Source organism: Tepidisphaeraceae bacterium (assembly GCA_035998445.1).
In the GTDB taxonomy this organism is placed as follows: domain Bacteria; phylum Planctomycetota; class Phycisphaerae; order Tepidisphaerales; family Tepidisphaeraceae; genus DASYHQ01.
In genome coordinates, this window is sequence record DASYHQ010000033.1 from 1 (window position 1) to 57,671 (window position 57,671).

The following is a 57,671-nucleotide window of genomic DNA, read 5'->3' on the forward strand; positions in this document are numbered from 1 at the left end:
CCGCATGCAGGGCGTGGGCAGCACGACGGCGCCGCGCCTGCAGGGGATCGAGAAGGACGGCCGCGTCGCCGTCATCGTCAGCCGCGACGACATCAGCACCGGCCTGCTGGGCCCGGAGATGGACGGCATCATCGGCTACGAGCCCAGCTCGGCCGTCAACGTCCTCTGGGCGACGATGCTGGCCAGCACAGCGAAGTAGAGGTGGAGTCCCTCTCTCTCTCCATATAGCCACGGGTTTGCCCGTGGTTTTCGCGTCGGTCAGAAGAAGACCACGGGCAAGCCCGTGGTAATATGAAATGGCCCCCAACTCCGTCACCTCACGCGCGTCGCGCCAGTCGCGTGCCTGCGACTGCGTCGAACAAGGTCTGCCCGATGCGCATGAACAGGATGTAGCACCCCGAGACGTAACAGCAGGCGATCACGAACGACAGGAACAAAATCGTCACGTTCAACGGCGACTGCCGGATGAATAGGCTGCCCACGAAGATCGCCAGCGGCGCCTGCCGGACCAACCCCCGTACCAGTAGCGCCGGCCGTCTGGCGGGCATGCCACCGGGATTGCGCAGCGTCAGTCCGTAGAGCCACTTCCCTGGCGTAATTCCGGTCAGCAATTCGAGGAGGCTAAGCGCCCCCAGCACCGCCGCGGCCGGCTTCCACGCCCAGTGGGGCGTCTCCGTCAGCGGGCCCGCTGTCGCCAACAGCCCTAGGCAGAGCAGCCCGGTGACGAGCACGTCGACCTCCGCAGCGTGCAGCCGCGGCCCGAGGAGCGCGCCCGTGTCGATCGCAAGATCACCGAACTCGGTCACGTCAGGCTCAGGGGTTGCCATGGTGCATCGATTGTAGTCGATGCACCGAGACTCCATGCGTCAGATGGGTTGAAAAGCACAACGAGGTCCGCGGCTAGTTTGAGGGGTAACCCGGCGCGGCCGCGCGTCCGGACGGTCGCGCCTATCGCAGATCATCCAAACGCGAACGGGCGGCCGCCGGCGCGGCACCGGCATTGAAGGATCGGATGGGCTGCAGGGTGTCTTGCTGTTGCCGCGCGGTCGTGTCGTCGTAAACCATGTACTTGGCGTACAGCACGAAGCCACCGAGGATGATTCCCACCGCAGCGGTTAGCTTAAACGCGTCGCCCAGGAACTGCCGCATCGCGCGAATGGCCGATCTCATGTAACCCTCATGGTCACAAAACATCTTTGGGGGAAAACCCTCAGTCGACTCGAATTATGACATGGCTCTGCGGCGATGCAAGCGAAAGTTTTGGAGATGGCCACCAGCTTTCGCAAGCGCCGGTTGGGAGGACGAATGGGCGGTAAGGGACTCGAACCCGTAACCCCCTGCGTGTAAAGCAGGTGCTCTAGCCGATTGAGCTAACCGCCCGGCACGCTCCATGATCGTCTCGCGCCGGCCGCAAATCAACTGCCGTTGTCCTTCGGATCGCGCCGAATAAAATGGCGCGCATGCTGCGATGGATGGGTCTCGTCATTCTGAGCGTTACCGTGATCGCGTCGGCCCAGCCGACGATGACCTTGGAGGACGATCCGACGGCCCGGTATTCGTCGCGCGTGATGCCGAACCTCACCGCCGACGAGAAGGTCGTCTGGATCGACGGCGCGTCGCCCGACGACGCGACCGCGCTCTTTCCCGATGATCGCGTCGTCACCGTGCAACAGCCGATCACCGGCATCGGCTGGGAATCGCCGGATGCCGTCATCTTTGGCCCTGCGCGTGCGACCGATGCGGGTGGCTTGATCGGCCCGCTGCTCGCCAATGGCACGCGCGTCGTGCTGCAAGCAGATGCCAAACCGACCGGGCCGTGGGCGTGGGAACGATCACCGATGGGTTGGACCACGCAGTACACCGTCGCCGGACCGTCGCGGTTCTTGTCACCAACGGCGTACGACGCGATCGAGGTGCGCCCGACCGGGCGACCCGTTGAACTTCGCCGCAGGCTTGTGCTGCTGGTGGGGCTGTTTGCGCTGGCGGCGCTCGCCGCAAGCCTGCTGCGCCGCTGGGCGATGTGGGGCGTCATTGGCGCCAGCGCACTGGCGACGGTTGGCCTGGTCCTCTGGGGCAATGCCAACGCCACGGTTGTACGGCAGAGGGTGACGGTCGTGGTGACGACAGGCGACGTGCAGCAGGTCGACCGCTGGACGGTCGACCGCGCGCCGGCCGACATGCGGCTTACCAGCGACCCCGACACCGTCGGTTGGCCGGTCCTGCGATCGGTCGAACACGAACGGGCGGCCGAACTTGGCCTTGGCAGGGCGTCGCTGGCGTACTACGTCGGCCCTGAGATCCCGATGCTGCTCCTGTACCGTGACGTGCAGGCCGCCACCGGTGTGCCAGCGGCGCTGCAGGCGGTCTCACCCCGGTGGCGGCGACTGGCTTGGCTCTACGTCGGCCCGGGAACGAGCATCGTCGGCATGGAAACGGGCAACGAGACGTCGAAATCACCGACGATCTGGCTGCGACGGGATGAAGGCGCTTCAAAGTGAGCGTCATGCCCTCGGCGACGCACGTCGCACGATCAGGGCAACCGCGAGATGAACGGCCGAGAAGTTCCCGTGCGCTTCATGACCCCAGTTCGCTCGCCAACTGCTCGGCAGCTTGTCCACTCGGGGAGTCGGGATACTTCTTGGCGACCGCGCGGTAACCGGCGGCCATCTCGCTGGCCGCGGGGGGATTGGGCTTGTTCGACTGGGCCGCCAGCGCCGCCATCATCTTGCGGGCGGCGAGCTCGGCCGTCATGGCCTTGTCGGTCTTCAGTTTGGCCAAATTCGCGTCAACACCGGCCAACAGCTCGGTATCACCCTCGAAGATCGCCTTCAACTTCGTGTAACCGTCAAACGCCACCGCGGGGCTGGCCTCCATCGCGGCGTCGGCGTCGGCCTTCCAGACCTGGCCTTCGGCTTTGATCGTGTCGTACAGCTTCTGGGCCGACTCGGCGACGTCGGCCTTCTTGCTCTTGCGGTGTGGCTTCAGCGCCTTCATGCCGAGGTCGTACCGATTCCACTCGAAGTGCTCGACCGCCTGCGCTAACGCGGGGTGATATCCCTTGTCCTTGAACCGCCATGATGCCTTGGCGATGGCTTTTTCCATCCAGTCGTCGTTCGGGCGGTAGCCGGCGATCTTGCCCTCGGGGTCGATCACGCGCCACTGATGAATGTTGTTCAGCGAGATCGTCTGTCCGTAACGCTTTTCCATGATCGAGAAGGCGTCGACGTAGACGGGCATCTTGATCTGGGTCTGGCCCATGAACTGGCGCACTTCGGCCGCGTTGTCGCCGGCGCCGATCGCGATGAACTTCACGGGCTTGTCGCGGTACTGATCGACGATCGGATTGAACTCGCGCGTGGTCCTGGCCCGGCAAGTGGGGCAGTCCTTCTCGTACATGAAGAGCACCACCACCTTGCCGCGCAAGTCGGCCAAGCGGTACTGCTGACCATCACTGAACACGCCAGGCGGGAAGTCGGGCGCCTCCTCGCCGGCCTTGCCAGCCGAGAACGCGGCGGTGGTGGTGGCGCAGAGAATCAGGAGGCCAAATGACACGTGACGGAACAAACGCATTTCAATTCCCCTTCAATGTGGTGCGGGGGAGATGGTACACGTTCTCGTGCGATAATCGAAGCGACGCGGGTGCCGGCTCACCGAAGGTGGGCCCGCCGTCGGATAGGCATGTTCTGATCGTCTGTAGAACTACGCGGCTTCCAGGAGGGGCGTGGGCATGCGCGGCGCGGGGGGCGTCAGCGGACGCTGGCGACCGGCGGCGACTGGTGGCTCGGCCGGCAGTGGGGCGGGCATCTGGATGATGGGGTTGCGATAGCTGTTGACGGCGACGTCGCGTTGCGCCAGGGCGAGATCGGCGGTAAGGCGCAGCGTTAAGCCGCGCCGACGGAAGTTGCCGCACATCACCCAGGCCAGCAGGAACAGGCCGAACCCGACCGCGGTAATCGCGACGACCGCGACGGGGGAGACGTCCGCCGCCCAGCCGTTGCGCCACCCGACGACCGCCCACGCCGCCCATCCCCACGTCGCCACCGCCACGAGGGCGCCGGCCGTCAGCAGGATGCCAGCGAGACGCTCGCACGACACGGCCTCCTGCCGGGCCGCCACGGCACCCTTCATAATGCCGGCGTAACTGGGGGCGACCACTGGGGACGATGGTTCGATAGTGTCTGGCATATCACCACTGGCATCGGCCGCTTTCGCAGTGGCGTGAAGGGCGGGTGACGGCGGAGTGACGTAAATGCAGCCGGGCACTGGTGGGGAATTGATACCGCTGGCAGATGCGGTACAGGTTGCCAGGATCCTGCCGTTGATGAAGACGAACCGCGGAGACTCAGAGGACGCGGAGACAGAGGGAGAAGAGGGTGGTTCAGATCCGCCCGGAGCATGGGCGTCTCGCCCATGGCCCGTCAGCAGGACGAGAACGAGAATCAAGATTGAGTTGCAACCGGCCTAATCGTTGTGACCACCACCACAGCGTCTTCCGCTGCGGCCAAAATCATGGACAAGACGCCCATGCTCCGGGCGGAGGGGATCAGGCCATGCACCTATCGGTCCGGTCTTTCCTCTCCCTCTATCTCCGCGTCCTCAGCGCCTCCGCGGTTCATCTGCTCTTCACGCGGACGAACTCACCCCGGCCATTCACCCGTAAAAACTTCCGTCGCGGGTCCGGTCATGTAGACGTGCTTGTCGCTCTCGCGCCATTCCAGTTGCAGATCACCGCCCGGCAAATGGGCCAGCAGGGTGCGGTCGGTATTGCCGGTCAGCACACCGGCGACGCAGACGGCGCAGGCGCCGGTGCCGCAGGCGAGGGTGACGCCGCTGCCGCGTTCCCAGGTGCGCATGATGACCTCGCTGCGCGACACGACCTGCACCCAGTGGACGTTCATGCGCCGCGGGAAGGCGACGTCGTGCTCGATCCACGGACCGAAGCGTTCGACGTCGATGCCCTTCACGTCGTCGGTGTAGATGACCGCGTGTGGGTTGCCCATCGAGACGAACGTCATATCCATCAACCACGGCCGCTGGGCGCGCCCGCGACCACGGTGCATCGCAGGGTCGCCGGCGTTGTTTTGCGAGACACCGACTTGGTGCGTGTTGGGGCCGCGCTGCTTGCCGACGCGGTCGACCAGAACGGGGATCTGGGCCAGATCCAAAATCGGCTCGCCCATATTCACGGTCGCTGCGGTCGCCTTCCCGTTGGCGGTTTGTAGGGTGATCGGCAGCACGCCGCGACCGGTTTCGACGGTCAGCGGGTTGTTCTTCGTTAAACCGTGGTCGTACGCGTACTTGGCGACACAGCGGACGCCGTTGCCGCACATCTCGCTTTCGCTACCGTCGGCGTTGAACATGCGCATGCGCACGTCGGCCTTGTCGCTGGGCAGGACCATGATTAGCCCGTCGGCGCCGATGCCGAAGTGCCGGTCGGCGACCTTCGCCGCCACAGACGCGGGGTCGGGGACTTGCTGGTCGAAACCGTTGACGTAGACGTAGTCGTTGCCGATGCCGTGCATCTTCGTGAATCGCATAAGGCCCGATCATAGCCAATGTTCATGGGCGGCCCAAGGTTGGCCCGATAATCAGGTTATGACGCTGCTGGAACTGCCCCCGATCACCGACGCCGTGCGCCCGGTCTCGTCACCCACCGCGGCCGACGCGCAGGCGGCCGCGAACATGCGGGCGAACCGCGCGGCGATGGCGGCGACTCGGCCAGACCTTCTGAATCATCTGATCGCACCGCCCGCCGACGCGCGATGGACTTTCGGCCGCGACGGCGCACTTACTGCGATGCTCGATAGCCACTGGTGGGGCGGCAACTCGCTGCCGGCACGGTCGGCGGCGATGATGCTGAAGGACGTCGACCGTAGCGCCGCGGTCAGCTGCGCCGTCGCGCCGACCCACGCGGTCCAAATACGCGAACTGCTCGGCCGCATCGATCCACAGCAAGCGGTGATCGTGGTTCAGCCTGATCTGGCCGCTGCGTGTATCGCGCTGCATTGCGAGGATTTTTCCGACGCGATGACCACCAAGCGGCTTTGGTGGGCGATTGGGCCAAACTGGGCCGATCAACTGCAACGGCTGCTGAGCGATCATCCGGGCCTGCCCATCCCCAGCCGGTACATCCGCACGCCCGACGTGGAAGAAGGCGCCGCGGGCGCCGTCATCACTACCGCGGGTCAGATCTTCAACGATGCCATAGCCGCCCGGGCCATTCAGATCACCGCGATGCGGAATGCCGGTGTCCGCCAGCGGCACTGCGTGCTGCAGATCGCGGTTGCGGCGCCGTCGCGGTTCCGCTTGTGGGGTAATGCGGGCAGCGTGCTGGCGGGCGCGCTGTTGAAGACGACGCCGCAGCACGTGGGCGTGGATTGGATGGTTATCGACACGGACATCCCAACCACCGCCAGCCCCTTGGCGATCGCGTCGGCAGCGGCCGCGTGCGATGCGATCGTGATGGCCGACGTGGCGCGGGCGGACCACCCCAACCTGCTGGCGACCGAGTTGCCGTGGATCACGTGGATGACCACACCGCGCGTGCCAAGTTTCACCGCTGTCGGGCCGCACGATCGCCTGCTGGTGACGGAACCTGCTTGGGAGCGGCTCGCGACGAACGCCGGCTGGCCCACCGATCGCGTCGCGGTAGCCGGCTGGCCGACAGTGGAACGGAACTCGCGTCCTGCGCCCGAGCCGCGCATCGCGCTGCTGGCCGACGTCAGCGATCTGGCCGTCCCCGCGTTCACCGAGGAATTTTCCAGCCATCGCCTGCTTTGGGAGATGATTCGAAACGAACTGACGCGCAGCCCGTTCCGTCTGGGCACCGACGTCAACGGCTACCTGGACCGCCAATTGCGCCAGGCCACGATTGACCCCGCGACGATCGACCGGGCCGCCTTCGTCGAGAAACTGATTTTGCCCGCCTACGCGATCGGCGTCGCGGGGGCGCTATCTACGGCCAACTTGCCCGTTTCCCTGCATGGCAAAGGCTGGGAGACGACCGCTTACCGTGACCAGGCGGTTGGCGAGGTACGGTCGCAGGCGGCGTTCGATCAGGCGGTGGACGGGGCCGTGCTCGTGCGACCTTGGCCGATGGATTTCGTGCATGAGATTGACGCCCAGAACCGCCCGGTGATCACCGCTGCCAGCACATTGCCACGATTCCTGATCGACGCCCGCAGCGCGATGCAGGGGACCGCCAGCGCTCGCGATGACGGGCCAATTCTGTCCGCTGACGTGGTGCTGTCAGCGATTGCGCGCGGCTAGGCGAACCGCCCGGCAGCGCCATTCGGCCGGCGGGTGCCCGACCAATAATCTCCTCCCCAGACCGGCAAGAATTGACACCCTACCCCCGCGCAGCTAGATTTTTCCCCCACAAACGGTCTTTTGGAGGCACCTATGCAGGAATACGAATCGTTGAAGCGGCTGGTCATGGAAGCGGAAGAAGACGTCAACAAGGGCGCCGGTGGCAACAAGGCCGCTGGCACGCGCGTCCGCAAGAAGATGCAGGAGATCAAGGCCGCTGCTCAGGAGGTTCGCAAGAAGATCCTCGAAGGCCGCGAAGCTGAGCCCGACGTCGCCTAAGTCGCGACCGGTCGTAACAGGCTCAACCGTTCAACCCAATCGAAAGGTAAAAGGGAAACCCCCTTTTACCTTTCTTTCTTCTGATCAGGCGCACATGCCCCCTCAATATCTGTACGACATCAGTGGGATGGACCTCGACAAGGTCCTGTACGGCAAGGACGTGATCCGCGAGGTGATCCCGCACCGCGGTGAGATCGAGCAGCTCGACGCCATCGTCTACGCGGCCGGCGAGCTGGGGCGCATCATCGGGTACAAGGACGTGCGCCACGACGAGTTCTGGGTCGATGGTCACATCCCCGGCCGCCCGCTCTACCCCGGCGTGCTGATGATCGAAGCCGCCGCCCAGCTCGCTTCGTTCTACATGAAGTACATCGAGAAGGCCCCCGGCTTCATCGGCTTCGGCGCCGTCGACAAGGTGCGCTTCCGCCAAGCCGTCACGCCCGGCCAGCGATTGCACATCGTGCTGCAGAAAAACTGGATCCGGCATGGCCGGTTCCACAGCACCGTGCAGGGCCTGGTGAACGGCACCCTTGTGTTCGAAGGGGACATCATCGGCGTTGCGATGGGGTGATCTCGCGTTGCCTATCGGGCCATGCGAGCCCTAGATCGCGGTGATCGTTCGACCCATCGACAGAGAGAAATCGCGCCAAGGACGCCAAGGCGCCAAGCACGCCAAAAGAAGTAATCCGGCCCGATGGCCCCGGGGACGCCCCGCGCGCACCTACCGGCTTGGCTCTTCATCCTTGGCCTCCTTGGACCCTTGGCGTCCTTGGCGCGACATTCCTGCCCCACAACGCCTACAATGCCCTAACACCTGCGCCAGCTGTTGTGGCGCGGTGCACGGGACGTCGCGAGCGTTGTTAGCCTCATGCCCATCTCCCTGATCCAACCCCTTCACCAGACCCCGGTCGCGTTCGTCGATGTGGAGACCACCGGCGCCAGCGCCGAACTCGGCGACCGCGTGATCGAGATCGGCATCGTCCGCATGGAGGCCGGCCAGACCGTGGCCGAGATGCAGGAGCTGATCGACCCCCAGCGGCGCATTGGCGCGGGCGTGGTCGCGCTGACGGGCATCTCGCAGGACATGGTCACCGGCCGCCCGACCTTCACCGACTTCGCCGACCGCATCGCGACCCTGATGGACGGCGCCGCGATCGTGGGCCACAACGTGCGGTTCGATCTCTCGTTCCTGCTGCGCGAGTTTCGGCGATCACAAATCGATCTGCCGCAACGCATCGGGCCGACCACACCCGTGTTCGACACCGTCCGCATCGCCCGGCGGCGGTTCGGGCGCGGCGGCAACGGGCTGCAACGGCTCGCGGCCCGGCTGGGGCTGGGTCCCGCTGTGGCCCACCGTGCCTTGGCCGATGCGCAAACTACCGCCGGCGTCTTCCAACGATTGATGGAGCCCGTGGGTGGTTGGACCGCGTGCGTGTGCGACGTAATGCGCGAGCAGGGCGGGCCCATGGGGCTGCTGCCGGTCTCGCCGCGCGAGTCGCTGTTGCCGTACGAACTGGAAGAGGCGCTGGATCTCCGCCGGCCGGTGATCATGGAATATTTAGATGCCCGCGGGGCGCGCACGGAACGCGTGATCGAGCCGCTGCAGGTTCGGCGGTTCAAGGGCGAACTGACGCTGGTCGCATTTTGTCGCATGCGCCAGGCCAACCGCACGTTCAAGCTCGATCGCATCGTCCAGCTGAAGCGGGTTGATGAGACGACCGATGCCGCCGGCCTCCCCGGTCCCTGCTAACCCCGCCCGCCCGCCCATTATGGGTCATTCCAGATGCATCACGGACGACCCATGGCACAGGATCCGGCGGCTGAGGATGCATCCGCGGTGACTCAGCATGCATCCTGGGTGACCGATGATGCATCATGGGCGACCCATGATGCACGTTGGGTGACTGATGATGCATCATGGCTCGCCGATCTTACTTCCGCCATGACCTCCTAGAGCAGAGCGCATCTCGCTGTAGCGTTCGGGTGCCACGGTCTGGTACGCCAGGCCGTGTCTTCTCTACCCAAGGAAGACACGGCCTGGCGTACCAGACCGTGGCACCCAGAGAGCAAACCGCTACACAATAGGGTCCGTTGCTGAGCGGGCGGGACGCGGGGTCGGATTCGCCGCGGGCCTGCAACTTCCCGGCCGCAGGCGGGTATACACGGGGGCGAGCGGCGCGTGCGGGGCCGCCGGCCATCTTGACAGCCGGGCCCGCCGTCTTTACCAATTCTCGCCACGCTTGGGCCAGTTCTTCTTGGCGACGCCCGAGCGCGACAACGAGGACCTAACGCGTGATATCAGTCACCGAGTTGACCAAGGCCTACGGCCAACACCTGGCCGTCGACCACATCTCCTTCGAAGTGCCCAAAGGGCAGATCGTCGGCTTCCTCGGGCCCAACGGCGCGGGCAAGAGCACGACGATCCGCATGCTGACCTGTTACATGCCACCCACGAGCGGCGGGGCGAGCGTGAACGGGTTCGACATCTTCAGACAATCGAAACAAGTACGGGAAAGCATCGGGTATTTGCCCGAGAACGTCCCGCTTTACCTGGAAATGCGCGTTGAGGAGTACCTCGACTTTCGCGGGCGGCTGCGCAAGATGCCGCGGGCCGAGCGGCGGCAGCGCATCGACTACGTGCTGGATCGCTGCTGGCTGACGGACGTGCGCAAGCGCGTGATCGGCAATCTATCGAAGGGGTACCGCCAGCGCGTCGGCCTGGCCGATTCGATGCTGCACAACCCGCCGGTGCTGATTCTGGACGAGCCGACGGTGGGCCTGGATCCCACGCAGATCCGCGAGAGCCGCAAGCTGATCAAGGAACTGGGCGGCCAGCACACGGTGATGCTGTCGACGCACATTCTGCCCGAGGTGGAGGCCGTCTGCGACCGCGCGATCATCATCGCCGGTGGGAAGATCGTCGCTCAGGGTTCGCCCGACGAACTGCGCGCCAGCCGACGTTTGCAGGCCCGCGTGCTGGTCGAAGCGCGCGGCCCCGCGCGTGACATCGAGATCGCGCTGTCGCACCTCAGCGGCGTCGGCCGGGTGGAGACGCTGCCGAACACGAACGGCCACGCGGGGGATGGCTACGTCACGCTCGCCGTCCGCCCGAAAGAGGCCTACGACGTTCGCGAAGAGGTCGCCCGCACGGTGATCGGCAAGGGCTGGCCGTTGCGCGAGATTCGTCTTGAACACGCAACGCTTGAAGAGTTCTTTATCAACGTGACGGCGAATCAAGCGGTGGCCAAAAGTGTCGAGTGACAACGTCCGGTCCCTCTCCCGGTACTCCGGGGGAGGCTAGGTGGGGGTAATTCGTTCTTTCTGAGTCGTCAGCAGTTCGAATCACCCCCACCCTAACCCTCCCCCGGAGTACCGGAAGAGGGGATCAGAGAAATTCAATGGAAGTGTTCGAATGACCCGCACCACCGTCATCGCTCGCCGTGAACTGGCGAGCTACTTCTTCTCACCCTTAGCCTACGTCGCGATGGTGCTGTTCCTCCTCGCGGCCGGTTTTAGCTTCTGGGACGACTTTCAGCCCGGTCAGCCGGCGACGATGCGCTCGATCTTCGAGTACATGGTCTGGCTGCTCGTCTTCATCGTGCCGGTGCTGTCGATGGGGCTGCTGTCGCAGGAGTTCGCGACCGGGACCGTCGAGACGATGATGACTGCGCCGGTGAACGACGCCGAAGTGGTGCTGGGAAAATTCCTCGGCTCGTTCGCGTTCTTCGCCGTGCTGCTGCTGCCGACGCTGCTGTACGTCGTGCTGCTGCGGCTGTACTCCACGCCCGACTACGGCCCGATCTTCAGTGGCTACCTCGGCCTGCTGCTGGTGGGGGCGCTGTTCACCAGCATCGGCCTGTTCTGCAGCAGCCTGACGCGCAGCCAGGTCGTCGCGGCCGTCAGCGCGGCGGCGGTGCTGGTGCTCGTCACCGTCCTCCCCTGGTGGGCCAGCACAAAAGCATCGTTAAGCGGCTTTTGGCGCAACGCGGCCGGACAAGGTGTGATGGCCAAGTACAACGACTTTTCGAAGGGCGTGCTGGACCTGGGCAACGTCGTCTTCTTCGTCGCCATCACCGGCGTGTTCCTGTTCCTGACCGTAAAGGTGCTGGAAGCACGGCGGTGGAAGTGACCTGGCGTACCACGGGCGGCCCGCCCGTGTCTTCGCATTTGCAAGAAAGAATCACGGGCGAGCCGCCCGTGGTACGTGAAAATGCCTGAACCAACGAACCAACCCGAATCGCAAAAACAGCGCTGGCTGAAGTACGGCGGCAACGTCGCGATCGCAAGCGTCGTCGTCATCGCGCTGGCGGTGCTGCTGATCTACCTCGCGCAGTCGTCGCGCCGTCGCATCGACACTACGCTCGCGGGCCAGTACAGCCTGAAGCCACAGACGAAGCAGATCGTGGCGGACGTAAAGCAGCCCGTGCGCCTGATCAGCCTTTACAGCGCACCGACTTCGGATGAATACAACGCGCGCAGCGGCACCGAATCCGACGCCGACCGCCGCGTGCGCGCCGACCGCGCCGCCGACCGACAACTCCGCTACGACGCCGTCCGCGACTTGCTGGCCGAGTACGCCCGCGCCAGTGGCAACATCAAGTCCGAGATGATCGACCCCTTGGCCGACCCGGCGAAGGTCGACGCGCTTGTTGCCGACCTGACCGAAAAGTACGGCGGTGAGGTGACGCGCTACCGTGAGTTCATCGACACGTACCGCGATAAAACCTTCCCCGAGATCAAGCGGCTCGCCGCCGAGGAGACCGCCGCCGTCTCGCAGGTCGAGCTGCCCGCCGACGCGAACGACCCGCAGCTGCAGGCGATCGACGCCGCCAAGTTCACCGTCGCGCAGTTCCCGCGGGCGCTGGAGCAGATCAACCAGTTGATCGTCCCCCCGCTCGAGCAAAAGCCGCCCGACTACAAGGGCGCCACCGACGCCATTCGCAGCGGCACGGAGCAATTCGACGGCTACCTCGGGCAGATCATCGCCGCGTTCAACGACGCCAAGGCCAGCGACAAGCTGCCGGCGAACGTGAAGGCGTACATCGAGCAAAGCCTGCCGCGCTACGAGGCGATTCGGGCCCTTACTACGAGTGTGCTGGATGAGGTGAAAGGCCTCGGCGAGCTGAAGCTCGACACGCTGCGCCAAAGCCTGCGCGCTCGCGATTCGATTCTGGTGCTTGGCGACGAGGACATGCGCGTGCTGGCGGCCGAGCAGGTCTGGCAGGCGCCCAACGACCGCCGGTCGATCAGCGCCACCGAGATCACCCGTCCGCAGTTCGCCGGTGAACAGCAGGTGACGACGGCGATCCTCTCGCTGACGCAGACGCCGCGCAAGATCGCGTTCGTGCGTGCCGGTGGCCCACCGGTCGCCGAGCCCGGCATCCCGATGTACAGCCGTGGCGGGCCGTTCAGCGCGATCGCCGACCGGTTGCGCAGCTACAACTTCGAGGTAATCGAGAAGGACCTGTCCGGCCAATACGCCATGCAGGCCCAGATGCAGGGCATGCCCGCTGCGCCCGAGCCAACGGATGAAGAACTCGCCGATGCCATCTGGATCGTGCTGAACACGCCCACAGGCCAAGGCCCGATGGGCATGCCATCACCGACGATCTCGCCGAAGGTGATGGAACACCTGAACCGAGGTGGATCGGCGCTCGTGCTGAACACCCTGCAGGCCGACGCGATGACCGAGGCATTGGCCGAGTGGGGCGTATCGATCAACCCGCAGCAGATCATCGTTCACGAGCCGGTGCCCGGCGGGCAAGGTCAGGCGTCTGACCCAATCGAGGAAGCCAAGAAGGTGCCGCCCGTCTTCGTGTTGAACGAGTACGGCGACCACCTGCTCACCGAACCGCTGCGCTCGCTGGACAGCGTGATGGTGCCACTGCTGCCCGTGCGCATCGAACCCAAGGACGGCGTGACGGCGACGCCGATCCTGCCAATTCCCAACGCGCCGCCCGCTTGGGCCGAAAGCGACGTGCAGTCGCTGATGACCGGCGAGTCGGCCGTGCCGACCTTCGACGCTGCCAGTGGTGATGTGGGCCAACCGCTGTTTGCCGGTGCCGTGCTGGATCGGCAGGACAAGGGTCGGCTGGTCGTGCTGGGTGGCCTGCAGTTTGCGCGTAACGAGTACCTGAACTTGCTCGATGACGACATGGCCCGCCGCGGCATCATCGCGGCACGGTTCCCAGGCAATGCGGAGCTGGTCACCAATAGCATCTTCTGGCTGGCGAAGATGGAGCCGATGATCGCGATCAGCCCGGCCGCGATGGAGGTGAGCCGGATCGGTCCGATTTCACCGGCGACGCTGTCGTTCTGGCGCGTCGGCGTGCTGCTGATCGGCTTGCCGTTGATCATCGTGCTGGCCGGTGTCACCGTCTACATCACGCGCCGCGATTAGTCCTACTCCGTTCTCCTCGCCCGACTGGCGAAGGAGAGACCCGTAACAGCCATGAACTTCAAATCGACCCTACTGCTTCTGGTTGCCCTCGTTGTCGTTGGCATCATCGTCATGTTCCGCGGTTCGCCTGAAGACCAGCCCGCGGCGACGATGGCGAATCGGCCGCTGCTGACTGTTGACTCATCCGACGTGACCGCGATCACCGTAACGCCCTCTGCGGGCCAGGCGGTCGCGCTAACGAAATCCACTGATAGCAACTGGCAGTTGACTCAGCCCGTGGCCGCGCCGGCGGAAAAGTTTGAGGCGGACGACCTAGTGCGCGACATCACCGCGCTAGAAAGCCGCGGGCAGGTCGATGCGTCTCCGGCGACCGGCCTCGACTCGCCACGCTACGTGGTGAAGCTGGAGGCGAACGGCCAGTCGCACGAGGTGCGCGTCGGGCAGGCCTCCAGCGTCGGTGAGAATCTTTACGTGAAGGTGGACGACAACGCGCGCGCCGACATGGTAAATGCATCGCTCATCGATCGCCTGAAGAAGCCCGCCAGCGCCTATCGGCAGGCCCGGCTGGTTCAGGTGGCTAGCGATGCGATTCAACAGCTGTCGATCAAGCGAGGAGATCAAACGATCGAACTGGCCAGGTCGGGTGGCAAGTGGAACATCGTTGCGCCCACCACCATGCCCGCCGACGCCGCGACCGTCGGTGGCCTGCTGACGAGCCTGACCGGCCTGCGGGCGCAGGAGTTCATCGCTGAGGGCGCCGACATCGCACTGCTCGGCCAACCGCGATTGACGATCGCGTACGCGACCGAGCCACCCTCATCCCAACCCGCCACCACCCAGCCGGCGATGAAGACGATCACGATGGGTCGTTACAGCGACATCTCGCGCAGCGGCGTGCTGGCGGTCGCATCGGGCATCGATGCGGTCGTGAAGCTGCCCGCTAGCACAGCCGAGGCGTTCGAGAAGAAGCCGATCGAGTTGCGCGACCGCCAGGTGTTGATGCTCGAGCCGGCCAACGTCGGCACGGTCGAATTGGCGATCAACACGCCCGCCACCACGCGACCGACGACCGCGCCGGCAGCGAATCAAACGATCGCGCTGACCCGCCGCACGGCCGACGCGCCGGCACCGGCCGGTCCACCCGCGCCGACCCCTGGTCCCGCAACCGCGCCGGCGGCAATTCAGCCCGCTGAGCCGCAGTCGAAGTGGGTCGCTGGGGACCGTCCCGCCGACGACGCCGCGGTCGAGGCGCTGCTGGCGGCGCTGAGCCCGCTGCGCGCCGAAAAGTTCATCGAGACGCCGCCGTTGGTTGCCCAACCCGCCGCGACGTATTCGCTCGCGATCACCGTGCCACCGGTCGGCCCCTCGCCCGGCGAGCGGTACGAGTTGCGCGTCATCGACAGCGGAAATGACGCCGCCCCGATCGTCACCTACAATGGCCTGACCTTCGAGGCCCCGCAGGCGTTGCTGACGACGCTGCAGGCGAAGATGGTGAACGAGTAGCTAATTCTGTGTACGGCGAGCGCGCTTTACCGAAAAATTCGTCATCCTGAGGTATTCCAGAGGGTCTCTTTCTTCCCGCGGCGAGTACGGGGGGAGTTCCTTCCGAGTACCTCAGGATGACGGTTTGGGTCGATGGCGCGTCTCGCCCTTTTGAGAAAAGTCGAAGCCGCAAACATGCCTAAACCGCTCACTCAACTTGGCGCCAAATCGATCCTGACCCCTGAGCAGATCGACCATCCGCGCACGATCCTGGAAGCCTTCCCCAGCCCGCGGCCAGGTCGGCCGTACGAGGTCGAGTTCGACTTCCCCGAGTTCACCAGCATGTGCCCGGTCACCGGCCAGCCGGACTTCGCGACGATCACGCTGACCTACGTGCCCGACAAGCTCTGCGTCGAGATGAAGAGCCTGAAGCTCTACTACCTCGCCTATCGCAACAAGGGCATCTTCTACGAGGGCGTGGTGAACACGATCCTCGACGACCTCGTCGCGACCCTGAAGCCCCAGCGCATGCGCGTCGTCGGCGAGTTCGCCGTACGCGGTGGCACCGGTGGAAAAGTGACGGCCACCTACGAATCGCCGCGCGGGCGGAAGAAGTAACGGCGGGGCAGAGCGATCATTAACCGCGGAGACGCAGAGGACGCGGAGACAGAGGGAGAAGAGAAAAAAACTTCTTCTTTTCTCCCTCTATCTCCGCGCTCTCCGCGTCTCCGCGGTTTCTTTTTTTTCTTCGCCTGGTACGCCCTAGCAACGCCAACGGGCGCGGCGCAGAAGATTCGTGCAGCGGGGCGGCGGGGGCGGCGGGCGGGTTATCAGCGGACTTCGAGCGCGATGATCGTCAGGTCGTCCTTGGGCTGAATGCTGCCGGTCTCGGTGTCCATCTGCATCGCGAACTCGTGCAGCATGGTTTCCGTCGGCAGTTCCCGGCGCTCGGTCAGCTCGTGGCGCCAGCGGTGGGTGTCCATCGATTCACCGACGCCGAACGCGACCTCGACGCCGTCGCTGTAGAAGATCAACCGGTCACCGGGCGTGAGGTGGACGGTGCGGGTTTCGTAGACCTCGCCACCGAAGATGCCGAGCAGGCCACCGTCGGCGTCGAGCATGTCGATCTCGCCGAAGCGCTTCATCAGCATGGGCAGCGGGTGCCCGGCGCGGGCGTAGCGGACGGTCAGCGTGCGCACGTTCACCACGCCGTAGACGGCCGTCGCGAAGGTGGCCTGCGAGAGGTTCTGTTCGACCATCGCCTCGTTCAGGCGGCTCAACGTTTCGCCGGGCGTTAGCAATCGATACCCGGTCGCGCTGATCTCCTTCGTCACGAACGCGTTCTTGATGAACATCGTCAGCAGCGCCGCGGGCATGCCGTGGCCGACGGCGTCGGTCATCCAGAAGCCGACGTGCTGCTCGTCCAGCCGGCAGACGTCGTACAAATCGCCGCTCACGTAGCCGGCGGGGCGGTAGAGCGTGTGAAAGTGCACGTTGCCGATCTGCGGCATCGTGCGCGGCAGGAAGTCCTGCTGTAGCTTGGCGGCGAGGCGCAGTTCCTCGTCGATCCGGTGCATGCAGTAGTTCAGCGTCTCGTCGCGCCGGCGCAGCAGGTGCAGTTCCGACTTCAACTGTTCCATCTCAAGCTGCATCGCCTCCACCTGCGCGTGCAACGGCAAGACGGCGTCGCCCTTGGCTGGATCGGCCTCGGGGGTTGCATCGTCACTGACGAGTCGCAGCAAAGCTGAGCGGGACGCCATGGAAACCTTTCCGCATCGGCGGGGCGAAGGGGTTGAAACGAGTAGACCGGCTAGTTCCTTCGTCGGCATCTGCAGCTTGCTGCTTAATGTGTTCCGCGCAGTTCGTGAAGAAAGCGCATCAGCCGCGGGCGGCGGTCGCGGTATGATGGCCTTATGGCATTGAAGACGTTGACGGAGCCCCCGCGCTTGCCGAAACGCCCGCGCGAGGGGCACAAGGGGTCGTTCGGGCGCGTGCTGGTGGTGGGCGGGAACGACGCGATGATCGGCGCGCCGGCGCTGGCGGGTTTATCGGCCCTGCGCATGGGGGCGGGGCTGGTGCAGGTCGCGACGCCGCGCGCGTCGCTGCTGGCAGTGTTATCGGTCGTGCCGGAACTGGTGGGGCTGCCACTGGGCGAGCGCGACGATAAGCGGCGCTTGCGCGACGCCGCCGACGCCGCCGACGCATTGGTGATCGGGCCGGGCATGGGTCAGCTGGCGGACGCGAAGGGGCACGTCCTGGCGCTGCTTCGTCACGACAAGCCGGCCGTGCTGGATGCGGATGCGCTGAACATCCTAGCGGCCGGTAAGGCGTGGCCGCGCGATGTGAAGGTGCGCGCGGTGCTGACGCCGCACCCCGGCGAGATGAAGCGCCTCGGCCGGCTGATCGACGTCACCGACGTGCCCACCGACGATGCCGCCCGCGCCGCCATCGCCAGCAAAGCGGCGACCGCGTTCGGGCAGGTCGTGCTGCTGAAGGGGCATCGCACGGTCATCAGCGATGGTCGGCGCGTGTACGTCAACCGCACGGGCAACAGCGCGCTGTCGAAGGCGGGCACCGGTGACGTGCTCAGCGGGCTGATCGGCGCGCTGCTGGCGATCGGCACCGATCCGTTCGACGCTGCGTGCTTAGGGGCGCACCTGCATGGGCTGGCGGGGGAGATTGCGGGAAAGAAGCTCGGGCTGCGCAGCGTGCTGGCGCGCGATGTGGTGGATTGTCTTTCGCAAGCGATCGCTCGTATGGGAAAGTGAACATTTCTCACGGCGCGTATGCATTCTGCGCACCACCGTCATCCTGAGAGGGTGTTAAAGAACGACGCCGCGTCCGCTCCGACCGTGGCATGGGCGTCTCGCCCATGCGTGTGGTGAGGCCGCAAGGCAAAATTGGTTGCAGCGGCTTGGTCGGCACAGCGGCCAACAAAAAAAGCTTCTCATTCCAGTCCACACGCATGGGCGAGACGCCCATGCCACGGCCAAGGCAGCCGCGACCGTGTTCTTTGACACCCTCTGAGGTAGATCCTTCGGAGTACCTCAGGCTGACGAGCTTGAACAGTGTTACGCTCAGTACAGATTTCCGTTCCTCACTGTCCACTTCCTTCCCAGATCGCGTTGGTCCACTTGAGATTGCTTCGGCCGTTCATTCGTCACCCGGCATCGGCTACCGTAACATTAGCGCCGCCCGTGGGTGGTATAGGGACGGGCCTCTTGCTGGAGAATCGATATGCGTCGAACTGTCTGCGTGTTGTTGCTGATCGTTGGATTCATCGGTCGCCTGGCGGTCGCGGCCGAGGGGCCGGCGAGTATCGAGTTCCAGACGGAGACCCTCGACAACGGGCTGCGCGTCATCTACGCGCCGCTGAAGACGGCCCCCGTGGTTCACGTGCGCGTGCTGTACCACGTCGGCAGTCGCGACGAACGGCCCGACCGCCAGGGCTTTGCCCACATGTTCGAACACATGATGTTCCGCGGCAGCGCGCACGTGAAGCCCGAGGAACACATGCAGCTCGTCGGTGGCGTCGGGGGCACGTCCAACGCCTACACGAGTTTCGACCAGACCGTGTACTACCAGACGCTGCCCAGCAGCCACCTGAACACCGCGCTTTACCTGGAGGCCGACCGCATGGCGAGCTTCAAGGTGTCGGAGGAGATCTACCAGACCGAGCGCAAGGTGGTGGCCGAGGAATGGCGCATGCGGCAGAACCGCCCGTACGGCACGGTGTACGAGGACCTGCTGAAGAACGTCTTCACGACCCACAGCTACCGCTGGACGCCGATCGGCAACATGGACCACCTGCGGGCGGCGCCGGTGAACGAACTGCAGGAGTTCTTCAACACCTACTACGTGCCCAACAATGCCATCCTCGTCATCTCCGGCGACTTCGAGGTGCCGGCGGCGAAGGAGATGGTGCAGAAGTACTTCGCCTGGATCCCGCGCGGGCCCGAGGTGAAGCGCGCGATCCCCGAAGAGCCCGAGCAGGACGCCGCCCGGCGGGTGATCAGCCCGCAGCGCGTGCCATTGCCACAGGTGACGCGCGCGTTCCGCCTGCCGCCGTACACGCACCCGGACACCGATGCGATCAGCCTGCTCGCGAGCATTCTCGGCAGTGGCAGCAGCAGCCGGCTGGACCGCAAGCTGGTGAACAGCGAGCAACCCGTCGCGGTCGACAGCTACGCCAGCCCACTGACTTTGCAGGACGGGGGCATCCTCGGCATTGGCGCAACGGTGCTGCAGGGGGCCGACCCCGCCGCTGTGGAGACGGCGATCGAGGAAGTGCTCGCCGAGGTGCGCGAGAACGGCGTGACCAAAGAGGAACTGGAAAAGGCCAAGACGCAGGTGCGCGTCGCCGTCGTTCGCGGGCGCGAGACGAGCGAGGACATCGCATCGCAGCTCGGTGGTGAAGCGCTGCTGGCGGGGGACCCGTCGCGCGTGAACACGGAACTGGACCGGTTGGAGAAGATCACCGTGGCCGACGTGAACCGCGTGGCCAAGGAATATCTTAAGCCCAGCGCCAGCACGACGCTGGTCGTGCAGCCCGACCCTACCGGCGCCGCCGCCCGCACCGCCGCCACCCAGGTGGCCGCCATCGCCGAGGCGCCTGTGGTGGCCGCCACGGCGCCGGTGGCAGCACGCGTGGTCGAGTTCCCGGCCGATTATCCCACCGCGCCCCCGCTGGCCGATTTGCCGATGGGCAAGGCGTTCGAGAAGGGCACCGAGATCGACGTGAACGGCGTGCGCGTCATCGTCATGCCCGACCATCGCCTGTCGCTCGTCAACTGGGGCCTGACCATGCGGCAGGGCGGCCATTCGGTGCCGGACGACCAGCTTGGCGTCGGCGGCCTGACGGCCCAGCTGCTGCAGCGCGGCACGAAGGATCAGACGTTCGACGAGTTCGCGAAGGACCTCGAATCGCGCGGCATCTCCCTGTCGGCCGACGATTGGGGCGACGTGACGGTGATCAACGGTTCATCCACCACTGATCAATTCGAACACGGCCTGTCGCAGACGCGCGCGATGCTGACCCAGCCACGGCTGGACGCCGACGAGTTTGCCAAGCTGAAGGCGCAGACGCTTAGCGGCCTTCAGGTGGAAATGGAAAGCCCCAGCGGCGTCGCCAGTCGCGATTTGATGCAGGCGATTTACGGTCCCACCCCGCTCGGCCGCTCCGCGTCGCCCGCGACGGTGTCGGGGATCGAACTGGATGACGTGAAGCAGTATTGGCAGCAGGCGTATCGGCCGGACGACGCCATCCTGGTGTTCTCGGGCGACGTGACGGTGGAATCGGCTCGTGCGCAGGCCGAGAAGCTGCTTGAAGGTTGGGCGCCGGGCAAGCCGGTGAACGATCGTGATGTCGATTACACGCCTAAGCCGCCCGCGAGCCCGCGCATCCTTCTGGTCGATCGGCCGGAAGGTAAGCAGGCGACCGTGCGCATGGGCACGCTCGCGTACGACATTCATACGGACGACAAGTTCGCCGGCGCCGTGGCGAACCGCATTTTGTCGGGCGGCATTGATGGCCGGATGATGAAGTACGTGCGGGCGGAGAAGGGCCTGGTCTACACGGCCGTCGGCATCTTCCAGCCGAAGCGCAACGGCGGCGAGTTCATCGCCAACGCCGACACCGCCGTCGAGACGACCGCCGAGGCGATCGAAGCGATGAACACGGTGATCGAGCGCATGCGGAAGGAGAACGTGACTGACGCGGAACTGAAGGACGCCAAGACGCGCGTCGCCGGCAGCATGCTGATGCAGCTGGACACGATCAAGCAGCAGGCGCAGTTCCGTGTCGACGGGATCTTGAACGGTTACCCGATCGACTATTACGACAACTACCCCAAGCGCATCGCCGAGGTCACCGCCGACGCCGTGCGCGAGGTGATGACGAAGTACGCCGACCCGAAGGATCTGAAGATCGTCGTCGTCGCCCCCGCGGCCGCGACCGAGGGACAGTTAAAGGAACTGGGTGAGGTGGAAGTGCGCCCCATGCCCGCCCAGCGTGGCCAGCCCGCGACGCAACCGGCACCCTCGCCTGAAATGCTGAAGCCAGCGGCGTGAACAACGCGAAGTCGTGCGGTGCCTCGACCCCATCGCGGCACCGCACGCCTCGCCCTGTCTTCTTCTGTAGGACAGGCATTCCTGCCTGTCTCTCCCCCCGCTCTCCCCCGTATTCTCTCTGCCTCTCTTCAGTGGCACAGGCATTCTTGCCTGTGTCTCTTCTGTCTTCTGTCCTAGAGCAGGGCGCACCTTGCCGCAGCGTTTGGGTGCCACGGTTTGGTACTCCAAGCCGTGCTGTGGGTCACCCAGCCGACACGGCTTGGAGTACCAAACCGTGGCACCCAGACCCCAAGCCGCTACAGGAATAGTCCGCCCCACCAAAAGAGAATACCGGAGAGACGCAGGCAAGAATGCCTGTGCTACAGAAGGCCGAATACGGGGGGAGAGGCAGACGGGGGGAGAGACAGGCAGGAATGCCTGTCCTACAGAAGAGAGACCTTTACCACGTCTTGCCGGTTAGTCGTTCGTAGGCTTCGACATAGCGGGCGCGTGTACCGGCCACCACGTCGTCGGGCAGGCGTGGGGCGGGCGGCTGCTTGTCCCATGGTTGCGTTTCCAGCCAATTGCGGACGAACTGCTTGTCGTAGCTCGGCTGGTCGTGGCCGGGCTCGTACGTGTCGGCGGGCCAGAAACGGCTGCTGTCGGGGGTGAGGACCTCGTCGATGACGATCAGCGAGCCGTCGGGCAGTTGGCCGAACTCGAACTTCGTGTCGGCGATGATCACACCGCGGCTGCGGGCGTGGTCGGCGGCGCGGCCGTAGAGGCGTAAGGTGCGGTCTCGCAGTTGCGATGCCAATTCATTGCCGATCAGGCGTGCCGTCTCGTCGAACGAGACGTTGATGTCGTGGCCGCTTTCTTCCTTCGTCGCGGGGGTGAAGATCGGCGTCGGCAGCTTGTCGCACTGCTTCAAGCCGGGCGGCAGCGCTACGCCGCACACGGTTTGGGATTGCTGGTATTCCTTCCAGCCGCTGCCGGCCAGGTAGCCGCGGGCGACGCACTCGATCGGCACGACGCTGGCCTTCTTCACCCACATCGATCGGCCGCGCAACACGTCGGTGAACGGCTGCACCTGGCTGGGATAGTCGGCGACGTCGGCGGAGATCAGGTGGTGCGCGAACTCGTCCTTTACCAGGTCGAACCAGAACATACTGAGCTGCGTGAGGATCTTGCCCTTGTCCGGGATGCCGTTGGGCATGATGCAGTCGAACGCGCTGATGCGGTCGGTCGCGACGATGATCAGCGAGTCGCCGATGTCGTAGACGTCGCGTACCTTGCCGGTGCGCTTGGGGAAGGGCAGGTTCGTTTCGAGCAGCGCGTCGTGGAGCATTCCGGGCAGATTAAGGGAAGAGGGATGAACCGCCAAGGAGAGGTGGGGTCAGGAGTAACGGGTTCGAGGGTAGCAAGATCGCTTCTCGCTTGACCGCTAACCCCTTGCTCCTGTTCCCTTCTTCCCCCACACACTGGCGAGCGACCGCGGCAAAGTCTAAGATGCCAGTTGCCGAACTTCGCGGCGATGTGACGAGACCGCAGGCAGAGCGTAACCCCCTATGTCGATCAAGTTTGAGATCTATCGCGATGGCGCCCGTGTGATGGCGTTCGAACCCGTGGCCGCCACCGCGGTGGGGCCCGAGAGCGTGCCCATTCCGGGCGACGTGACGTTCAACGATGGCCTGCTGGTCGTCAGTCGGATCGACGAGGGCGCCGCCGGCGTTTCGCTATTGTGGGACGTGGGGGCGGCCGGGCAGTTTATCCTGGAGACCACCCGCCTTCAGCGGCGCGAGGCGCCGTACGTGCTGAACGTCGAGCTGGTGCGCTTCCGGTTGATGAAGATCATCCAGAAGCAGGAAGACTGGAACCTCTTCGACTTCGCCAAGGCCGAGAAGTACACGGCCAAGCTGAAGGAAGCGCAGATCCTGTTCGCGACCGCGCTCGGCAAGCTCGATGAGCCGGCCGAGGCGGCCAAGCTCGCCGACGAGGCGCTGGCGGTGGCGATCGAATTGTCGGAGCAGCTGGCGCTGTTCCACGCCGAGCTGCTCATCAACCGCCGGCGGGCCAGTGGCGCGTTCGTGAAGCACATCTTCGGCTGCCGCGCCGATGCCACCGTGCGCGGCGAGAAGTACCGCGACGCGCTCGCCACGCAGTTCGACTACGCCATCCTGCCGATGACGTGGAAGCAGATGCAGCCGCAGGAGCAGACCTTCGTCACCGAGGCGGTCGACGGGTGGATCGAGCACCTGACGCGCAAGCGCATCCCGATCATCGGCGGCCCACTGGTCTGCCTCGATGAGACCCACGTGCCCGACTGGGCCTTCATCTTCGAGAACGACTTCGACACGCTGCGCGAGATGGCGTACGAGTACGTGCACAAGGTCGCGCATCGCTACCGCAAGGCCGTGGCCATGTGGAACGTGTGTGCGGGCCTGCACAAGCGCGGCTCGTTCGGCTTAACGTTCGAGCAGACGATTGAGTTGACGCGCCTGCTGGTGTCGCAGGTGAAGACCATCATCCCCGGCGCGCGCACGCTGATCACCATCACTCACGCGTTCGGCGAGTACAACGCCAAGAGCCCCCACAGCGTGCCCCCCATGCTGTACGCGGAAATGGTCACGCAGGCGGGCATCACGTTCGAGGCGTTCGGCCTGGAACTGGAAATGGGCGTGCCGGCGGCGGGGCACTTCACGCGCGATTTGTTCCAGCTGAGTTGCCTGCTGGACAAGTTCAGCACGCTCGGTCGGCCGGTGTTCTTGACGGGCATCTGCTCGCCGGGTCGGGCGGGAACCGACCCCAGCGATACGAGCGACGGCCGGCTCGACCCCTCGCGTGGCGGGCGCTGGCGCCGGCCGTGGGACCCGAAGCTGCAGGCGGAGTGGATGGAGGCGGTCTATCACCTGGCGCTCTCCAAGCCGTACGTCGAGAGCATCGCCTGGGGCAACCTGGCCGACCTGCACCCCACGCTGCCCAGTGGCGGGCTGCTGGACGACGCGCTGCAGCCCAAGCCGTCCTTCACGAAACTGCAGGAGATGCGCGAGAAGTTCAAGCAGTACAGCAAGCGGTGATCGCCGTACCACGGGCGGCCCGCCGGTGTGTTTGCTTGAGCCAACGGGGAACACGGGCGAGACGCCCGTGGTACGCAAGGCATGCCCGAACCCGACGATCACTCGCTCCCGTTCACGCTCCGCCAACGGCGGGCGGTGCTGGGCATCTTCTCGCTGGTCTCGATCTACCTGATCTTCCTCAGCATACGCGACCGCCGATACGTGCCCGACCCCTTGCCGGCCGAGTCGTCGCTGGCCTCGCAGCTGGCTGATCGAATCGACCCGAACACCGCCGACATCGCGACGTTGTCCGCGCTGCCGGGACTAGGCGAGAAGCGGGCGGCCGTGATCATCGCGTTTCGTGAGAAGGTTCAGCAACGTGAACCGGGCACAACCGTCTTCAATTCGCCGTACGATCTGCTGAAGGTCCGCGGCATCGGCATCGCGATGCTGGCCAACCTTCAGCCCTACCTGATTTTCCCAGAACCGCCCGCGACGCAGCCGTCGCGTTAGAGGGTGTCAGTAACGCGGCGGCGTCCGCTCTTCACGTAGCATGGGCATCTTGCCCATGGCGTCGGTCCGCCGACGCGTCGGATGGTACGCCATCCGAATCAGCAATCGCGCCAGCGAAACATCGTCTGGAATCATCGAACGAGCAGATCGCTTGCGCTCTTTAGCTCGGGCCGAGAACGGCCCGACACCGCGGGGTACCGCGGCTCCACGGGCAAGATGCCCGTGCTACGTGAAGAGCGGACGCGGCCGTTTAGCATCTAACAGTCGCGCATTCGCCTCGCTAATTGTTCATGCATCCGCCACTGCACCGTCCTATAATCCCTGACCTCAGGGAGCGCCATCTATGCCCGATTTCCAAGTTGTCAGCCCGTTTCAACCCGCCGGTGATCAGCCGCAGGCGATCGACAAGCTCGTCAGTGGTATCCAGTCTGGTGAGGAGTTCCAGACGCTCATGGGCGTCACCGGGTCGGGCAAGACGTTCACGATGGCGCACACCATCCAGCGCATGAACCGCCCGACGCTCATCATCAGCCACAACAAGACGCTGGCGGCCCAGTTGTACGAGGAGATGAAGGGCCTGTTCCCGCACAACGCCGTCGGATACTTCGTCAGCTATTACGACTACTACCAGCCCGAGGCGTACATCCCCCAGCGGGACATTTACATCGAGAAGGACGCCAGCCGCAACGACGACCTCGACCGCCTGCGCCTGGCCGCCACCAGCAACCTCGTCAGCCGCAACGACGTGCTGCTGGTCGCCAGCGTGTCGTGCATCTTCGGTTTGGGTTCACCGAAGGAATACCGCAACAGCGTCGTGCCGATTCGCAAAGACGAGCCGACCGACCGCGACGACATGCTGCGCCGCCTGCTCGACCTTCAATACGCGCGCAACGACATCGACTTCAAGCGCGGCACGTTCCGCGTGCGCGGCGACGTGGTCGAACTGCACCCCAGTTATGAAGAATTCGCCTACCGCATCGAATTCTTCGGCGACGACATTCAAAACATCGACGCGATCAACCCGTTAACCGGTGAGATCCTCTCCAGTCACGAGAGCATCTTCATCTACCCGGCCGTCCACTACGTGATGCCGGAGGACCGTTTGGAAGGCGCCGTCGCAAACATCAAGGCTGAACTCGACCAGCAGGTGATGCACCTGCGCGGCGAAGGCAAGCTGCTCGAAGCGCAACGCCTGCTGGCCCGCACGAAGTACGATTTGGAACTGATTCAGGAGGTCGGCTTCTGCAGCGGCATCGAAAACTACAGCCGACACTTGGACGGCCGAAAGCCCGGCGAGAAGCCGTACACGCTGATCGACTACTTCCCGAAAGATTTCCTCTGCATTATTGATGAATCGCACGTCACGCTGCCGCAGATCAAGGCGATGTACAACGGGGACCGTCAACGCAAGGAAGTGCTGGTGGGCCATGGCTTCCGCCTGCCCAGCGCGATGGACAATCGCCCGCTGAAATATGAAGAATTTGAACAGATGATCAACCAGGTCGTCTTCGTCAGCGCCACGCCCGGCAAGCTGGAGATGGAGTACACGCAAGGCGAAGTGGTCGAGCAAGTCATTCGTCCGACCGGCCTCATCGATCCCGAGATCGAGGTTCATCCCGCCCAGGGTCAGGTGCCGCATTTGCTCACGCAGATCAAGGAACGCGTGGCCGCCGGTGGCCGTGTTCTGGTGACGGCGCTGACAAAGCGACTTGCGGAAGATCTGTCAGCCTACATTCAGGAGGCCGGCATTCGCGGGCGCTACCTGCATAGCGAGATTCAGACGCTGGAGCGCGTCGAGATCCTTAGCGATCTGCGCAAGGGCGACTTCGACGTGCTGATCGGCATCAACCTGTTGCGCGAAGGGTTGGACTTGCCGGAAGTTTCGATGGTGGCAATCCTGGATGCCGACAAGGCCGGCTTCCTGCGCAGTGAAACGTCGCTCATTCAGACGATCGGCCGTGCCGCGCGTAACAGCGGCAGCAAGGTCTTCCTGTACGCCGACACGATCACGCCCGCCATGCAGATGGCGATGGACGAGACGGCTCGCCGGCGCGAGATTCAGCGGAAGTACAACGCCGAGAATGGCATCACGCCGACGACGGTAAAGCGCGCGATCCGCACGAGCATGGAGGCGGAAATCAAAGCCCGGCGAACGACGCAGGAGGCGATCAAGGCCAACGAGCAGCAGTTCGACCAGACCGAGATCATCCGCCTGCTTGAAGAGGAAATGCTGGAGGCCGCCCGCAACCTGGAGTTCGAACGGGCCACCCAACTGCGCGACAAGCTCAACGAGATGAAGGGTGCCCCGGCCATCAAGAGCGGCAAGGACCTGATCTTCGGCGACGACGAAGCCGATGCCCCCGAACGAAAGATCTGGCAACCCAAGAGCAAGGGCCGCGGCGGCAAACGCAAGACTGCCAAGTGACGCCGCGGCGCTGCCGTGGACGCACGTTGGCGGTTAGAATGAGCGGATCATGCATGCATTCCCAAGCTCTGACCTGCTGAAGCCCCTGATCGCGCTCGCCAAGGCCGAAGACCTCGGCCAGCAGAACGACGACGTCACCAGCCGGCTCACCATCCCAGCGGATGCGGTCGGCGTGGCGACGCTATTGCAGAAGGAGGTCGGCGTCGCCTGTGGGTTGCCGATCGTCGAGATGGTTTGCGCCGCATACGACGAGCGCCTGCGCGTCGAGCAGATTCCGGGATTTCACTTCGAGATCATCGAGGGGCACTACAGCGACCAACGCCGTTTTCCGCTGGTGCGCATAAGGGGGCCCGTGCGGTCGCTGCTGTCGGCCGAGCGCGTGGTGCTGAACTTTCTGCAGCACCTGTCGGGGGTGGCCACGCATACGCAGCGGTTCGTGCGGCGCGTCGCGGGGACGAGCGCGAAGATCCTCGACACGCGCAAGACGCTGCCCGGCTACCGCGCGCTCGAAAAGTACGCCGTCGTGTGCGGCGGGGGACACAACCACCGCATCGGCCTCTATGATGGCCTGCTGATCAAGGACAACCACCTCGCCGAGTACCCGCTGCGTGAGCTGGCGGCCAGGCTATCGAAGATTGCCGCTCAGAGCCGCAGCGAAGATGCATCGCGCCTGGTGGAGGTGGAGGTCGACACGCTCGAACAGATGCGCGAAGTGCTGAAGGTCGACGGCGTGCAGGTCATCCTGCTCGACAACATGGACTGCCCCCAGATGGAACAGGCCGTCTCCCTTCGCGATGCCGCGGGCAAACGCGGCACGATCGAACTGGAAGCGAGCGGCGGGGTGACGCTGGAGACGGTTCGGTCGATCGCGCTGACGGGGGTGGAACGCATTAGCGTTGGCGCGATCACCCATTCGGCGCCGGCGCTGGATATTGGGATGGACATCGAGGTGTAAGGACATGCCGCTCCCGTCCCTCTCCCGGTACTCCGGGAGAGGCTAGGTGAGGGTGAATTCAAACTGCTGACGGTTCTCGTTATTCGAAATCACCCTCACCCTAACCCTCTCCCGGAGTACCGGGAGAGGGGACCGGATGGTTTTGGACTTACCTGCCAACACTTTAGGTGTCCGTCCGATAACTCCGCCTCCCAAAATTCCTCTTGCCCCGTTTGCCTCATCCGAATCCAAATCGTAAATCTCCCTTGTCGCCCGCCTGTGTGGGCTGGGTGACAAGAGAGGATCCCCGAAAAGGGCTAAGCCGCTGCGAGGCGGCGCCGGGTCTGTGATGACCTGGCTCGTGGATGGAAACATCCGCGATGCGCAAAGCGCCCGGTCTGGTGGGTCGCCAGGGCCATAAGCCTTGGCGACGAAATCAGATCGAGGGCGTTGCCGAAAGGATCGCTGACGTAAGTTCACGTCACGAACTTTCCTTCCCGGACGATTCTCCTCTTATCGATCCCGTTCGTCGCGCCACGGCCCGCAGTTATAGGGCGGTGGCGGTGCGGCATCGCGGTTTGGCGATTAAGTCGGCGCCAAACGGGTCCGATGACGAACGTGAACGACGCGGTGCGCACGCCACTTCCTGGCGAGCGACCCGCGGCCTTGACCAGTGGCCGATGGACTCGATCGCGTTCGCCGCACAAACGGTTTGACGATCGATCGGTTCAACGGGCCACGGGCATCGCGATCGCGGCAGGGCAGGGCTTCACCCGTCCCGCCCCGCAACGGTCGCGATGTCTGACGCCGACGCGAAAGGAGTGGATCGCGACGCATCAACTGACGCACGTCGGTCGGAAGGCATGCCAGCCGTAAGAGGCCGCCTTCCAGATGCGCTCAGGCCGAATCGGTTCCTTCCGAGCGGCGACGAACCGCACGCAACGGGTGACGGGTTAGCACGATAGCCGCGGCCAATGTGGCCGAGGCATCACAGATTGCAGAGAGACAACGTTTCTTAAGAGGAGAAACACAATGACCGCGATTCGCAAACAAGTTCGCCGTGGGTTTACGCTCGTCGAAATTCTGATCGTCGTGATCATCCTTGGCATCTTGGCCGCCATCGTGATCCCGCAGTTCACGAACGCGTCGCAGGACGCCCGCAAGAGCAACATGGCCAGCCAGCTACAGACGCTGCGCAGCCAGATCGAGCTCTTCAAGCTCCAGCACCGCGACAGCCCGCCGCCATTGGCGAGCTCGGATGAGTTCTGGAGCTTCATGACGCAGTACAGCACCGACGACATCACCGACGCGCCCGACAACGTCGCCGGCACGGCTGCGGCGCCGAAGTTCGGCCCCTACATGCAGCAGCCCGCGGTTAACCCGCTGACCAATTCGTCGACCGTTGCCAATCAGTCCGCTGCCACGGCAACCGATGGTTGGGCCTATAACCCCGCCACGGGCGAACTCCATGGCGTCGCGAAGAACGATGAGGGCGTCGCCTTCATCACCGACGACGGCAACACTGTTGCAGCGCCCGCCTGGGCTGAGTAATCGGGTTGATTCGCAAAATACCTGCCGGTGGGAGAATACCCCACCGGCGGGCTTCGCCAGACACGAATGATGGGCAGGGTATTGGCCGTCGCGCAAGCGCGTTCCACAGAGCGTCGACCTATCTGAAGAGGGCACCGCCATGACACCCGCGCACCGATCGTTCGCTCGTATTCGCAGGTCCCGCGCCTTCACGCTCGTCGAGATCCTGATCGTCGTGATCATCCTGGGCATCCTAGCGGCCATCGTAGTGCCGCAGTTCACGAACGCCGCGACCGATGCCCGCAAGGTGACGATGGCCAACCAGCTGAAGGACCTCCGCACGATCATCGAACTGTACCGCCTGCAGCACGATGACCAGCTGCCCGACCTGCTCGAGCCGGACGGCTGGCAACTGCTGACCACCAAGACGACCAAGGCCGGCGAGACCGACCCCGCCGGTGAGTATGGCCCGTACATGCAGACCGAGATCGTCAATCCACTGACGCAGAGCAGCGTCGTCGTCGAGATCGGCAGCTCGCCGGCGCAGAAGCCAGGTTGGTACTTCAACCCGCTGACCGGCGCGGTACACGGCGCCAACGCCGACGGCACTCAGTCCGACGACGGCGTATAACGACTCGCCGATCGAACCACGTGGGCAGTGGGCCACCGCCCGCTGCCCACTTTCTTTGTTATTGGACATTTCACGCCTTCAGGTCCACCCATCTTTGCCCGATGAGAACACTGGCGCTGGCAGACCTTGCCACTTAACGGGTCTGTCCACCGCACGCGCGCCGGCCAGGCGCCGGAAGGGTATCGAGCCGTACGCACGTGTCGCGAGAGGTTTGAAGATGAATCGCCATTCCCTGCGCCCGGCCTTCACGCTCATCGAGATCCTCGTGGTCATCGTTATCCTGGGAATCACGGCCGGTCTGATCATCCCGCAACTGTCCAACGCCAACGACGTCACCGCCGCCGCGGCGGGGCGGGTGGTGCTCGCGGACCTGACCTACGCCCAGAACGCCGCCATCACCACGCAACGCACGCACTACATTGCCTTCGCGAAGGGCACCGATGCCGACACGTACGTTTTGGTGGACCGGGTCTCGCCATCGCAGCGCGTGTTGATGCATCCGGTGACGCAGATGCCGTTCAAGCAGACCTTCGGCAAGGGTGGCAACGGTTCCCTGAACCGCGTTCGCCTTGGCACGCTGACGCTCGGCGCCGATACCGCCACGAGCACGATCGCGTTCGACGCGCTCGGCTCGCCGTACGCCTACACGACGGCCGCCGGTCTGGTGCCGCTGACTGCATCCGGCATGGTCGACTTGGTCTGTAACGAGTTCACGCTGCGCGTAAGCGTCGCGCCCTTCACCGGCGAGATGAGCGTCGCGCCGGTATCGCCTTAAGCAATGCGCGGTGGCGCGCGTCGTGTGCCACCGCGAACCGAATTATGTTTCGTCTGACTCGCGCACAAGTTCAACCGGTCGGCGTCGACCTCGGCACGGACAGCATCAAGATGCTGCAGCTGGAGATCGTCGACGGCAGCCTCTCGGTCGTCGCCGCCGCACGCGCGCCGATGCCGGACGAGGTGCGCGCCGCGCCGCTCGAGGATCGCATGTCCGTGGCAGCGGGGCTCGTAAAGGGCCTGTTGCGCCAGAACCCGTTCGTCGGGCGCAACGTCGTGCTTGCGCTGCCGCGCGAGATGGTCCACGTGAAGAATCTCCGCATGGCCCCGTTGCCCGACACTGAACTGCCCGCGGCCATCCGCGCCGAAGCGACGAACCTGTTTCCCATCGACATCGACATCGACTCAGCCCAGGTGCGCCACCTGCTGGCTGGTGAAGTGCGGCAGGGGGGCGAGGCCCGGCAGGAAGTGATCGTGCTGGCCGCCCGCAACGACGACGTCGACGGCTTCGTCGAGCGCTTCCACAGCAGTGGCGCGGTCATCCAGTCGCTGGATGTCGAGCCATGCGCCGCTTACCGCAGCGTCGAGCGATTCATCCGCCGGCAGGACGACGAGCAGGACGTGAACGTGCTGATCGATATCGGCGCTCGGCAGACGCTCGTCGTCATCGGTCGCGGCCGGTCGGTGAGCTTCGTGAAGTCGATCGACATCGGTGGCGATCACCTGAACGACGTGGTCGCCAAGAAGCTTGGCCTGGACCCCGCTGAATCGCGCACGCTGCGCCGCCGGCTCGGTGATACGGGTGGCGCGACCGGCGCGCAGGACCCGGTGCGCCAGGCCGTGCACGACGTGGAGCGCAGCGTGATCGAGGACCTGATCCGCGAGGTCGGTCTCTGCCTTCGGTACTACTCCGTCACGTTCCGTGGTTCGCGGCCGACGCGCGTGCGCCTCACCGGTGGCGAGGCCGCCGACCCGAGCGTGCAGGCACTGATGAACGCCGCGTTGCCGATGCCCGTGGAGGCGGCAAGGCCACTGCACAGCGTGAACATCAGCCGGATGAAGGCCAGCGACCGCCGTGGTTCGCTGGCGGAATGGTCGGTGGCGCTCGGGCTGTCGCTGAAGGCGACGACGCGGCACTTCGGCCCACGCGATGGCAAGCCGCGCACCGTGCCCGCGCCGATGGCGGCACTCTCGCCGTCGGCCGCGCCTGCCAATGCCGCGTCGCAGGCTGCGTTGGCCACGGTGGAACAAGCCATGGCGGCCGCGCCCACCATCACCGCGACACCGCTGACGCGCGGGGTGACCCATGCGTGAACTGGACTTCCTGCCCGCGTGGTACCCGCGCCTGCGCCGCAAGCGCATGCTGGCCGTCGCCCAAGCGTGGGCCGCCACCGCGCTGCTGGTCGCCGCTGCGTCGTGGGTGTTTGCCGAACACCGGCTGGCCCGGGCCAGCGAGGCACGGCTGGTCGAGCTGGCCGCTGCGCTGGATCGTACGCAGGTCGACCTGCACAAGCTCGACGACCTGCTCGCACTCGAGGGCCGCTGGCGCCACCGTGACCGCGTGATGATCAAGCTCGGCCTGCACGTCGAGGCGACCCGGTTGATCGAGAAGCTGAACGAGGTCATGCCGCCCGAGATGGCCGTCCTCGCGCTCGAACTGGAGACCGCTGACGCCAAGGCGGACGCCGCTCGGGCGATAGATTCGAACGATGACGCTGTGGCCTCGCTCGATATGCCACCCGATCGGCAGTTGAACGTGCGCCTGCACGGCGTGGCACCGACGGACGTCGATCTCGCGAGTTTCATGATGCGACTCAGCGGCGTTCGGTTCTTCGAGAACGTCAACATGTCCTACGCCAAGGACCGCAGCGAGGGCGGCCATCTTATGCGGGAATACCAGATCACCTTCTCGCTCAACCTGAAGGCACCGGCGGTGAACAAGTGATGGAGACCCCGACCCCTACGCTCGCGCCTCGGCCGCTCCGCTCGCAAGTGAAGCGTTACCGCCGCACGCATTGGGTGATCGGCGGCACGTTCGTGATGCTGTTCGCGGGCCTGTACCTGTTTGGCCATCGTCCCGCGGCGGCCCGAGCCGCGGCATTGGCAAGCGAGGTCGCACAGCGCCAAGCTGAGCTGGCCGCGGCCGAAACGCGAGCGCGCGACCTGGCGGTGGTCGAGACGGAAGTGGAACGGCTCAGCGCTCGCCTTGAACGCTTCGACAAACGCCTGCCGAGCCAGCGCAACTTCGTACGCGAGCTGAACGCGTTCACGAACGACATCACACAGCTGGCCCAGCAGAGCGCTATCAAGAAGATCAACTGGGTGCCCGGCGTCATCCGTCGCAGCGAGCTGTTCTCGGAACAGCCGATCATGCTCAGCTTCGAAGGCGACTTCCTCAGCGTCTTCACGTTCCTGCAACAGGTCGAGTCGATGCCGCGCCTCGCACGGGTGCGCAAGCTGGCGCTGACCTCGAAGGACTCGAAGGTGGGGCAGGTCGAGGTGCAGGCGTCGATCAACCTCTACTTCGCGGACACGCCATGACCGAAACCCCAACGCCCAAACCCCAGGCCGGGCCGTCCAAGGCCACCGTTACCGCGACCCATGTCCTGTCGCGATGGACGCGAAGTACAAGAGATTTCACGCGCGCCCATCCCCGTACGATGTCCGTCGGCGGTGCCGTCGCGGTTGCGTTAGTGGTTGGAATGGGCCGCTTCGCGTTCACCGGTTCGGCCGCGCCCGCGGCCGCCACCGCGTCATTGTCGCGGCCGATGACGGTGCTCGAACCGCAGGCCACCCGCATGTTGGCCCGCCGGCCGTTATCGGACCAGGCATCACCGGCGGTGCAGGAGTGGGTGCGCACGCCCATTGCCCCCGTCGGCCGCAATTTGTTTGCGATCAAGCTCGATTATTTCCCCCAGGACGGCACAAAAGTCGATCAGACGCTGCGCGCGCCACAGGGGAACGGATTTTGGGACAAGTTAGCAAAGTCGATGGCCTCGCGTGCCGATCAACGGAGGGAGAGGCAGATTCTGGTCGAGAACCTGCAACTCCAGGCGATGCAACTTCGGTTGCAAAGCACCGTGATGGGGCCCTCGCCAGGGGCGCTCGTCAACGGCAGTCTGGTTCGGGAGGGAGACGTCGTCGCGTCGTTCCGCGTCCTCAAGATTGAGGCGCGGCGCATCGTGGTCGAGCGAGAGGGCATCAAGCTCGAGATACCGATGCAGTAGCGACGGTGCCCGAGTACGCGATTGCGGAGCGCGAATCTCGTATTGCGGAACGAACGTGCGACGTCCATGCACGCTCGTCTTCCCAATCCGACATCCGCGGTCTGCACTTTCGCAAAGCAAAAGAAGGATTTCTCCCATGGCAAGCATCTCACGCACTTCGGCGGTTATTTTTTTGGCCGCAGCGTCCGTTTATCCGGGTCACGTAAACACGGCAAACGGGCAAACCCAGGCATCTGTGGCAAAGCAGGGTGACACCGGTGTCCGCCTGCTGGAAGACGTGTCCGACCCGTTCGGCGCTGATCCTGCGACAACGGCACCCGCCTCTCAGCCCGCCACCAGCGCATCCGACGAGATGAAGGTCGGGTTGACCGGCACCTCCATCAATTTCCAGGACACGAATCTCGTTCAGGCACTGAACATGCTTGCGGTGCAGAACGGCCGCAACCTGGTGGCCAGCCGCGAGGTGAAGGGCACGGTCACGCTGAGCTTGGCCGACGTGACGCTCGACGAGGCGCTCGCCGCCATCTGCAAGCAGAACGATCTGGTGAAGGTCGAGGACGGCCCGGTCATCTACGTCTACACGCGCAAGGAATACCAGGACGTGCAGAAGGCCAACCGCCGCACGGCCACGCAGGTGTTCACCATGCACTACGTGCCGCTGACCGATGCGGAAAAGATGGTGAAGAACCTGCTGTCGCCCGAGGGCAAGACGGTGATCACCGCTGCCGCAAAGGGTGGCGTGGGCTTCGACGGCGCGTCGGCCGGTGGCGATGATAGCGCCGGCGCCAGCCTCCTGGTCGTCACCGACTACGAAGAAAACCTCGCGAACGTCGCGCGGCTCGTGCAGGAGATCGACGTGCGCCCGCAACAGGTTCTGGTCGAGGCCACGATCCTGCGCGCCAGCCTCACCGAAGACAATGCGCTTGGCGTCGACTTCACGGTGCTGGGCGGCGTCGACTTCTCGACGATCAACACCACCAACGGACAGTTCAACGGTGCTGGCGTCGCAGACGGCGCGCCACTCTCCAACCGCAACAGCAGCGTTGGCACCGGCAACAACTTCACGAACAGCATCAACAACGGCGTGAAGGTCGGCTTCGTCAGCAGCAACGTCGCGGTCTTCCTCTCAGCTTTAGAAGAGACGACCGACACCGCCGTGTTGGCCAACCCCAAGGTGCTTGTCCTGAATAAGCAGAAGGGCGAAGTGAAGGTCATCCGAAAGGATCCGTATCGCGGCAAGATCGTCACGAGCGAGGACGGCATCACGCAGGAAGTGGAAACGCAGGAAACGGGTACCAAGCTCGTCTTCCGGCCGTACATCGGCAACGACGGATACATCCGCCTGGAAGTTCACCCCGAGGACAGCACCGCCCTGGCCGCCCGCGCCGCCGACCTGCCGCCGAGCAGCCTGAGCACCGAGGCCACGACCAACGTGCTCGTGAAGGACGGCCGTACGATCGTCATCGGTGGTCTGTTCCGCGAGAGCACCAGCACCACGCGGTCGCAGATCCCGGTACTGGGCAACATCCCGGTGCTTGGCAACCTGTTCCGCAAGAAGGCCGACAACACGGTGCGCGAGGAAATCATCATCCTGCTGACGCCGCACATCGTGAAGGATGACGAGGCGTACGCTAAGCAGAGCAAGCAGGAAGCGGAAGACGCCGAGCGCATCCGCGTGGGCGTTCGCAAGGGCATGATGCCCTGGGGCCGCGAGCGGTTGGCCGAGAGCGCGTACGACAACGCGCAGAAGGAACTAGCCAAGCCGAACCCCAGCAAGCGCAAGGCGCTGTGGCACCTGAACTGCGCCACCAACCTGAATCCGAAGTTTCTGGAAGCGATCGAGCTGAAGGAACGCGTGAGCGGCAAGGTCGTGACGACCGTCGACAACAGCAGCATTCGCACGTTCGTCCGCGAGGCGATCCTTGCCGACAGCATGGTCGCCACCGCTAACGGCATGCCCACGACCAGCCCAGTCGCCAAGGCGCCGCTCAGGATCATATCGAGCAACCGTGGTGAAGCGGTCGCAGCGGCGGAAGTGCCGGCGACGCAACCGGTGGCTGAGGCCGCCGGGGTTGATGCGACCGACGTGCTCGCCAGTGAACCGATGACCGAACCGTCGCCTGTCGCCGCCGACCCGCTGCCCGAGAGCGCGTTCGAGACGGCCACGTTGCCGACCGTCCCGTCGTCCACCGAAACCGAATCGTTGCCCACCGCCACCGTGACGGTGCTGGAAATGGCCGACGATCAAGCCACCACCGAGGTGGAGCCGGTGACGGAGGTGACGGTGAACAACCCCGTCGTCACCACGCGGCCCGCGGTCGTTCCGTCGTCGTCGGACGCGCCGTTGTTCCACATCACGGAACTGCCGTCGAACGAGTAGTTCCCGGTTCTTAACCGGATGAGACACGGGAGCAACACCATGAGCCACAGAATGCGCAACACGCTGATCACCCTCACCCTCGCCGCCACCCTGGCGGCCGCCGGGTGCGGTAACAACAAGTCGAGCAAGAGCGCCGCCAAGGAACAGTGGAACGCCGCCCGCGCCAACGTGCTGGCCTCGCTCGCGCGGGACCAGTACAACGCCGGCAACTTCGACAACTGTGCCAGGACGTTGAAGGACGCGATGGCAATGCAGCCGAAAAGCGCATCGCTTCGCATACTGTCATCCCGGCTGGCGATCGAGCGCGGCCAGCTTGAACTGGCCGACGCCGAGCTGAAGCTGGCGCGGGAGTTCGAGCCCCGGAACCCCGAGGCCGACTACCTCAGTGGCGTGGTCCAGCAACGCTGGGCCAACCCCGAGGGAGCGTTGGTGTTCTACGACGCGGCGCTGGCGAAGAATTCCGGCGAGATCTCGTACTTGCTCGCCAAGGCGGAAACGCTGGTGGCCCTGGGCCGCGAGGACGAGGCGCTGACGGCGCTGAAGGACCGCGTGGTCTTCTACGAACACAGCGCCGCGATACGCGACGCGATCGGCCAACTGCTGATGCAGCGAGGCGAAACCGCCGCTGCCATCGACATGTTGCGCCAGGCGTCGATCCTCGCGACCGATGATAAGGTCATCCGCGAGCACCTGGCGCTGGCTCTGTTCCAGGGCAACCGCCCGCGCGAGGCGGGCGACATGCTCGCCAAGCTCGTGAAGGACGACCCCTACGCCACCCGCGGCGACCTCTGGACCGCGCTGGGCGAGTGCCGCCTGCAGGAAGGCGACCTCCGCGCCGCCCGCGAGTCGTTCGAGACCGCCGCCCGGTTGCAACCGGCATCGGCCGGGGTCTTCCTCTGCATCGGCAAGGTCGCGCTAAAGACCGCCGACTACAAGCGTGCCGAGCTGGCGTTGCGCAAAAGCATCTCGCTGGACGGATCGTCCGCCGAGGCAAACTTGCTGCTGGGTTACCTTCGCTTGAAGCAGGACCGGTTCGAGGAAGCGCTGCACGCCTTCCAGCGGGCGACCCTGCTCGACGGTGGCGACAGCGTCAGCCAGTGCATGGTTGGCTTTGCCATGATGAAGCTCGGCCGGCACGACGAAGCCGTGCAATACTATGGGAAGGTGCTGCAACAGCATCCCAATGACCCGCTTGCAGCGCGCCTGATGGCGACCATCGACATCGGCGAGTAAGTCCAAGATCGATCCACGGTGTGTCACGGGCGGCCGGTCCGCCCGTGTCGCCGTTGGTAGACGGCAGCGCGACGCGCATCGCCCACATACGCCGCAGATCCCGTCAGTTTTGCGCTTAACCGCACATCCGCGCGCACCGACATAGATAGAAGTAGAGGCACGACGCGTCGCGTGACCCGTGAAGGGCCGCGCCCGAGTTGGGCCTGCCAAGCAACGTTTACAGGACCGACGTCCATGCGATTGAACGGCGCTGCACTGCGACAGCTGCGAAACCTCCAGTACCTGGCGATCGGTCTGCTGATCGCCGGGCTCGGATGCTTCGTGCCCGCCGCCGGCATCGTCCGCACGGGTAGCGCGTCCACCGGTTGGCTGTGGTGGGGGGCTTGGCTGCTGGCGGCATCGGGTGGGGTGGGTGTGGCGGCGGCATGGTCAACGCGCTGCGACATCCGCCGAATGGCCCGCTCGCTGCGCGCCGAGGCCGGCAGTGAATGGCTGGAACCGATCGATCCTGGCAGCACGTCGCTGTTCAAGCTTGCAGAAGCGATCAACGAGGTGATCTCGATCGCCCAGCGCACGGTTGCCGACGCGCAGGTGCAGGTGAAGAGCTACGCGATCCAGTTGAAGGTCGCGACCGCAGAACGGCAGCATGCCGAGGCGATCATCAAGAGCATCTCCGATGCCGTGCTGGTCACCAGCCGGTTCGACGAACTCGTGCTCGCCAACGACTCGGCCGCCAAGGCGTTCGACTTCGACCTGAAGACCGCGCACCGCACGCCGGTCGACCGCCTGCTGCACGACCCGCGGCTGGTGGAGATGATCCGCGATATGCGGCAGAGCCGCAGCGTCAACGGACGGCGGGTGATCGAGCACGACATGGACATGCCCGGTGGCGAACGAACCTATATGGTCACGCTCTCCGGCGTCGCCGACAGCGCCGGTGAGCCCGGTGGCGTGGTGGCGGTGCTGCACGACATGACGCGCGAAAAGGAGGTCGCGCAGATGAAGAACGACTTCGTCTCCAACGTCTCCCACGAACTGCGCACGCCGCTCGCGAGCATCAAGGCGTACGTCGAGATGCTGATCGACGGCGAGGCCGACGACGAGCACACCAAGGCCGAGTTCTACGAGATCATCCACGGCGAATCGAACCGCCTGGGCCGGTTGATCGACAACATTCTGAACATCAGCCGGATCGAAAGCGGCCTGGTGAAGATCAACAAGCAGCCGCAGAGCCTGTCGGTGATCGCCAAGGAAGCGGTCGACGTGATCGGCCCGCAGGCGAAGCTGAAGCGCATCTCGATCGTCGAGCAGCTCTGCCCGGTCTTTTATCAAACGCCTGCCGACAAGGACATGCTGTACCAGGCCGTGCTGAACATCCTCAGCAACAGCGTGAAGTACACGCCCGACGGTGGGCAGATCACCGTGCAGACCACGGTCGACGAGGCCGGCAAAAAGCTCTTCCTTCGAATAATCGATACGGGCGTCGGCATTCCACCAAAGGACCTGCCCCACGTGTTCGATAAGTTCTACAGGGTCGAGGCGAACAACAAGATGGCCAAGGGCACCGGCCTGGGCCTGTCGCTCGTGAAGCACATCGTGGAGACGGTGCACGGCGGCGAAGCGATCGTGACCAGCGAAGTGGGTAAGGGCACGACGTTCACGTTCGAACTCGATCTGCATGAGTAGTGGGTGGTCCGTCGTCAGTGGTCCGCTGTCCGTTGTCGAAGACTGCGAAACTGCAGGTTGTCACGACTGAACATGGACCACGGACAACTGACCAAGAGTAGTACACAGGAGAGAAGAAAATGGACGCGAAGAAGATTCTGGTGGCCGATGACGAGTCACACATCCTGCACGTGGTGTCGCTGAAGCTGCGCAATGCCGGGTACAAGGTGGTTACGGCCCGCGACGGGCAGGAAGCGTACGACCTGGCGGGGCAGGAGCGCCCCGACCTGATCATCACCGACTATCACATGCCGCAACTGTCAGGCATCGAGATGTGCCGCAAGCTGAAGCAGGACCCCGCGACGGCGAGCATTCCCGCGATCATGCTGACGGCGCGCGGGTATCACCTGGAGCCACACGACACGCGCGACAGCGGCATCCTGCGGATGCTGAGCAAGCCGTTCAGCCCGCGCCAGTTGCTGCAGACCGTGAACGAAGTGCTGGAGCACACCACCGCGATGCGCGGTGCCGCGTAGTTTGTTTAGCCCGCGAAAGGGGCCCGCGATGTCACAGGTGCAAGTCGTTCCGACCCATGCCACTGCGTCCAACGCCGCTCAACCGGGCGGCGCGCCGCAGGTCCCGCACGCCGTGCTGGAGAACCTCGCGGCCCGCTTCCGACCCGCGGGCTTGTTCCTGCTGATGCTGCGCCCCGACGGCTCCGTCGCCTACCACGATGGCTCGGCCGGCACGTTCTTCACGCGTTACGTGCTGCCGATGCTGCAGTACCCCGAACGCGCCGATACCGGTCTGCGCGGTCAGGCACAGCAACTGAACGCCAGCAGCACCGTGGGGATCTGGGACGCGTTGCCCGGCGTGCTGCTGGCGGCGTTCCCGTACGTCGAGAAGCGCCAGCTCGGTGGCATCCTGGTCCTGGGTGCGAAGAACGCGTCGTTCCGACTGAACGAAGACGTGATCCGCGTCTGCGGCCGGTTGGGAGTGGACGGCGTGTGGCTCAGCCAGCAGGCCGACCAGCTGCCCGCTTACGCCGACGAGGCCATCCAGCGACAGGCGCGAATGCTGCTGGCGATGGTGCGCGACCAGGTTCGTTTGACTGGTATGGAGACGGAGATCGAGTCGCTCTCCGGCCAACTCGCCGACACGTACGAGGAACTGTCGCTGATCTACCAGATCAGCGGTGGCATGCGCGTGAACCGCCGGGCGGGTGACTTCTTCAAGCAGGCCTGTCTTGACGTGCTGGACGTGATGAACATCCGCGGCATGGGCGTCTCGCTGCGCGGCGCCGAATCGATGAAGCACGACCCCGTGATCTACGGCCAGGTCGCGCTGCCGCCGGGGCAGATCTTCCGCTTATCCGACAACCTGATGGCGATCATGCAGGAGCGCAAGGCGCCGCTGCTGATCAACGAGCTTGCCAAGGACCCGATGCTCGGCTGGATGAGCGAGCACGCGCGCAGCCTACTCGTGGTGCCGTTGCAGCGCCAGGACAAGGTGCTGGGCTGCCTCTTCGCGATCGACAAACACGACGGTGAGTTCAACAGCGTCGATAGCAAGCTGCTGGCCAGCATCAGCAACGAGTCAGCGATCTACCTCGAGAACGCGATCCTGTTCGAGGACGTGCACCGGCTGATGATGGGCATCATCCGCAGCCTCACCAGTGCGATCGACGCGAAGGACGCTTATACCTGCGGTCACAGCGAACGTGTTGCGCTCATCAGCCGCACGCTGGCCAAGGAAGCGGGCCTGCCCGAGGCGGACGTCGATCGCATCTACATGGGTGGCCTGCTGCACGACGTGGGCAAGATCGGCGTGCCCGAAGTGGTGCTGCAGAAGGCGGGGCGGCTAACGCCCGAAGAGTTTGAGCAGATGAAGAAGCACCCGCAGATCGGCGCCCACATCCTGGCCGACCTGAAGCAGGTCGCCGACATCGTGCCGGGCGTGCTGCACCACCACGAGCGGTTCGACGGCAAGGGCTACCCGTACGGGCTATCGGGCGAGCAGATCCCAATCATGGGCCGCATCATCTGCCTGGCCGACTGCTTCGACGCGATGACGAGCAACCGCACGTACCGCAAGGCGCTACCGTTGGAAGTCGCGCTCGCCGAGATCCGCCGGTGCGGCGGTACGCAGTTCGATCCACGGTTGACCGAGTTCTTCCTGAACATCGGCATCGATCGGCTGCGGTGCATTCTGCGCGATCATCAATCGACCGCTGAAAGCGCTAAAGCCGCGTAGCGGATGGCCGATAACGATTGAGTGACGCATCGTCCGGTCCCCTCTTCCGGTACTCCGGGAGAGGGGACCGGAAGCTCCGACCCACACGTGACCCCTATGCCCGTGAAATGTGACGAGTACGGCCAGGTCTGCGTGCTGACGATCGACGGCGACTTCGTCGGTGACGACGTCGCGACGCTGCGCAACGCGGTCGACAAGGAGATCGACCGCCACCAGATCGTCGACTTCGTCGTCGATCTGGAGAAGTGCAACTTCATCGACTCCGACGGCCTCGAAGCGCTCGTCTGGGTGCGCCAGCGCACCGACGACCTCTTCGGCCAAGTAAAGCTCGCCAACCTCGACGCCAATATTCGAACCATTCTAGAGATGACGCGCCTCACCCAACGCTTCGAGTGCCACGAGGAACTGGCCGGGGCGCTAAAGACGATGAGATAGTGGAATTGTCGAGTGCCGAATGGAAGCCAGCCGGTCCCGCTGGTCGACTTCATTCGGCAATCGGCATTCGGCAATGCAAACATGATCGCCTCGCTCGAACGAAAACCTCTGGGGCAAGTGCTGCTGGGCAAAGGATTGATCCAGCAGGAGCAGTTGGACCGCGCGCTGGATGAGCAGCGGCGGTCGAACCACCAGAAGCTGCTGGGCGAAATCCTCGTCGAGATGCGCTACTGCACCGAGGATCAGATCATCGAAGCGCTCGCCCAAGCCTACGGCGTGCCGTACGCGCGCATCAGCCCGCGCATCGCCGATCCGAAGGTCATCGCGACGCTGCCGAAGGAATTCCTCGAAAAGCATGGCGTCCTCCCGATCTTCCTGGTCGAAGGCACGCTAACCGTGGCGGTCCCCGAGCCGGCAAACGTGTTCCTGATCGAGGAGATCGAGCGCCTCAGCGGGAAGAACGTGCAGGTGGTGGCGGCGACGGTGCGCGACATTCGCGCCACGCTGCAGGCCTACCTGCCGAACGACAAGGTCTTCGTCATCGACGACGTGATCGACGAGGTGCAGCCTGGCGAGTTCACGCTCGTGCAGCAGAAGGCCGTGCAGGACGTGGCCAACCTCGAGGCCGCCGCCGGCGATTCACCGGTGGTGAAGCTCGTCAACTACTGCATCTACAACGCCGTGAAGGAAGGCGCCAGCGACGTCCACATTGAACCGGGCGACAACGTGCTTCGAGTGCGCTTCCGCATCGATGGCCGCCTCGCCGAGCGGCTGTGCCCACCCGCCCAGATGCACGCCGCCGTCACCAGTCGGGTGAAGATCATGGCGGGTTTAGACATCGCCGAGCGCCGGCTGCCGCAGGACGGTGGCATCCACGTGATGCTCGACAAGCGCCCGATCGATCTGCGCGTCAGCACGATGCCCGGCCGGTACGGCGAGAAGGTCGTCATCCGCGTCATCGACAACGAACGCGCGAGCATGAACCTCGAGAAGCTCGGCTTTGCCTATGAGACGCTGAAGGCCTGGCGCAAGCTGATCGCGGTGCCGAACGGCGTGGTGCTCGTGACCGGGCCGGCCGGTAGTGGTAAGAGCACGACGCTCTACTCGTCGCTCGCGGAGCTGAACAAGGCCGACGTCAACATCTGCACGATCGAAGATCCAGTTGAATACAACCTGCCCGGAGTGAACCAGTTTCAGGTAAACGACAAGGCCGGCCTGACCTACCCCGGCGCCATTCGCTCGCTGCTGCGGCAGGACCCCGACTTGCTCATGATCGGCGAGATCGATGGCGCCGAGACGGCTCGCCTGGCCACGCAGGCGGCGCTCACGGGTCACCTGGTCCTGAGCACGTTGCACACGAACGACGCGCCCGCGGCCGTCACGCGGCTGTTCAACCTGGGCATTGAACCATACCTCGTCGGCGCGACCGTCGGTGGCGTGCTGGCGCAGCGCCTCGTGCGCAAGCTCTGTCAGCATTGCAAGGAAGCGTACGTGCCGAGCATCAACGAGAAGCGCTCGCTCGAGCGGTCCGCCGGCGGCAGTGAGATGTTGTTCCGCCCGAAAGGCTGCCCCCGGTGCCGCAACCTGGGCTACAGCGGGCGCATCGGCATCTATGAACTGCTGGTGATCGACGGTGACGTTCAGGACCGCATCAGCAACGGCGCGCCGCTAAACGAACTGCGCGATCTGGCCAAGACGGCCGGCATGCGCACGCTGCGGTCGGATGGAATGGACAAGGTGAAGGCCGGCATCACCACGCTGGACGAGGTCTATCGCGTGACGGCTTGAAGCTCGCGTGCGTCACGCGCCGCGTGCTTCTGCAGCCATTTCGGGCGGCATGGGATCGCGCGGCCGATCTGCGGGCCGACCGAGGAACACCCTCGCCAGTAGTGGAAACCGGTTCGCCGCCACGCCAAGTTCCAGGAAGCCGAACGAGAAGACCACCGCTGCGATTGGCGCGATTACCAACGAAAACCAAAGGCTTCCATTGAGCGCGTGCGTGCCGTCCCATGCGGCCCCCTGCAGGGTGAAGATGTAGATCTGCAGGATGTAGACGTACAGGCTGCCCTGCCCAAGCCGCACAAGGTCGCGTTGGGGCGTCACCTTGTACAGCAGGAACATTAGGGCCAGCGCCGTCAGGCTGGAGATCGCGCCCGCCAGGTATCGGAACAGCACCACCGGGCCGTTGCCGTCGGTCAGCGCCATCTTCGAAAGGTAGACGTACGTGCGCTCGGTCCACATCGCGTAGCAGACGCCCGACGCCACCAGTCCTACCGAGGCGATCAGCACCGGTCGGTACAGGAACCGCAACCGACCTTCGTACCTGGCGAAGAAGTACCCAATGATGAAGTAGGGCAACACGTACTTGAACAGCGTCGGTGCCGGCACGCCCAGCGCAAGCACCGCCACGGCAATTCCATAGATCGGCTTGTCGAGGCGGAAATGTCGCATAATCGCGAATCCGATCGCGGTGCCGAACAGTGCCCACAGGAACCACAGGTCGCGGGTGAGGCCGAAGACGAAGGTCTTCAGCAGGCCGCTTGCCCCCGGCGGCGCATCGCGGGTGATCATCCACATCAAAATGTGAAACGGTATCGCCCAGGCGAAGATCGGCACGATCAGCCCGTTGAAGCGCTTGGCGAAGGTCGTCGTCATGCTATCGCGGTTGATGGGCCGGTACGCCACGTAGCCGCTGATGGCCATGAACAGCGGCATGTGGAACATGTAGATAAGCTTGAATACCGGGTCGCCCCAGTACCCATTTCCCAAATGCCCAGCCCACTGGATGATGTGTCCCCACGTCACCAGGATGATGAGGATGCCTTGGCGTAATCCAAGAACGAGTTGCGATTAACCGTAGTCATGGCTTCCCCAAGCATCTTGCGGCATAACTGAACGTCGAACGAGAGTAGCAGTCGTGACGTGTGGCGGGAAGGTTAACAAGGGTGCCTCGAACGAAAGAATGGTACGACGGCCGCGTGGCCACTTGCCTGCGTGTCGCGATGTGCGGATCATTTGATCTATGCGCATCACTGACCAACACGCCGCCCAACTGCATCGCCACGGATACGCGATCGTGCCCAACTTTCTCACGCCCCACGAACTGGCCGCGGGGCGGGCGGGGATGTTGCGGTACTTTCCGTCGGTGGATGAGCTGGAGGCGACGCCGGAGCGGTACGCATCGATCTTCGAGGATCCAGAGCATTTGCAGGTGGAGTTTCCGTTCGCGGTCGATGTGCTGAACGACGTCAGCACGCACCCGGAGATCGTGTCGTTCGTCGAGCGGCTGCTGGGTACGCCGCGCGTGCTGCTCAGTCAGGCGGCGATCTGGGCGAAGTACGCGGGGACGGGGGACTTTGAGCAGGGGCTGCACCTGGACTATCAGGGGAACACGCTCGTGGTGCCGCGGGATGACGAGTCGTACCGGCAGGTGAACATGATCCTGTACTACACCGACGTGGACGCCGAGCTTGGGCCGACGCACGTCGTATCGCAGGAGAAGACGCGCGAGTTGCCGCTGTGGCCGACGCATCGCACGCGTAAGAAGGACACGGCGTTGTACAAGCTGGAAAAGCCCGTGCTGGCGGCGGCGGGGGATTTGTTCATCTTCTCGATGCGCACCTGGCACCGCGCCAGCGACCTCGTGGCCGACCGCGGTGTGCGGTTCAGCCACCACCTCGTCTACCGGGCGGCGGACCACGGGTTCCAAGGCTATCACCAGTATTCGCAGATGGGCGAGAAGCCTGAGTTGCAGTCGTTCATCACCAAGGCCACGGCGCGACAGCGCGAGGTGCTGGGATTTCCGCGGATGGATGATGCCTACTGGACCGAAGAGACGCGGGCCGCGGTGAAGATGCGGTACCCGGGGATCAAGTTGTAGATGAGAATGACCAACAAGAGGTACCGGACCTCTCCTGCGCTGTCATCCCGATGGGAGGCTTGCCGACCTGAGGGATCTCGAATCTCGAACGGTTGTCGGCTTGGGAGATCCCTCAGGTCGCCTTAGGCTTCCATCGGGATGACATGCGCAACGAGGCGCGTCGTTCCTTTTGAGATTTGGCGCTTAGAGCATATTCATTTCATCTGTAGCGGGCGCAGGACACGTTGTCATCCCGAAGGGAGCCTTGGCGACCTGAGGGATCTCGACGGGACGAACGCCCATCCCTATACCCGATCCCTCAGGTCGCTATCGCTCCCTTCGGGATGACAGTGCCTTGACCGCTACGAGTGAAGTGAGAGTGCTCTAGTCATTAGTTCGGCGCTGGGGCTTGGGATTTCTTCTTCAGCCCACGTATCGCTTCACGATAATCGTGTCGTTCTGCCCACCAAATCCGAAGCTGTTGCTCATCGCGACGTCGACCTTTGCCTTGCGAGCGGCGTTGGGGATGTAGTCCAAATCGCACTCGGGGTCCGGGTTGGTCAGGTTCATCGTGGGCGGCAGGGCGTTGTCCCTGATCGCCAGTACGCAGGTGATTAGTTCCACCGCGCCGGCGGCGGCGATCAGGTGGCCCATCATGCTCTTGATGCTGCTGAACGGCACGTTCTTGGCGCCGTCACCGAACACCGTCTTGACCGCGGCCGTCTCGTTGCTGTCGTTTTCCTTGGTGCCGGTGCCGTGCGCGTTGATGTAGTGGATGTCGCTCGGCTCCAGCTTCGCGCACTTCAACGCCGCCCGCATCGCCACGACCGCGCCGGCACCATCGGGGGCTTGGTCAGTGATGCGATAGGCGTCGGCGGTCGAACCATAACCGACGATCTCGGCCAGGATGGTCGCGCCGCGGGCCTTGGCGTGGTCCAGCGTCTCCAGGATGACCATGCCAGCCCCTTCGCCGAGGACGAACCCACCGCGGTTGCCATCGAACGGCCGACTGGCGGCGGGGGGATTTTCATTCGCGGTGGAAAGGGCGGTCAGGCGGTTGAAGCCGGTGACGCCGAACGGGTGAATCATCGAGTGCGCGCCACCACCGATCATCACGTCCGCATCGCCGCGCCGCAGGATCTCCGATGCTTCACCGATCGCCTGCGTGCTGGCGGCGCACGCGGTCAGGCAGTTGAGCGCCGGGCCCTGCGCACCGGTCAGCAGCGCCAGGTGCGACAGCGGCATGTTGGGTTCCTGTTCCAACTCGCGCGTGACGTTCATGCGTTCCAACGCCAACTGGGCGAACTTCACGGTGTCGACCGAGTTCGCCTCTTCCTGCCACGCCGCCAGATTGGCGGCCGTGAAGGCATCGAAGTCGAGCGAGCCCTCGCCGCTACCGAGGTAGATACCCACGCGGTCGCGATCAAGCTTGGCGTTGTCCAGGCCGGCGTGTTTCCAAGCCTGTGCGCACGCCCCGAGCGCAAACTGCGTGTTGCGCCCCGCGCCATTGTGCAGCGCAGCGATGGCGTCGCCGATGTGCGCAGCGACGTCGTAGTCTTTGACTTCGGCGCTGATCTGCGTGGGAAAGGTGGACGCGTCGAACAGCGTCGTGCGCGCAATGCCCGACTCGCCCGCCAGCAGCCGCTGCCAGACGGTCTCAATGGAATGCCCCATCGGCGTGACCCAACCAATTCCGGTGATGACGACTCGGTTCATATGTGATCCATTGGTGACGGCTAAAATTTGTACCCGTCGTCCTTCTTAATCATCATGATGCCAACGCAAAGGAGGACCACGCCGACGCCCCATGCCCACGGCCAAATGTAGCCACTGTAGTACGCCGCTGTAGCGGCGCCGAGCAGGGCCAGTCCCGGTAATGGCTTGAGCCAGTTTGGCAGTTCGTCCATTGGCCGTCCCCGCCCTTGGTTACACCCGCTTAAACACCAGTGCCGCGTTCTGGCCGCCCAGGCTATACACGCTGCTGACGGACACCTTCACATCCGCATCGCGCGTGGTCGGCGAGACGTTGAGCGATTGGCCGTCGACCACGTTCACCGTGTTCTTCGCGGGCGGGATCTTGCCGTGAAACAGGCCCAGCACCGCGGCGGCGGCGTCGACGCCACTGCCGGCGGCGAGGTTGCCGGTTTGGGCCTTAATGGGGGCCATGGCCACGCGGTCGAGGCCGTTGCCGAAGACGTTGCGCAGGCCGGCAAGCTCCGCCCGGTCGTGCGTGGGAATGCCCAGGCCGCAGGGAACCAGCAGGTCGACCGCATTCGGCGGCAGATTCGCCTCGGCTAAGGCCTTGCTGATCGCCTTCCCGTAGCTGTGACCGCTCGGGTCGGGCGTGGTCACGCTGTACGTGTCCTGGCTGGCCGCGAAGCCGACGACCTCGGCGTAGATCTTGGCACCGCGCGCCACCGCGTGCTCGTACTCTTCCAGGATGAACAGCCCACCCCCCTCGGCGACCGTGGTGCCGTCGGCATCGGCATCGAACGGGCGGACGGCCGACTCGGGGCTGTCGTTGTGCGTGTTGGTCAGGCGCTTCAGCAGCGTCTGCCGTACGACCGCCATCGGGACGACCTTCGTCTCGGCGCCACCGCAGATGGCCTGGTCGGCGTCGCCGCGCTGGATCGTGCGGAAGGCTTCGCCGATCGCCAGGTGCGACGAGGCATCCGCACAGGTGATGGTGTTCGACGGGCCTTTGAGCTCGTGGATGATCGTCACGTGGCACGCCAGCATGTTCGGCAGGTACTTCAGCAGCCAGAGCGGCGTCAGCTGGCTCATGCCGTCGCGGCCCCACTTCTGGATGTCCAGCTGGTTGCTGTCGCCCACGCGGGCCGTGCTGAGCGCGCTCGACAGTTCGGTGAGGTCGGTGCTGATCAAACCCGCGCCGATGTTGCAGCCAAAGCGGAAGCCGTTCAGCTCCGGCTTATCGGTATAGGCTTTAGACTTAATGCCCGCGTCCTTGAATGCATCGTCCGCCGCCACGACGGCCAGTTCGATGTCGCGGGCCATCACCTTGGTGGCCTTGCGGTAGTGCTTGGGGACGTAGTCCCCGATCTTGAAGGGTGGCACCTCGCCGGCGATTTGGCACGGAAAGCCAGCCGGGTCGTACGACTTGATGCGTTGCACGCCGCTCTGGCCACTGATCAGGTTTTGCCAGAACGTAGCCGCCCCGATGCCGATGGGGGAGACAACGCCGATGCCGGTGATGACGACTCTTCGATTGGTCATGGGTCAGTGGTCCGTTGTCCGTTGTCAGGAGTCGTGGCGACCGCCCATCTGGATGCAGCGCTGGATCTGCAGCAACAATGGACGACGGACCACGGACAACGGACCCGTCTAAATCGTGACGCTCGCCTGCTCGCGGTACGTCTTGAGCAACGCGGTGAACTGTTCGGTGAAGACGAAGTTGTGCTCGGGGAACTTCATGCCCTTCATGTTCTGGTCGACGTGGCTGAACATCAGTTCGATGTCGGCCACGGGCTCGCCGGCCACGGTAACCTTACCGCTGATCGAGGCGCCTTGTTCGTTCAACTGTTCGATGGTGGCGGCGAAGGTGATCGTCTCGGCGGGGCGGACCAGGCGATGGAAGCTGGCGCGGGTGATCTTGGCCAGCACGACCTTTTCCTCGAAGTTCCGCGCCTCACCCACCAAAATGCCGGCTGTCTGGGCCATGCCCTCGACGATCAGGCTGTTGGGGACGATCGGGAACGCCGGGTAAAGGTCGTGCAGGTGCTCCTCCGCCAGCGACACGTTCTTGACGGCCGTCGCGCTCGTGCGGGGGGTGAACTCGGTGAACTTGTCGATCCAGATCCAACGCATGGGGAGGGAGTGTCAAATGCCGATTGCCAAGTGCCGAGTGATAAATGCCTTCCATTCGGCATTTGGCAATCGGCATTCGGCATTGAACTAAGCTGCCGTCTTCTTCTCCAGATACGCGACGATGTCCTGCACGCTGAACAGATCGGCGATCAGGGCGACGTCGCGGGTTTGTTCCAGTTCGCTCAGATCAGCGTTGGGCATCCGGCGGCGCACCTCGGCCATGCCGGCGTCGTTAAGCTTGTTGTCCTGCACGAACGCGGGGTCGAGCTGTTCGGGGAACAGTTCACCGCGCGGAATCTTGATGTTGAAGGCCTTTTCCAGGCGGAAGACGATGTCGAGGAAGTCGATGCTCTCGGCACCAAGGTCGCCGCGCAGGGTGGCGGTGGGGGTTACGTCCTCGTCGTCCACGCCCAGCGCGTCGACCAGCACGTCCTGAACCTTCTCGAAAATTTCGTCGTGCGAAAGAGCCATCGTCGTATCTCCTGTTTCTTCCAGCAATTACTGGGAGATGCCCGTTGCGGTCAGCATCTGCCAGCGATGTTTGTTGTGTTCGGTGATCTTCGCGTCCAACTCGGCTAGGCCGGCGTTCTTGTCGGCCAGGTTGAAGTAGCTCAGTTCGATCTTGGCCACGAAGGCCTGTTCGGGCCCGACGGTGCCGGTGGCCTTGAAGATGGCGCCGGCGTCGGTTGGCTTCGACAGCTCGACGTCGAGCCGTAGAAAATTGCCCGGGGCCACGAAGTGGCCGTACTTCACGTTGCGGGCTTCCTTCAAGACCGCTACCGCCTTACCGAAGTTAGTCCGCTGGTGCAGCAGCCAACCGGCGGCCTGCGTGGCGGCTTCCAGCATGAGGACGCCCGGCAGCACCGGAAACGTGGGGAAGTGGTCGCCGAGGTATTCCTCGGCCAAGCTCACGTACTTGACCGCAACGATCCGCTCGTCGCTGAGTTCCTCGACCTTGTCCAACAAATTGAATCGCAAGCAGTTCCCTGACCCTTCCCGAAGGGGCAGTTTGTATCGGTGATAACGGCCGATTGCAAGGCGATCAGTGGACCGTGGGCAGTGAAGCGTGGGCAGGAAGGAGAACGGCGGTCCATCTTCGCTGCCCACCGTCCACGATTCAGTGCCCACTTCTCCAGCCCTTGACAACCGGGCCGGAATTGGCAAAATACCTGACTTTTCCACGCTAGCTCAGAAACTGTAAAGGTAACGACAATGTACGCGATCATCGAAGAAGGCAGCCGGCAGTTCAAGGTCACCAGTGGCGACACGATCCTCATCGATCGCGAGTTGGGCGACGCGGAAACCGTTACCTTTGACCGCGTCCTGCTCGTCGGTGGTGAAGGCACCCCGAAGGTTGGCGCCCCGCTGGTTGCCGGCGCTTCTGTAGCCGCCGAGGTGATCGGTGAAGAGAAGGGCAAGAAGGTCGAGAGCGTCAAGTACAAGCGCCGCAAGGGCTTCCACAAGACCGTCGGCCACCGCCAGCAGTACACCCGCGTCCGCATCACCGGCATCAACGTCTAACGTTGGTTCGGCTGCGGCGATCAAAGCAAATTTGAGACGGGCGACCCATTCGTGGGTCGCCCGTTTTCGTTTGACCCGTACCACGGGCGGCCCGCCCGTGTCTCTGGTTCGCCAAACTAAGTTTCCCCTGCAGGCTCATCTGTTAGGCTGCAGATTCGTCATCCTGACGTACTCGGAAGGACCTCTTCCTTCCCGAAGTAAAGGCGGAGTGGGAGATCCTTCGGAGTACATCAGAGGGTGTTAAGGAATAGTGCCGCGTCCGCTCCGACCGTGGCATGGGCGTCTCGCCCATGCGTGTGTTGTGACCAGAAAACAGTATTGGTTGCAGCCGCTTGGTCGGCGCAGCGGCCAACAAATGAAGCTTCTCATTCCAGTCCACAGGCATGGGCGAGACGCCCATGCCACGGCAAGGCAGCCGCGGCACTGTTCTTTAACACCCTCTCAGGTTGACGATGTTGCGCGAACACTGCATGCGAACTGGAAACACGGGTATCGCCCATGGTACGGCAGACTCGAAACCCACCCGGCACTTCGTTATGATCGACTTCGATCATATAACGAAAGGGCAGTTCGATGGCCGATCAGGACTTTCTCGCGTTCGACTTTGGGGCTGAGAGTGGGCGGGCCGTGCTGGGCCATCTGGCCGCCGGGAAGCTGTCGCTCGACGTTACCCATCGATTTGCCAATCCCAATGGTCTCATGAACGGCCGGTTGCAGTGGAACCTGCTGGCTCAGTGGGAAGAGATCAAAGTCGGCCTACGCAAGACCGCCGGCAGCAACGCGGCCAAGCCGGTGAAACTGGCGGGCATCGGGGTCGACACCTGGGGCGTCGACTTTGGATTGATCGGGCCCGGCGGCGATGTGCTGGGCAACCCCACGATGTACCGCGACGGTCGGCACGCGCCCATGATGGATCAGATCTTCACCCGCGTGCCGCGCGGCAAGGTCTTCGACGCGACCGGCGTGCAGTTCATGGTCTTCAACACGCTGTACCAGTTGGAGGCCATGCGCCAGTTCACGCCGCGCCTGTTCGAGATGGCCGAGTCACTGCTGTTCATGCCCGATCTATTCCATTACCTGCTGAGCGGCCGACAGGCGATTGAATTCTCCATCGCCAGCACCAGCCAGATGCTCGACCCGCGCACCGGCCAGTGGGCGACCGACCTGCTGAAGTCCCTCGACCTCCCCGTTCACCTGCTCGGTGAGATCGTGCCCAGCGGTACGGTGCTGGCGAACCTGAAGTCCGACGTCGCCACCGAGTGCGGCTTAACCGACACGCCACCCATCATCGCGCCCGCCTCGCACGACACCGCCAGCGCGATCGTCGCGGTGCCGGCCGAGGGTGGGTCGTGGTGCTACATCAGTTCGGGCACGTGGTCGCTGATGGGCGTCGAGCTGGACGCGCCGATCATCAACGCGCAGTCGCTCGCGCTGAACTACACGAATGAAGGTGGCTATGGCGGCACCACCCGGTTCCTGAAGAACATCATGGGCCTGTGGCTGGTGCAGGAGTGCCGCCGGCAGTGGGTGCGCGACGGCCAGGACCACACTTACGCCGAGCTGACGCAGATGGCCACCGACGCGCCGGCCCATGGGCCGTTGATCGACCCGGACGATGCGCCACTCCTGTCGCCCGGCAACATGCCCGCGAAGATCGAGGCCTTCTGCCAGCGCACGAAGCAGTCGCCACCCGCGTCGAAGGGCCAGTTCGTCCGCTGTTGTCTGGAAAGCCTTGCGCACACGTATCGCAAGACGCTGGAAGGTCTGGAACACGTGCTCGGCCAGCGGATCGACGTCATCCACATCGTCGGTGGCGGCACGCAGAACGAGCTGCTGAACCAGATGACCGCCGACGCCTGCAACCGTTCGGTGATCGCCGGTCCCGTCGAAGCGACGGCCGCGGGGAACATCCTCACGCAGGCGATGGCGATCGGATCGGTAAAGAGCCTTGCCGATGCGCGCGCGATCGTGCGCAACAGCTTCGACGTGAAGCGCTACGAACCGACGGACGTGGCCGCGTGGCAAAGCGCGTACGACAAGTTCCGGTCGATCACGGGGTGATTTGTCGCGGGCGAATGCTTTTCAGGGGGAAGTGTTGCAAGGGACGAGCCTCTCAGAGGCGGCTTCTAGACCGTCCGGTCCTGTCGCAGTCCCTCGGTTCTCTCAAACCCGTAGTGGCGACGCATGCGTCGCGGTCGGGGCGCAGCCCCGAACTTCGCGCCGACTCGACGCTTCGCGTCGATCGCGTCGCAGCCGTCGCCACTACAGGTGACGATTGAGCGGAAGGTCAAGTCAGGGAAGAACGGGCTTTCACGCCGTGGCAAGTTCCAGGACCCGCTCCCACATCGCCGGCGGCACCGGCATCGCGCTCAGGCGGCTGTTGCTGATGAGCGCCCAGCCCGCGAAGGCCTTGTCGGCCTTTACCGTCGCCAGCCTGACCGGCTTGGCCAGTCGTTTCACCGGCTTCAGATCGATTACCGTCAGCTTCTCGTCATCCGCCTTGGGGTCGGGATACGGTGCGCCCGTCACCTTGGCGATGCCGACGACGGCCTTCTCGTCGCCGGTGTGGTAGATGAAGACCTCGTCCCCTTTTTTCATTTCGCGCATGTGCTTCAGGGCGAGCGCGTTGGCCACGCCGTCCCATGTCGCGGATTTGGCCGCCGATAGGTCGTCGAAGCTGTACACGCTGGGTTCGGTCTTCAGCAGCCAACGGTTCATGTGGGAATCTCGAGAATTCGTCATCCTGGGGCACACCGAAGGATCTCTTTCGTCCCACGTACAAATACGGGGGGAGATCCTTCGGAGTACCTCAGGATGACGAGTTGTGGGACTGAGTCCTACTGCATGATGCGCGGGCCCGCGGCCGCTGCGCCCGGCGCGCCGCCCGCGGGGGCGTCGACCAGTTGCCGTTGGTAGGTCTGGCTGACCTTGCGCAGCAGGTCGACGAACTCCACCTGCGCCAGATTGAGCGCCTTGATCTTGATGTGCGAGATGATCTGGCTCTGTAGCGTCTGCAACTGCATCTGCTGTGCTTCGGTGACGGGCATGCCCGACTGTTCCTGCCGGCCGAGGTTTTCGATCTGGCGGTCGAACTCGCGCAGGAGGCGCGAGGCGTCGGTGTCCTCGGCGACGGTCTTCTGGGCGGCCTTGTACCGCACGATGGCGGGGTGGTCTTTGAGCATGTCGCCCAGTTTCTCGGCGGCGTCGAGGATCGATTGCGTGTCGGTGGCCATGTCAGTCCTTGCTAAAACGGCTACTATAGTCGGTCCGGCAAAGGCGTCCAACCGATGAATGTCGACCGTTATCACCGCCAGTCCCTGCTGCCCCAGATCGGCCTCACCGGTCAACAGCGCATCGCGGCGTCGCGCGTGCTGCTGGTGGGGTGCGGGGCGCTCGGCACCGTGGTGGCCGACTATCTGGCCCGCGCGGGCGTGGGGCACCTGACGATCGTCGATCGCGACGTCGTCGAATCGACCAATCTTCAACGGCAGACGCTGTTCGACGAAGCCGACGTTGCCGCCGGCACCCCCAAGGCGGTGGCGGCGGTGGAGCGGTTACGGCGGGTGAATAGCGCGGTGTCGCTCGAACCGGTTGTCGCCGACGTGCATCAGGACAACATCGAGTCGCTTGCGGGCGTTGCGTGCGACGGCCAGCGGGTCGACCTGATCGTCGACGGCACCGACAACGCCGAGACCCGCTACCTCGTGAACGACGTCGCGGTGAAGCACGGCCTGCCCTGGGTGTACGGCGCCGCGGTAGGGGTGGAAGGGCGGGTGATGGCGATCGAGCCGCAGCGCACGGCGTGCCTGCGATGCGTCTTCCCGGAAGCGCCGGGACCCGGTGAGTTGCAGACGTGCGATACTGCGGGCGTGTTGGGCCCCGTAGCGGGGGTGGTCGCATCGCTGCAAGCCGCGACGGCGTTGCGAATGCTGGTGGGGGGTGGCGCTACGAATGAACTGGTGACGATCGACGCGTGGTCGCTGCGATTGCGTAGCGTATCGACGGTTGACGCCAAGCGACCGGAATGCCCCGCGTGTGGTCAGCGTCACTTTGAGTTTCTAGATGCCACGTCGCCCGCGACCACCGTGCTGTGTGGCCGCGACTCGGTGCAGCTTCGCCCGCGGGCCGCGGTGAAGGTGGACTTGGCCGCCGTCGCCGCACAATGGCGGTCGCTGGGCGTCGTCAGTCAGACACCGTTCCTGCTCCGCTTCTCACCCCGGGGGCTGGAACCGGATCAACTGACCCTGTTTAATGACGGCCGGGTGATCGTCCACGGCACCAGTGACCCGGGCCGGGCAAGAACCCTTGTAGCACGGTTTTTCGGTGGTTGAGGCTGCTGTTTGGCACCGTTTGACGGGATCGTCTACATTTCCCTATGATTAGTAGGAATTCGTGCCAGAACGCTCTTTGACAAGTTCGCAGCCTCGGTCGATCCTCGATCTGGTCGGGAATACGCCGTTGCTGTCGTTTCGGCGGATGAAGCCATCGCGGCCGGGGGTTCAGCTCTTCGCCAAGGCCGAATGGTACAACCCCGGTGGCAGCGTAAAGGATCGGGCCGCGCTTCACATGATTCTGGACGGTGAACGGCGTGGCCTGCTGCACAAGGGCAAGACGCTGATCGACGCCACCAGTGGCAACACCGGCATCGCCTACGCCATGATCGGCGCCGAACGCGGCTACAAGGTGAAGCTGGCTTTGCCCAAGAACGCCAGCATCGAACGCAAGCAAAGTTTGACCGCCTACGGTGCCGAACTGGTCCTGACCGACCCCACCGAAGGCACCGACGGCGCCCAGCGGTACGTGAAGAAGGTTGTCGCGGCTGACCCCGATCTGTACTACTACCCCGACCAGTACAACAACGACGCCAACTGGCGGTCGCACTACGATACCACCGCGATGGAAATTTGGCGGCAGACGGAAGGGCGGGTGACGCACTTCGTCACCGGCCTAGGCACCAGCGGCACGTTCATGGGTGTCACCCGGCGGTTAAAGGAACTGAACCCGAAGATCCAGTGCATCATGATGCAGCCCGACAGCCCGCTGCACGGGTTGGAAGGGATGAAGCACATGGCCACCGCGCTCGTCCCCGGCATCTTCAAGCCCGAGATTGCCGACCGCGAGGTCGAGGTGTCGACCGAGGATGCCCACCGCACGGTGCTACGGCTAGCGCGCGAGGAAGGGTTGCTGGTCGGCGTTTCCAGTGGCGCTAACCTGTACGCCGCAATGAACGTTGCCGCCGAACTGAAGGAAGGCGTGGTCGTCACCATCTTCTGTGATTCGGCCGCCAAGTACCTGTCCGAAAGCTTCTGGCAGGAAACGAGCGAAGCGGAAAACTGGCCGTAACGACGGATGAAGCATGAACACGATCGTTCTGACCCAAGCATTTTCCAACCAAATCGACGCCGAAGGCGCCGCGGCGTACCCCAACGAATGCTGCGGCATCATTTACGGTCGCGATGTGACCGCGAATGGCGCTACGCGCAGGGTCGTCGAGAGGTTGGAGGCGGTGGCGAACGAGTTTGAGGCCGACGAGCAGTACCATCGGTTCTCCATCACCGCCAAGACGCTGATGGCCGCAGAAAAAAGCGCCGGCGACGCGGGGCAGATGGTGCTCGGCTTTTATCACAGCCATCCCGACCATCCGGCGCGTCCCAGCGAATACGACCGCGAACACGCGTGGCCGTTCTACAGCTACATCATTGTGTCAATCGCCAAGCGCGAACCGGTCGACATGACCTGCTGGGTATTGAACGAGCAGACGGAAGCGTTCGAGAAACAGGAGATCGTGGGGGTTTAAGATCGCACAACGCCGTTCCGCCCTTGGCGTCCTAACGCTGGTCCCACTACGATGCTCGCCATTGCCGAACGCGCGCGAGGTCTAACGAAAGGTCGA

At 64.2% G+C, this 57,671-nt stretch carries 53 protein-coding genes and 1 tRNA gene; 37 read left to right on the plus strand and 17 right to left on the minus strand.

The genetic code is table 11. The annotated features are described in order from the left end of the window. Window positions 1-199 (plus strand): hypothetical protein (locus VGN72_13400; GenBank protein HEV7300357.1); only part of this gene is annotated, 199 nt, incomplete at its 5' end. A 118-nt stretch (window positions 200-317) separates the two neighbouring features. Here the strand turns inward: VGN72_13400 and VGN72_13405 are convergent. The 3 genes from VGN72_13405 to VGN72_13415 all read right to left on the minus strand — a co-directional run bounded on the left by VGN72_13405 (window position 318) and on the right by VGN72_13415 (window position 1,380). Further along, the gene (locus VGN72_13405) at window positions 318-827 is read right to left on the minus strand and encodes an RDD family protein (GenBank protein ID HEV7300358.1); all 510 of its coding nucleotides are present in this window, start codon (window positions 825-827) and stop codon (window positions 318-320) included. A 121-nt stretch (window positions 828-948) separates the two neighbouring features. Beyond that, window positions 949-1,170 (minus strand): hypothetical protein, encoded by a 222-nt coding sequence (locus VGN72_13410; GenBank protein ID HEV7300359.1) that lies wholly within the window; start codon window positions 1,168-1,170, stop codon window positions 949-951. A 136-nt stretch (window positions 1,171-1,306) separates the two neighbouring features. Beyond that, window positions 1,307-1,380, minus strand: a tRNA-Val gene (locus tag VGN72_13415). Between the two features lie 80 nt (window positions 1,381-1,460). On the opposite strand from VGN72_13415, the gene VGN72_13420 reads away from it, so the two are divergent. Next, window positions 1,461-2,498 (plus strand): hypothetical protein, encoded by a 1,038-nt coding sequence (locus VGN72_13420; GenBank protein HEV7300360.1) that lies wholly within the window; start codon window positions 1,461-1,463, stop codon window positions 2,496-2,498. 76 nt (window positions 2,499-2,574) lie between these two features. Here the strand turns inward: VGN72_13420 and VGN72_13425 are convergent, their stop codons facing one another. The 3 genes from VGN72_13425 to dapF form a co-directional block, all read right to left on the minus strand. Then, complete coding sequence (locus VGN72_13425) at window positions 2,575-3,570, minus strand: redoxin family protein (protein ID HEV7300361.1); 996 nt, start codon at window positions 3,568-3,570, stop codon at window positions 2,575-2,577. A gap of 129 nt (window positions 3,571-3,699) precedes the next feature. Then, on the minus strand, window positions 3,700-4,185 hold the full coding sequence (locus tag VGN72_13430; GenBank protein ID HEV7300362.1) for a hypothetical protein: 486 nt from the start codon (window positions 4,183-4,185) through the stop codon (window positions 3,700-3,702). 452 nt (window positions 4,186-4,637) lie between these two features. Next, window positions 4,638-5,537 (minus strand): diaminopimelate epimerase, encoded by a 900-nt coding sequence (dapF, locus tag VGN72_13435; GenBank protein ID HEV7300363.1) that lies wholly within the window; start codon window positions 5,535-5,537, stop codon window positions 4,638-4,640. 58 nt (window positions 5,538-5,595) lie between these two features. Here dapF and VGN72_13440 point away from each other — a divergent pair, with 58 nt between their 5' ends. From VGN72_13440 to queF, 9 genes are all read left to right on the plus strand, one after another. Further along, window positions 5,596-7,269 (plus strand): hypothetical protein, encoded by a 1,674-nt coding sequence (locus VGN72_13440; protein ID HEV7300364.1) that lies wholly within the window; start codon window positions 5,596-5,598, stop codon window positions 7,267-7,269. Window positions 7,270-7,401: 132 nt separating this feature from the next. Beyond that, complete coding sequence (locus VGN72_13445; protein HEV7300365.1) at window positions 7,402-7,587, plus strand: hypothetical protein; 186 nt, start codon at window positions 7,402-7,404, stop codon at window positions 7,585-7,587. Between the two features lie 94 nt (window positions 7,588-7,681). Next, a complete protein-coding gene (locus tag VGN72_13450) occupies window positions 7,682-8,158 on the plus strand; it encodes a hypothetical protein (protein HEV7300366.1) in 477 nt (158 codons plus the stop codon). Between the two features lie 297 nt (window positions 8,159-8,455). Beyond that, window positions 8,456-9,337 (plus strand): exonuclease domain-containing protein, encoded by an 882-nt coding sequence (locus VGN72_13455; protein HEV7300367.1) that lies wholly within the window; start codon window positions 8,456-8,458, stop codon window positions 9,335-9,337. A gap of 542 nt (window positions 9,338-9,879) precedes the next feature. Further along, entirely contained in the window at window positions 9,880-10,848 is a 969-nt protein-coding gene (locus VGN72_13460) for an ATP-binding cassette domain-containing protein (GenBank protein ID HEV7300368.1), read from the plus strand. 151 nt (window positions 10,849-10,999) lie between these two features. Next, complete coding sequence (locus VGN72_13465) at window positions 11,000-11,716, plus strand: ABC transporter permease (GenBank protein HEV7300369.1); 717 nt, start codon at window positions 11,000-11,002, stop codon at window positions 11,714-11,716. Window positions 11,717-11,797: 81 nt separating this feature from the next. Next, a complete protein-coding gene (locus VGN72_13470) occupies window positions 11,798-13,987 on the plus strand; it encodes a Gldg family protein (GenBank protein HEV7300370.1) in 2,190 nt (729 codons plus the stop codon). 51 nt (window positions 13,988-14,038) lie between these two features. After that, the gene (locus VGN72_13475) at window positions 14,039-15,490 is read left to right on the plus strand and encodes a DUF4340 domain-containing protein (protein ID HEV7300371.1); all 1,452 of its coding nucleotides are present in this window, start codon (window positions 14,039-14,041) and stop codon (window positions 15,488-15,490) included. Between the two features lie 174 nt (window positions 15,491-15,664). Beyond that, window positions 15,665-16,087: a preQ(1) synthase gene (gene queF / locus VGN72_13480; protein ID HEV7300372.1), complete on the plus strand. Its 423-nt coding sequence runs from the start codon at window positions 15,665-15,667 to the stop codon at window positions 16,085-16,087. 212 nt (window positions 16,088-16,299) lie between these two features. Here the strand turns inward: queF and VGN72_13485 are convergent, their stop codons facing one another. Beyond that, a complete protein-coding gene (locus VGN72_13485; protein ID HEV7300373.1) occupies window positions 16,300-17,229 on the minus strand; it encodes a PP2C family protein-serine/threonine phosphatase in 930 nt (309 codons plus the stop codon). A 153-nt stretch (window positions 17,230-17,382) separates the two neighbouring features. On the opposite strand from VGN72_13485, the gene VGN72_13490 reads away from it, so the two are divergent. Next, complete coding sequence (locus tag VGN72_13490; protein ID HEV7300374.1) at window positions 17,383-18,237, plus strand: NAD(P)H-hydrate dehydratase; 855 nt, start codon at window positions 17,383-17,385, stop codon at window positions 18,235-18,237. 469 nt (window positions 18,238-18,706) lie between these two features. Continuing rightward, window positions 18,707-21,538, plus strand: a complete 2,832-nt coding sequence (locus VGN72_13495; GenBank protein ID HEV7300375.1) for a pitrilysin family protein — start codon at window positions 18,707-18,709, stop codon at window positions 21,536-21,538. A 439-nt stretch (window positions 21,539-21,977) separates the two neighbouring features. Here the strand turns inward: VGN72_13495 and VGN72_13500 are convergent, their stop codons facing one another. Further along, on the minus strand, window positions 21,978-22,865 hold the full coding sequence (locus VGN72_13500; protein ID HEV7300376.1) for a phosphoribosylaminoimidazolesuccinocarboxamide synthase: 888 nt from the start codon (window positions 22,863-22,865) through the stop codon (window positions 21,978-21,980). A gap of 220 nt (window positions 22,866-23,085) precedes the next feature. Between VGN72_13500 and VGN72_13505 the strand changes: the two genes are divergently transcribed. From VGN72_13505 to VGN72_13590, 18 genes are all read left to right on the plus strand, one after another. Further along, a complete protein-coding gene (locus VGN72_13505; protein HEV7300377.1) occupies window positions 23,086-24,594 on the plus strand; it encodes an endo-1,4-beta-xylanase in 1,509 nt (502 codons plus the stop codon). 81 nt (window positions 24,595-24,675) lie between these two features. Beyond that, window positions 24,676-25,086 (plus strand): helix-hairpin-helix domain-containing protein, encoded by a 411-nt coding sequence (locus tag VGN72_13510; GenBank protein HEV7300378.1) that lies wholly within the window; start codon window positions 24,676-24,678, stop codon window positions 25,084-25,086. A gap of 343 nt (window positions 25,087-25,429) precedes the next feature. Then, window positions 25,430-27,511, plus strand: a complete 2,082-nt coding sequence (gene uvrB / locus VGN72_13515) for an excinuclease ABC subunit UvrB (protein ID HEV7300379.1) — start codon at window positions 25,430-25,432, stop codon at window positions 27,509-27,511. A gap of 49 nt (window positions 27,512-27,560) precedes the next feature. Continuing rightward, the gene (nadC, locus tag VGN72_13520) at window positions 27,561-28,466 is read left to right on the plus strand and encodes a carboxylating nicotinate-nucleotide diphosphorylase (GenBank protein HEV7300380.1); all 906 of its coding nucleotides are present in this window, start codon (window positions 27,561-27,563) and stop codon (window positions 28,464-28,466) included. Window positions 28,467-29,477: 1,011 nt separating this feature from the next. Beyond that, window positions 29,478-29,996, plus strand: a complete 519-nt coding sequence (locus VGN72_13525; GenBank protein ID HEV7300381.1) for a prepilin-type N-terminal cleavage/methylation domain-containing protein — start codon at window positions 29,478-29,480, stop codon at window positions 29,994-29,996. A 139-nt stretch (window positions 29,997-30,135) separates the two neighbouring features. Further along, window positions 30,136-30,606, plus strand: coding sequence for a prepilin-type N-terminal cleavage/methylation domain-containing protein (locus VGN72_13530; GenBank protein HEV7300382.1), 471 nt, complete (start codon window positions 30,136-30,138; stop codon window positions 30,604-30,606). Window positions 30,607-30,823: 217 nt separating this feature from the next. Further along, window positions 30,824-31,381, plus strand: a complete 558-nt coding sequence (locus tag VGN72_13535; protein ID HEV7300383.1) for a prepilin-type N-terminal cleavage/methylation domain-containing protein — start codon at window positions 30,824-30,826, stop codon at window positions 31,379-31,381. 44 nt (window positions 31,382-31,425) lie between these two features. After that, window positions 31,426-32,694: a pilus assembly protein PilM gene (gene pilM / locus VGN72_13540; GenBank protein ID HEV7300384.1), complete on the plus strand. Its 1,269-nt coding sequence runs from the start codon at window positions 31,426-31,428 to the stop codon at window positions 32,692-32,694. Next, the gene (locus tag VGN72_13545) at window positions 32,687-33,325 is read left to right on the plus strand and encodes a PilN domain-containing protein (protein ID HEV7300385.1); all 639 of its coding nucleotides are present in this window, start codon (window positions 32,687-32,689) and stop codon (window positions 33,323-33,325) included. The genes pilM and VGN72_13545 overlap by 8 nt, the downstream gene beginning before the upstream one ends. Further along, window positions 33,325-33,921, plus strand: a complete 597-nt coding sequence (gene pilO / locus VGN72_13550; protein ID HEV7300386.1) for a type 4a pilus biogenesis protein PilO — start codon at window positions 33,325-33,327, stop codon at window positions 33,919-33,921. The genes VGN72_13545 and pilO overlap by 1 nt, the downstream gene beginning before the upstream one ends. Window positions 33,922-34,040: 119 nt before the next feature. Further along, entirely contained in the window at window positions 34,041-34,607 is a 567-nt protein-coding gene (locus VGN72_13555; GenBank protein ID HEV7300387.1) for a hypothetical protein, read from the plus strand. A gap of 235 nt (window positions 34,608-34,842) precedes the next feature. Beyond that, window positions 34,843-36,987: a hypothetical protein gene (locus tag VGN72_13560; protein HEV7300388.1), complete on the plus strand. Its 2,145-nt coding sequence runs from the start codon at window positions 34,843-34,845 to the stop codon at window positions 36,985-36,987. Window positions 36,988-37,026: 39 nt separating this feature from the next. Next, window positions 37,027-38,220 carry a tetratricopeptide repeat protein gene (locus VGN72_13565; GenBank protein ID HEV7300389.1) on the plus strand — a complete coding sequence of 398 codons (1,194 nt, stop codon included), beginning with the start codon at window positions 37,027-37,029 and terminating at the stop codon, window positions 38,218-38,220. A 234-nt stretch (window positions 38,221-38,454) separates the two neighbouring features. Then, on the plus strand, window positions 38,455-39,906 hold the full coding sequence (locus VGN72_13570) for an ATP-binding protein (protein HEV7300390.1): 1,452 nt from the start codon (window positions 38,455-38,457) through the stop codon (window positions 39,904-39,906). 119 nt (window positions 39,907-40,025) lie between these two features. Next, complete coding sequence (locus tag VGN72_13575) at window positions 40,026-40,421, plus strand: response regulator (protein HEV7300391.1); 396 nt, start codon at window positions 40,026-40,028, stop codon at window positions 40,419-40,421. A gap of 28 nt (window positions 40,422-40,449) precedes the next feature. Next, window positions 40,450-42,138 (plus strand): HD domain-containing phosphohydrolase, encoded by a 1,689-nt coding sequence (locus VGN72_13580; protein HEV7300392.1) that lies wholly within the window; start codon window positions 40,450-40,452, stop codon window positions 42,136-42,138. Window positions 42,139-42,234: 96 nt separating this feature from the next. Further along, window positions 42,235-42,573, plus strand: coding sequence for an STAS domain-containing protein (locus VGN72_13585; protein HEV7300393.1), 339 nt, complete (start codon window positions 42,235-42,237; stop codon window positions 42,571-42,573). 81 nt (window positions 42,574-42,654) lie between these two features. Beyond that, window positions 42,655-44,361, plus strand: a complete 1,707-nt coding sequence (locus VGN72_13590) for a GspE/PulE family protein (protein HEV7300394.1) — start codon at window positions 42,655-42,657, stop codon at window positions 44,359-44,361. A 12-nt stretch (window positions 44,362-44,373) separates the two neighbouring features. On the opposite strand, the gene VGN72_13595 is transcribed toward VGN72_13590, so the two are convergent. Beyond that, the gene (locus VGN72_13595; GenBank protein ID HEV7300395.1) at window positions 44,374-45,393 is read right to left on the minus strand and encodes an acyltransferase family protein; all 1,020 of its coding nucleotides are present in this window, start codon (window positions 45,391-45,393) and stop codon (window positions 44,374-44,376) included. A gap of 202 nt (window positions 45,394-45,595) precedes the next feature. Here VGN72_13595 and VGN72_13600 point away from each other — a divergent pair, with 202 nt between their 5' ends. Beyond that, complete coding sequence (locus VGN72_13600) at window positions 45,596-46,453, plus strand: phytanoyl-CoA dioxygenase family protein (GenBank protein HEV7300396.1); 858 nt, start codon at window positions 45,596-45,598, stop codon at window positions 46,451-46,453. A 402-nt stretch (window positions 46,454-46,855) separates the two neighbouring features. On the opposite strand, the gene VGN72_13605 is transcribed toward VGN72_13600, so the two are convergent. The 6 genes from VGN72_13605 to VGN72_13630 form a co-directional block, all read right to left on the minus strand. After that, a complete protein-coding gene (locus VGN72_13605; GenBank protein HEV7300397.1) occupies window positions 46,856-48,148 on the minus strand; it encodes a beta-ketoacyl-[acyl-carrier-protein] synthase family protein in 1,293 nt (430 codons plus the stop codon). A 20-nt stretch (window positions 48,149-48,168) separates the two neighbouring features. Beyond that, window positions 48,169-48,339, minus strand: coding sequence for a hypothetical protein (locus VGN72_13610; GenBank protein ID HEV7300398.1), 171 nt, complete (start codon window positions 48,337-48,339; stop codon window positions 48,169-48,171). Window positions 48,340-48,358: 19 nt separating this feature from the next. Beyond that, entirely contained in the window at window positions 48,359-49,666 is a 1,308-nt protein-coding gene (locus tag VGN72_13615) for a beta-ketoacyl synthase N-terminal-like domain-containing protein (protein ID HEV7300399.1), read from the minus strand. 108 nt (window positions 49,667-49,774) lie between these two features. Then, on the minus strand, window positions 49,775-50,257 hold the full coding sequence (locus VGN72_13620; protein ID HEV7300400.1) for a 3-hydroxyacyl-ACP dehydratase FabZ family protein: 483 nt from the start codon (window positions 50,255-50,257) through the stop codon (window positions 49,775-49,777). 87 nt (window positions 50,258-50,344) lie between these two features. Next, on the minus strand, window positions 50,345-50,728 hold the full coding sequence (locus VGN72_13625; GenBank protein HEV7300401.1) for an acyl carrier protein: 384 nt from the start codon (window positions 50,726-50,728) through the stop codon (window positions 50,345-50,347). 27 nt (window positions 50,729-50,755) lie between these two features. Beyond that, window positions 50,756-51,235, minus strand: coding sequence for a hypothetical protein (locus tag VGN72_13630; GenBank protein ID HEV7300402.1), 480 nt, complete (start codon window positions 51,233-51,235; stop codon window positions 50,756-50,758). Between the two features lie 234 nt (window positions 51,236-51,469). Between VGN72_13630 and rplU the strand changes: the two genes are divergently transcribed. Both rplU and VGN72_13640 read left to right on the plus strand, forming a co-directional pair. Continuing rightward, window positions 51,470-51,778 carry a 50S ribosomal protein L21 gene (gene rplU / locus VGN72_13635; GenBank protein HEV7300403.1) on the plus strand — a complete coding sequence of 103 codons (309 nt, stop codon included), beginning with the start codon at window positions 51,470-51,472 and terminating at the stop codon, window positions 51,776-51,778. Window positions 51,779-52,351: 573 nt separating this feature from the next. Next, entirely contained in the window at window positions 52,352-53,839 is a 1,488-nt protein-coding gene (locus VGN72_13640) for a rhamnulokinase family protein (protein HEV7300404.1), read from the plus strand. A gap of 249 nt (window positions 53,840-54,088) precedes the next feature. Here VGN72_13640 and VGN72_13645 read toward each other — a convergent pair whose 3' ends face one another. After that, the gene (locus tag VGN72_13645; GenBank protein HEV7300405.1) at window positions 54,089-54,496 is read right to left on the minus strand and encodes an EVE domain-containing protein; all 408 of its coding nucleotides are present in this window, start codon (window positions 54,494-54,496) and stop codon (window positions 54,089-54,091) included. A gap of 119 nt (window positions 54,497-54,615) precedes the next feature. Further along, window positions 54,616-55,011, minus strand: coding sequence for a YlbF family regulator (locus VGN72_13650; protein HEV7300406.1), 396 nt, complete (start codon window positions 55,009-55,011; stop codon window positions 54,616-54,618). Window positions 55,012-55,065: 54 nt separating this feature from the next. Between VGN72_13650 and VGN72_13655 the strand changes: the two genes are divergently transcribed. The 3 genes from VGN72_13655 to VGN72_13665 all read left to right on the plus strand — a co-directional run bounded on the left by VGN72_13655 (window position 55,066) and on the right by VGN72_13665 (window position 57,575). Then, window positions 55,066-56,109, plus strand: coding sequence for a ThiF family adenylyltransferase (locus VGN72_13655; GenBank protein HEV7300407.1), 1,044 nt, complete (start codon window positions 55,066-55,068; stop codon window positions 56,107-56,109). Between the two features lie 61 nt (window positions 56,110-56,170). Beyond that, window positions 56,171-57,121 carry a cysteine synthase family protein gene (locus VGN72_13660; GenBank protein ID HEV7300408.1) on the plus strand — a complete coding sequence of 317 codons (951 nt, stop codon included), beginning with the start codon at window positions 56,171-56,173 and terminating at the stop codon, window positions 57,119-57,121. Window positions 57,122-57,134: 13 nt separating this feature from the next. Beyond that, the gene (locus VGN72_13665) at window positions 57,135-57,575 is read left to right on the plus strand and encodes a M67 family metallopeptidase (protein HEV7300409.1); all 441 of its coding nucleotides are present in this window, start codon (window positions 57,135-57,137) and stop codon (window positions 57,573-57,575) included. Window positions 57,576-57,671 lie beyond the last annotated feature (96 nt).

Excerpts from the sequence above, each read along its gene's own strand:
- VGN72_13405 (HEV7300358.1), bottom strand. The coding sequence starts at position 827 with ATGGCAACCCCTGAGCCTGACGTGACCGAGTTCGGTGATCTTGCGATC.
- VGN72_13410 (HEV7300359.1), bottom strand. The coding sequence starts at position 1,170 with ATGAGATCGGCCATTCGCGCGATGCGGCAGTTCCTGGGCGACGCGTTT.
- VGN72_13420 (HEV7300360.1), top strand. The coding sequence starts at position 1,461 with ATGCTGCGATGGATGGGTCTCGTCATTCTGAGCGTTACCGTGATCGCG.
- VGN72_13425 (HEV7300361.1), bottom strand. The coding sequence starts at position 3,570 with ATGCGTTTGTTCCGTCACGTGTCATTTGGCCTCCTGATTCTCTGCGCC.
- VGN72_13430 (HEV7300362.1), bottom strand. The coding sequence starts at position 4,185 with ATGCCAGACACTATCGAACCATCGTCCCCAGTGGTCGCCCCCAGTTAC.
- dapF (HEV7300363.1), bottom strand. The coding sequence starts at position 5,537 with ATGCGATTCACGAAGATGCACGGCATCGGCAACGACTACGTCTACGTC.
- VGN72_13440 (HEV7300364.1), top strand. The coding sequence starts at position 5,596 with ATGACGCTGCTGGAACTGCCCCCGATCACCGACGCCGTGCGCCCGGTC.
- VGN72_13445 (HEV7300365.1), top strand. The coding sequence starts at position 7,402 with ATGCAGGAATACGAATCGTTGAAGCGGCTGGTCATGGAAGCGGAAGAA.
- VGN72_13450 (HEV7300366.1), top strand. The coding sequence starts at position 7,682 with ATGCCCCCTCAATATCTGTACGACATCAGTGGGATGGACCTCGACAAG.
- VGN72_13455 (HEV7300367.1), top strand. The coding sequence starts at position 8,456 with ATGCCCATCTCCCTGATCCAACCCCTTCACCAGACCCCGGTCGCGTTC.
- VGN72_13465 (HEV7300369.1), top strand. The coding sequence starts at position 11,000 with ATGACCCGCACCACCGTCATCGCTCGCCGTGAACTGGCGAGCTACTTC.
- VGN72_13470 (HEV7300370.1), top strand. The coding sequence starts at position 11,798 with ATGCCTGAACCAACGAACCAACCCGAATCGCAAAAACAGCGCTGGCTG.
- VGN72_13475 (HEV7300371.1), top strand. The coding sequence starts at position 14,039 with ATGAACTTCAAATCGACCCTACTGCTTCTGGTTGCCCTCGTTGTCGTT.
- queF (HEV7300372.1), top strand. The coding sequence starts at position 15,665 with ATGCCTAAACCGCTCACTCAACTTGGCGCCAAATCGATCCTGACCCCT.
- VGN72_13485 (HEV7300373.1), bottom strand. The coding sequence starts at position 17,229 with ATGGCGTCCCGCTCAGCTTTGCTGCGACTCGTCAGTGACGATGCAACC.
- VGN72_13490 (HEV7300374.1), top strand. The coding sequence starts at position 17,383 with ATGGCATTGAAGACGTTGACGGAGCCCCCGCGCTTGCCGAAACGCCCG.
- VGN72_13495 (HEV7300375.1), top strand. The coding sequence starts at position 18,707 with ATGCGTCGAACTGTCTGCGTGTTGTTGCTGATCGTTGGATTCATCGGT.
- VGN72_13500 (HEV7300376.1), bottom strand. The coding sequence starts at position 22,865 with ATGCTCCACGACGCGCTGCTCGAAACGAACCTGCCCTTCCCCAAGCGC.
- VGN72_13505 (HEV7300377.1), top strand. The coding sequence starts at position 23,086 with ATGTCGATCAAGTTTGAGATCTATCGCGATGGCGCCCGTGTGATGGCG.
- VGN72_13510 (HEV7300378.1), top strand. The coding sequence starts at position 24,676 with ATGCCCGAACCCGACGATCACTCGCTCCCGTTCACGCTCCGCCAACGG.
- uvrB (HEV7300379.1), top strand. The coding sequence starts at position 25,430 with ATGCCCGATTTCCAAGTTGTCAGCCCGTTTCAACCCGCCGGTGATCAG.
- nadC (HEV7300380.1), top strand. The coding sequence starts at position 27,561 with ATGCATGCATTCCCAAGCTCTGACCTGCTGAAGCCCCTGATCGCGCTC.
- VGN72_13525 (HEV7300381.1), top strand. The coding sequence starts at position 29,478 with ATGACCGCGATTCGCAAACAAGTTCGCCGTGGGTTTACGCTCGTCGAA.
- VGN72_13530 (HEV7300382.1), top strand. The coding sequence starts at position 30,136 with ATGACACCCGCGCACCGATCGTTCGCTCGTATTCGCAGGTCCCGCGCC.
- VGN72_13535 (HEV7300383.1), top strand. The coding sequence starts at position 30,824 with ATGAATCGCCATTCCCTGCGCCCGGCCTTCACGCTCATCGAGATCCTC.
- pilM (HEV7300384.1), top strand. The coding sequence starts at position 31,426 with ATGTTTCGTCTGACTCGCGCACAAGTTCAACCGGTCGGCGTCGACCTC.
- VGN72_13545 (HEV7300385.1), top strand. The coding sequence starts at position 32,687 with ATGCGTGAACTGGACTTCCTGCCCGCGTGGTACCCGCGCCTGCGCCGC.
- pilO (HEV7300386.1), top strand. The coding sequence starts at position 33,325 with ATGGAGACCCCGACCCCTACGCTCGCGCCTCGGCCGCTCCGCTCGCAA.
- VGN72_13555 (HEV7300387.1), top strand. The coding sequence starts at position 34,041 with ATGTCCGTCGGCGGTGCCGTCGCGGTTGCGTTAGTGGTTGGAATGGGC.
- VGN72_13565 (HEV7300389.1), top strand. The coding sequence starts at position 37,027 with ATGAGCCACAGAATGCGCAACACGCTGATCACCCTCACCCTCGCCGCC.
- VGN72_13570 (HEV7300390.1), top strand. The coding sequence starts at position 38,455 with ATGCGATTGAACGGCGCTGCACTGCGACAGCTGCGAAACCTCCAGTAC.
- VGN72_13575 (HEV7300391.1), top strand. The coding sequence starts at position 40,026 with ATGGACGCGAAGAAGATTCTGGTGGCCGATGACGAGTCACACATCCTG.
- VGN72_13580 (HEV7300392.1), top strand. The coding sequence starts at position 40,450 with ATGTCACAGGTGCAAGTCGTTCCGACCCATGCCACTGCGTCCAACGCC.
- VGN72_13585 (HEV7300393.1), top strand. The coding sequence starts at position 42,235 with ATGCCCGTGAAATGTGACGAGTACGGCCAGGTCTGCGTGCTGACGATC.
- VGN72_13590 (HEV7300394.1), top strand. The coding sequence starts at position 42,655 with ATGATCGCCTCGCTCGAACGAAAACCTCTGGGGCAAGTGCTGCTGGGC.
- VGN72_13600 (HEV7300396.1), top strand. The coding sequence starts at position 45,596 with ATGCGCATCACTGACCAACACGCCGCCCAACTGCATCGCCACGGATAC.
- VGN72_13605 (HEV7300397.1), bottom strand. The coding sequence starts at position 48,148 with ATGAACCGAGTCGTCATCACCGGAATTGGTTGGGTCACGCCGATGGGG.
- VGN72_13610 (HEV7300398.1), bottom strand. The coding sequence starts at position 48,339 with ATGGACGAACTGCCAAACTGGCTCAAGCCATTACCGGGACTGGCCCTG.
- VGN72_13615 (HEV7300399.1), bottom strand. The coding sequence starts at position 49,666 with ATGACCAATCGAAGAGTCGTCATCACCGGCATCGGCGTTGTCTCCCCC.
- VGN72_13620 (HEV7300400.1), bottom strand. The coding sequence starts at position 50,257 with ATGCGTTGGATCTGGATCGACAAGTTCACCGAGTTCACCCCCCGCACG.
- VGN72_13625 (HEV7300401.1), bottom strand. The coding sequence starts at position 50,728 with ATGGCTCTTTCGCACGACGAAATTTTCGAGAAGGTTCAGGACGTGCTG.
- rplU (HEV7300403.1), top strand. The coding sequence starts at position 51,470 with ATGTACGCGATCATCGAAGAAGGCAGCCGGCAGTTCAAGGTCACCAGT.
- VGN72_13640 (HEV7300404.1), top strand. The coding sequence starts at position 52,352 with ATGGCCGATCAGGACTTTCTCGCGTTCGACTTTGGGGCTGAGAGTGGG.
- VGN72_13645 (HEV7300405.1), bottom strand. The coding sequence starts at position 54,496 with ATGAACCGTTGGCTGCTGAAGACCGAACCCAGCGTGTACAGCTTCGAC.
- VGN72_13650 (HEV7300406.1), bottom strand. The coding sequence starts at position 55,011 with ATGGCCACCGACACGCAATCGATCCTCGACGCCGCCGAGAAACTGGGC.
- VGN72_13655 (HEV7300407.1), top strand. The coding sequence starts at position 55,066 with ATGAATGTCGACCGTTATCACCGCCAGTCCCTGCTGCCCCAGATCGGC.
- VGN72_13665 (HEV7300409.1), top strand. The coding sequence starts at position 57,135 with ATGAACACGATCGTTCTGACCCAAGCATTTTCCAACCAAATCGACGCC.